Below are 57,671 nucleotides of genomic sequence, written 5' to 3'. Positions count from 1 at the left end.
CGGTGCTTTATACAATATTTAACTTTAACTAAAGGAAACCGAAACTCAAAAGAGCTTATCTTTTGGGTTTTTTTACATATTAAAAAAAGCGTATCAATAAGGATCTATTGATATGCTAAATTGGATTTATTTAAAATCTGAAAAGGTTAAGCATTGCACCAACCTGCCTCATCGTATTTACTCCATTTGTAATAGTTCCAACGTGACCCATCATTGTATTTAAATTATCTGTTAGCCCTCCAAATCGTGAGCCAGGTGCCTGGGAATTAGGATTAAACTGTTGCTGGCCTTGCCTTGGATCAATTGGATACGGAGAGTAAAAGGAATCCCTAGGTCTTGCAAATTCATTTGGTCCAGGGTAACCCATACGTTGTCTACCCATTTGAGGAGGGCCGAATTGTTGGCCAGCTGGTGGTGGATATCCCATTCTAGGGTCCTGTCTAAAAAATACCACATTATTCACCTCCCTACTATTACGAACTCTAATCTAATATATGTTCGTGATTTTTTGTAACTTAGACATTAATACTTTATTTTTTTACAATAACGTATCCCGAGGGGCAATATTATGTAAGTGCTTTTGTTATCCCCTCTTACTTAAAGTGCAGTGCTTCGTCACCATAAACAATTAGGTCGCATATTGATAAAAAAAGATGATGGGAGTAGTGACATGAGTAAATTTGAACCTGAAAGGCTTACTGTTGAATATAGAAATGGTGTAACAGCTCAAGAGCCAATTATTCCAAGGCATCACACATTAACGCACTCCGATTTTACGGGACAATTATTTTTGACCATTGGGACACAGTTTGCCTGGGACAAAGTTAATAAGGAGTTGAGAGATGAAGTATTAGGACAGTGGATAATGAATGGTAATTCCCTAATCTACAATGTATATATTTATATAGATCAAAAAGAGCATGATGTAGAAGCAGCAATACGCCGAAACGGCATTTTCAGGCGGGAATTACCGCTTGCATTGACAGCAATCCGTTATGGGGATCGATTTTTATTCGGCATATACCCAGTGTTGGATTATGCAGTAATAATGGTAAACTTTATATCCTCTTATCCACCACTATATAAACAGGAGTATTGGGGAACTTTTAGTAACTTTTCGAGCTAAATATTTGGTTATACCTTGAAACCAAAACTTCCCCTTTCTCCTAAAATACTTGACGCAATTCAATCTGCCCTTCTCCATGTCCTTGCGGGTCGGGCATCCGCATTGCCCACTCGATCGCTTCTTCCTTCGACTTCACCTCAATCAATATAAACCCAGCAACCAGTTCATTCGTTTCAGTAAAAGGACCTTCCATAACAACCGGCATTTCCCCTGGAACGGGAAATGAAATGCGCAGACCATTTGAACTCGGATGAAGTCCTTTCGCCATTACTCTTACACCCGCTTGCACTAATTCCTCGTTGTACTTGTCCATCGCTTCCATAAGCTCTGAGCTCGGAAGATTCCCTTTTTCCGAATTACTTGAAGCTTTTACAATTAACATAAATAGTATAAAAATCCACCCCTCTCTCTATTATTTGTAAAATTATAACAAAATTAAATCTAATTTTATACTTAAAATAAGTGTAGTTGGTTTAGAATTCTTTACCTGATTGTTTTTTAGTCAATGTCACACTTTTTTAGTATTTGTCTGTTGAATAAAGGAAATAATATTAATATATAATGTCGTCATTTCTTGAGGTGTTTTATCTAAATCATTTTGAACCCATTGTTCGATTAATCCTAAAAAGGCAGATGTGATAAACGATAAAAAATATTCCATTGGGACCTCTAACGTAGCTTTGAAACTTTCGTTTTTCTCTAAATTGAGACGTACCTTTTCTGAAAATGCCGCCCTGAATCGAAGGTGAAAACCCGCTCTACCATGATCACTTAGAAAAATTTTAAGTAAAGGGGATTGTATTTTAATAGCACTGAATAAAGTAGCCGCTAATTGCTCCTGCTCTTTTTCAAACGTATGTGTAGATGAATAGTTCGATTGCAATTCATCAATACGATTACCTAGATCCGCAAATAACTGCTGTTCTATTTGATCCAATAAATCAAATTTATCTATAAAGTGTAAATAAAATGTTCCGCGATTAATTTGTGCTTGTTTTGCAATATCGCCTACGGTAATAGATTCAAAAGTTTTATTCTCTAAAATTTTTATAAATGACGTTTGAATAAGCTCTTTTGTTTTTCGATTTTTTTCTTTATAGATACTCAAAAAAACACCCCTCCATACAAAATTGAACAATCTGTTCATTTTGTTGATTGCTTTGCACTTTTCTCGATTATAAAATAAACAGGTACCACTAAACAACATGTTCAAAATTGAGAAAGGAAGATTTCCATTGAAATTATTTAAAGAAAAATTAGCCTGGGCCGCTCCCATTGCCGTTATATTAATAATTGCTCTATTTTCGGTAAACTTATTCGCACAAGGAGATCCACAAGTAAAAAATCTGCCGGTTGCACTAATTGTAAATGATGAAGGTGAACATGTAGAGTCTGTGAAAGCAGCTGTAGCGCAAATGAGTCAAGGTGTTGATGGCGCAGAACCAATGCTTGCTTTTACAGATGAAAAACTGGAGGATATTGAAGCATTATTTAATGAAAAACAATATTATGCAGCATTAGTTATTCCTGAAGGCTATAACGATGACGTGCAAAATGCACTAGCTAATAACAGTGCAGCGACATTAGAAATTTATCTTAACCAAGGCTTTAACATGACAGGTGCCAACGTCGCTAAAACAGCATTAAACGGTTTAATTGTCCAATTAAGCGGACAATATTCTACAAACTTTATAGCACAAATGGGCGATCAGCAAATTGATGCTGACAAAGCCGCTGTGCTAGTGCATCCTATAGTAGCGAAAGAACAAATATTTAATCCCATTACTGCCGCTACAGCTAATGGCAGTGCACCAACTTTATTGGCAGTACCTGCATGGGTAGGGGCGCTAATTGGTGGTTTCGTATTATTTTTATCCACATCCATCATTTTGAAAAGAGATAATTTAACTCGTAAACAAGTAGTACGATTAATGGGTGAACAAGTATTATTCGGTGTTATTATTGCCCTCTTCTCAGGGTTTACTGTAGCCACATTGGCTTACATCGCTGGTATTAATATGCCTGGCTACTTCCTAGTTGCTTTCTTTGTATCATTTGCAGCATTCTGTTTCTTCTTATTAGTATCTGCAATTACTGCATGGATCGGGAAACCTGCTATTACATTATTCATGGTAGTCATGCTTCTAGGTATGGGTGTACTAATGACACCTCAGGAAATGCTTCCAAGCTTCTTTGTAAACTTCATTCGCCCTTGGGTACCGATTCGCTTTGCTTCTGAAGGATTGCGCGAAATCTTCTACTTCGGCAGCGGCTTTTACACAGGTGCTTCCTTCAATACTATTTTAGGAATTGGGATTACAGGTTTGTTAATTTTCATTCTATCTATTTTCAAACCGGTAAAAGCGCAGAAATAAAAACCAAAACCGCTATTTTGCATTTATTGCAAAATAGCGGTGTTTATCTCTACTTATCATTTATCAATTTAAAGGCATGTTGGCTAAAAATTACTGACATAAGAAAAATTCACTTATTAATGATACGATACTAACCAATAAATAAAAGTGCGGATTTCAATTAACTTAATTCTATCTGTAACACTAATGTGTAAATTATAATCGCCAAATTCCAATATGAATATTACTGTAGAATAATGATGTATAAAATACTAGAGGTAACCTATTTATTTAGAGGATAGTTAGGGGAAATGATATAAATTACTCTTTTAGCTCTCCATTTCGTAATTACACTGAATCCCTTTTTTGTTCAGGTTGTATAAAACGCTGTGTTTTATACCATTTGACTTCTTGTTTTAATAACACCCTCTTTGCTTCGAGGAAAACGGCCTGCACTACTAAAAGGATCCATAATTGCGAATAAGTAAAATACATTAATAACACAATAAGAAAGTTTTTGGTGGTAAGCTGTTTCTTCTCCATACTTAAAGCCAAACAAACTTCCGTCACAAAAAGAAGAAATCCGATAATCAGTAATGCATAGGAAACAATTCCAATTGATAACTTCAAATCATGTACCAAATTAACGACAAATATAATGTGAGAAATCATAGCCCCACCGAAAAACAGAAAATACGTAAATAAGAAATATGCTATATCGATAACTATTTTTTTATTTTTTAATTTATGAATTTGGAATAGATATTTTAAAATAACATATATGTTTCCTCTGGCCCATCTTGTTCTTTGGCGCCACCATACGCGAATATTTTCTGGTTCCTGTTCCCAAGTAACAGCTTCTGGGAAAAAACGGATATAAAAACCCAGATTATAGACCCTGATGCTTAATTCCGTATCTTCCGATAAAGCTTTTTCATCCCACCCTCCAAGCTCCTCCAAAATGGACCTACGGATCGCAAAGTTCGTTCCAGGAATCGTTGTCATTCTGAACCAAAACCAGCGTCCAGCTTGAGCTAGCCATTGAAACGTTAAAGTTTCGATGTTTATTAGTCGTGTTAATAAATTTTTATTTGCATTTACTACACGAAATTTACCTACCATAGCCCCTGCTTCTTTATCTTTCAATAATCCCAACGCCAAATTACGTATAGCCGCTGGTTCAGGAGTATTGTCGGCATCATATACAACGATAATTTCTCCACTAGAATGTTTGAGCCCTTGATTTAATGCGCCTGATTTCCCTTTTCCTGCATGCGGAGGCTTCGTATGGACGGCGTGGATATAAGAATATTCCTTTGCATACCTGTCAATAATGGCACCAGTTTGGTCACTCGAATTATCGTTAATAATAAACACTTCGAGTTTTTCTTTTGGATAATCGAGCCTAATCATTGATTGGATCGTATCTTCAATGACTATCTCTTCATTATGAGCAGGTATAAGAATACTTACCTTTGGATATTCTTCCAGTGGAATGTTAAATCTCCTCTTAAAGTCTTTATATTTTAGTGAGTGGAAATACCCCCCTAACATTAGGAAGGCATGGTAAAACAGCATAGTCCAAATCAAAAAAATAGAAATATAGATGAATAAATTTGCTATTACGGTCACCCTTCTATCTGTTTATTTCTCATTATTAAGCGGAAGGTAAAAACAATAAACATACAAACTGCAGCACCTCCTATAACAACCATTATCCAAGCTGCAAAACGAACAAATTGGCTTAGATAATAAAGGGGTGCTTCCATAGAAGAAGAGACAATTTTTAAACGGTTAAAATCTTTAATGATTTCACCATTCACAGTATGAATAGAAACATTTTTGCCCTTTACCCATACATCCATTTCTTTTAGATCGATCCAGGAAACATTCGGTAATTTATCTAGCTCATCCAGTAATTCCTTAAACCCTTCTGCCCCTAGATAAGGATGATAAAAGGCAGCTAATATCCCGTCTCGAGATAATCTAATTCTTCCTGTATTATCCATCATTTTTTGAACAGCTTGCTCTACACCTGGCTTAATATATCCCATTGTTTCAGGAAGTAGCTTCATTCCATGCAAAAATGTAGGGGAAGTGATATATGGAGAGGTGTCCATTATTTCCCAATCTTTATCACTGAGCTGTACCTGACCTACATAAGTAGAGAAATACTCAGATAATATTTCGTAACCATATTGGGACATAGTATAATGCGGAGCTTCAAAAGCCAATGGATATAAACCATATTTAGCTAACTCATCGATTCCTTGATTTATTTTTGTTTCTATATACTCTCTTTCATATGCTTTTAAATTATTAATGTAATTCAAATAATCTTCTTTTGAAGAAAAATCCTTTTCTTCTTTTAATGTATATTCCTGATTTTCGGGGAAATATATCGGCGAGTTGTTCTCTACATCCCAAAACTCAAATCCCTCGCCTGTCTCAGAAGCTCTAAATTGATGTGTATATCCATGGAGTACAATACTTCCCCCATCCTTCTGTATCTGTTTTAGAACTTTCAGCAATTCCGGCGAATCAGCAAAGGTACTTCTCTTTCCCGTAATCTGGTTTGTGTAAATCGGTATTACAGCAACCATATAGGGTATATCCTTTTCCTTTAACATGCTAGCTATTTCTTGAAGTGGTTTAGGGTTCACTAAGGGGTGGACATCTTCTAATCGGATATAACCAGGGGATATTTCCTCATGTTCAATTTTGAACACATCGTGGAGAGCTTCAGCAAATAGTGTGGCTTGACTCGAATCAACGGTGTCAAATGCATAATAGTAATTTCCATTTCCCTTTACCATTACCGGATAGTGCACATCCCCTTCCTTCATACGTCCATTAATCAGAATCTCAGAGCCTTCGTAAACTTTAATTTCGACAATATACATTTTAGTAATATCCAATAATTTATCTGAACTCTTCATAGAAATTTGATCGATGGTAACCTCATGTTTTGGATCAATAAACGAAAATTGATTTCCTATCTTTTCTGAGTTATAACCAATTGCTACAATCGTACCTTCATATTCATCAAATAATGTATTAAATTTGACTGGTAGCTGCGTTGAGTATTGACCAAAATAAAATAGATGTGTCGCTGAAGATAAATCGCTTTTCTCTACATCGTCACTGCTTATAAATCGAATATTGGATGTGAAGTGACCGATTAATAAATCTAAATAGCGCTGCTCCTCATTCATTTTTCCGTCCATTGTTGTATATATAACTAGTACTTCCGGCTCTTTAGCCTCCTTGGCAGCTTCCACTGAAACATTTGGTAATATAGTACAGAGAGTGATACAAATAATGAAAATCAATATCTTTTGTCGACCCATAGTCCTTACCTGCATTTACATACTCCTTTACACTGTCCCTTTAACAGTCATTTATCAGTAATGAACAAAATCATTTAAAATTTGGCATCTTCCTTTATAAAATATACTCCTTCTCAAAAAATACACCGATGGGTTTATCAACATGATAAAATTACATTATTCTTGCTTCTATAGAACTATACCGAAAAAGTGAAAATAAATTATAAATGTTTTTAAAGAGAAAAAAAAAGGCTGATAACCACATTCAACGTGGTTTCAACCTTTTATCATTAAGTTATTAAGAGTATATAATGACCGAACAGCGACCGGCCCTATGGAACTATAGTGACAGCATATCTATTTTCTTTTATTTATCATTAGTAATTTTGAAGAAAGTGCTTCTTAATCACTTCTTCTGTTGGTAATCCTAAAGGAGAGAAGCTAATTTCATTGGGATCCTGGCCAAGTGTAATAGCCCACCAATAAATCCCTTCCGCTTTCGGCTTCCAAGTATTGTATGTTGCTTCATAATAATTAACTTGTGCCTTAGGGTCAAAAGTACCATCAGGGAAACTCCATGAGTAAGGGGTACGATATGCACCGTCAATAGGGTGGATTCCAACTTCAGTTACGATAATGGATTGTTGCCACAACACTTCTTCCAACTGATTGATTTGGTTCTTCCATTCTTCCTCCAGCATATTTGTCGTAGCTCCATTTGGTAAATCTAACGGGAAATATGCATCAACCCCAACCTGATCAAGTAATTTAACAAACTCAAGAGAAGGAATTTCTGAAACTGTATCATAGTTAAAGGAATACAATAGCTCTCCCTTGTAAACCCCACGTACACTTTCAATAAGTTCTGTCCATCTATCCTGATATTTATTTTGCATTGAGTTCAGTTCCGTCCCAATATTTAATGATTTTGCATTAGTCGTCTCAGCCAAAGTAGCGTATGTGAGTATTAATGCTTGATAGCTGTCAAACCAAGAATCCGGGTCTGTCGGTTTTATCTGCCCTCTCCACATATTTGAGGATAGAAAAACTTGTTCATCCATGATGGGTCTAATCATGACACTGAGCTCAGACGCATGTGCAAATTCTATGATTTTTCGAAGTTCTTGAATCGTCGGTGTATAAGCCTGACTTACAGTTACCTCATTTGCTTGCGAATCTGATTGATAAAAAGGGAAATTTATTGCCACACTGTTAATCCCCAAGTTTCTTAAACGATTAAATAAATTTCTAGTCTCAGCCATATCTGGATGACCATAAATCAGTATATTCATACCAGCCTGAAATTCATCACTACTGTATTTTAATTGCGGTCTCTCTTCATTTCTTTCAGATCCCTTCAACGGTAAATCTTCCATTTCTGAAGTCTCCTTTATAGAAAGTTTTGAATCCTCATCAACTTCTTGCTTCGAAAATCTTTCCTTCCCTAAGAAGATGCCCAATAATAGAAGTAGTGTAACAAATAAAGTCCCGATAATTAGCTTCTTATTTAACATAATTCACACCTCGTAAATACTACGATTAAATCAGATATACAACCTACACTCGACGGAAATAAAAAAACAGAATTCCCCTGTTCTTCATTCTCTTATTATTCCCTACTGTTCTGCAAAAAATACCCTTTCTCAACTGCTAATGTATGCTACAGATAAAAACCCTATTCGTGTGGAAAGCCCCTCCCAAAAAGTGTCTTTCTAATTTTTAATTTCAAATTCTTTAAATAAAAAAAACGCAAGAACATTGTCACTTCCACTGACTTCATGTTCTTGCGTTTAGTTATTTAAAATAATTAGTTAAAAAGATGATTAATCGTCAAATTTCATACCTTTTAATAAATCCGCAAATGCATTATTGATCGGCTCTGCTTCTTTTTCTTGCTCTTTTAAATACTTTTGGACACTGCGTTTGTCCACTTTGCCGCCGCCTTCTTTTTTTCGGCGCGCTTCAAAGGCAGACAATTTTTCACGATATCCGCATTTACATACGAAAATTTGGCCATCGCCTTGTCCATGCAATTCAAGCTTTTTCTTACATTGAGGACAACGGGCATTCGTTACGCGGGAGACATTTTTACGGTGACCGCATTCACGGTCCTGGCATACGAGCATTTTGCCTTTCTTCCCGTTCACTTCTAGCATCGGTTTCCCGCAGTCCGGACAGGATTTTGTTGAAATATTATCGTGCTTGAATTTTTTGTCGCTCTTTTTTATGTCCGAAACGATCGCTTTTGTATGTTGTTTCATTTCATTAATGAATATATCTTTTTTCAACTTACCGTTAGCAATTTGTTCAAGCTTTTGCTCCCACTCAGCTGTCGTTTCAGGAGATTTCAACTCGTTTGGCACTAAGTCCAATAACTGGCGGCCTTTTGACGTAATGTGAATATCTTTCCCACGCTTTTCAATAAGGAAGGAATTAAATAATTTATCAATAATATCAGCACGAGTTGCAACAGTACCTAACCCACCTGTTGATTTTAATGTATCGGCAAGCTTTTTATTTTGTGTATTCATATATTTTGACGGATTTTCCATCGCTGTTAGTATTGTAGCCTCTGTGAAACGGGCTGGTGGTTTCGTTTGCCCGGAAGTTTGAGCTAGTAAATTAACCTGCAGTACTTGTCCTTTTTCGAGACGTGGTAACAATTGCTCCTTCACATCTTCATTTGAATCTTCATCGTCAAATCGATTTGAGTAAACTTCTTTCCATCCAGCAGATAGCACCGTTTTACCGCGCGCAATAAACTTCTCCTTACCGATAAGGGCCTGCACTGTCAATTGCTCATATTCATGTGCCGGGAAAAGAACAGCCAGAAAACGCTTAACGACTAAATCATAAATTTTACGCTCTTTATCCGTAAAATTCGCAAAATTAACGTATTCTTCAGTTGGAATGATGGCGTGATGATCTGAAACTTTGCTGTCATCTACAAAAGATTTATTTGCTTTAATTGGTTTCGTTAATACTTTATTTGCCAATGTACGATATTCACCTACGCTACATGCTTTTAGACGCTCTGATAAAGTACCTACAATATCAGAAGATAGATAGCGAGAATCTGTACGTGGATATGTTAGCACTTTATGTGATTCATACAACTTTTGCATAATATTTAGCGTTTCTTTTGCGGAATAGCCAAATAGTTTATTCGCATCACGCTGTAATTCTGTTAAATCATAAAGCCCGGGAGAAAATGTTTTTTTCGGCTTTCGTTCCACATCGATTACTTTTGCATCCTGCTTGTCCAGTTCATTAACTATCGAATCAATCTTTTCCTTATTAAAGCTGCGTGAATTTCCAGTAGCATCTTGCCACGTTAATTTTAATTCCTTCGTTTGTGCCTCGATACCGTAGTAAGTTTGAGCTTTAAAGTGCTTTATTTCATCCTCACGTGCCGCTACCATTGCGACTACTGGAGTTTGCACGCGCCCAGTGTTTAGCTGTGCATTAAATTTCGTCGATAATGCACGACTCGCATTCAGCCCGATATACCAGTCGGCCTCGCTTCGGGCAACTGCTGCATGATATAGGTTTTCATACGCTTTGCCTGGCTTTAAATTCGCAAAGCCTTCTTTAATCGCTTTATCAGTAACAGAAGAAATCCAAAGACGTTTAATCGGCTTATTCACTTTTGCACGGTCTATAATCCAACGTGCTACAAGCTCTCCTTCACGTCCTGCATCTGTTGCGATAATGATTTCATTGACATCACTACGTGTCAGCTGTGATTTCACTGCATTATATTGCTTGCTCGTCTGTTTAATAGTCGTTAGTTTTAAACGTTCCGGAAGCATCGGTAAATCTTCCAGCTTCCATTGCTTATATTTTTCATCATAGCTTTCGGGATCTGCCAGTGTCACTAAATGGCCTAGAGCCCAAGTTACAATGTATTTATCCCCTTCCAAAAAGCCATTTCCTTTTTTATGACACTTCAGCACATTTGCAATATCTCGTGCTACTGAAGGTTTCTCTGCCAATACTAAACTTTTAGCCATCGTACACAATCCTTTCATACCTCTTTAACCCAACTATACCATACATTAATTAAGCCTTGGCGTAATTGTGTCCAACGTTTGTGGCACTACATGTTTAACAAGTCAAATATTCAAATTTTGGAAAATAAATCAATATGACCCTTCAATTAATTCCCTTTTTATTTAAATTATTGTAAAAATAACCTATTTATTTAATAATTACGCAAAATTTTATTCATTTCATTAAAATTTAAGTGGTAAAATAAGATTATTTCCGATATAATTTAATCGTTCTTTCACTTCATTTGTATGAAAAATCAAAAATTTCATCTCTTTTCGAGAAAAATTAGTAGACAGTTGGATAATCTTGTTATACAATAAGATTAATTAAATTGCTTAAGCTGTTTACGATTAATTCACATATTAAAAAAGTGAACGTGTACGCTCCCTTTTTTAATGTGTGAATTTTTTTATACATTTAGCAATTCAATAATTAATTTTTTTGGAGGTTTTCTCTCATGCAACAAGGTACAGTAAAATGGTTTAACTCAGAAAAAGGTTTCGGTTTCATCGAAGTTGAAGGCGGTAACGATGTATTCGTACACTTCTCAGCTATCCAAGGCGAAGGTTTCAAAACTTTAGACGAAGGTCAAAAAGTTGAATTCGACGTTGAAGAAGGCAACCGTGGCCCACAAGCTACTAACGTAACTAAACTTTAATTTTAACGATTTAAGTATATAGTTAGTTGCAAGAAGCATACTCACATCGAGTATGCTTCTTTTTTTATAGTTTCATAATGAACGAATAAAGAAGTTTGTCCTTTAAACATGCCACTCTCCTTCTGCTTTAATATTTCAACATCAAAAAAAGCTTCCCGAAGTTAATTCAGAAAGCCCCGTATACTATAAGTCTTTTGTGCGTTTATTAAACAGTACTACCGATATTGCGATTGCACCTGCTGTCCATGCAGTGATTATGCTAAATGCACCTATTAATTCAGTGAATGCTGCATTTGCCTGTGACAGCTCTGCCAATCGTATCAATTGTGTACTCGGTAAAACTTCGACAATTTTGTATAATAGATGATCTTCTCCTAAAGCTAGTGCCAATGGACCGAATGTAAAAATAATCATTACTGGTAGAACAGCTAAAGAAGCTTCCATAATGGACTTTGTAAATAAACCGCAAATCGTTCCTAACGCCAAGTAGAAAGCTGTCGAAAGCGCTAAAGCAAGTGCAATTACTATAATCTGCTCCGGTGCAAACCCTACTAAATAGCAAGATACGGCTAAAATGATGGCTGTCATTAAAAATACTAGTAAGCTTTTTCCAAATAATATATCAAATGTTGAAGCCGGCGACATCATTAAACCACGCAGCGTATTCCTTTCTTTCTCTTCAGCAATCAGACATGCCTGAACATACGTAGTTACCATTGAAAGTGTTACATTCAAAGGCAAAAAGTACATATCAATGGAGTTAGAGCCCATTCGTCCATAAAAAAGTGCTAAAACTAACGGCATAAGTACAACGGATGATATTACATAATTACGGGAAAACTCTTTATAGTCCTTCATAAAAATGGCTTGAATACGTTTTACTGAAATGTTCATTATAAATCACTCCCTGTTATTTGTACGAAAATATCGCCTAATGTTGGTTCATTGGAATACATACGTGACACACGCTTTGCCTTCATCCACTCCATTAATTGCACCGCACCCTGTTCGCCATTATAGACAACATGATTTTCTCCATTCTCCAGTTCCACTGTAAATGAGTGGTCGCTATATTTTTTCTTTAGAGCAAGTGGTGTATCAATCTCTCGAATTTCGCCTTTATGTAGGAAGGCAACACGATTACATAGCAACTCTGCTTCTTCCATATTGTGTGTTGTTAAAAAGATCGTTGTGCCTAACTCATTTAATTTACGAAGCCCGTTATAAATATGCTGAGCATTTACTGGATCGAGCGCAGATGTAGGTTCATCCAAAAACAGCAATGGCGGTTTATGCATAATTGTGCGGGCTAGAACAACACGTTGCATCATCCCTTTGGAAAGCTGATTAACTTTCTTTTTACGATCCTTCTGCAAATTCACGAATGCCAATGCTTCTTCTATTGTACTTTTAGGCAAATTGTACAACTGACTGTACAGTAATAAATTTTCTTCAATGGAGAGACGTTGGTATAGCCCACTATTGTCTGACAAAATGCCAAACTTCGATTTATTGTGGCCTTTATTCATTTCACTTGCTGGCTGTCCAAAAACAGATACTTGACCACCTGTATGTGTTAACTGTGCTGTCAATATTTTAATTGTTGTCGTTTTCCCTGAGCCGCTTGGACCAAGAAAGCCGAAAATTTCTCCTTTACGAATGGAAAAGGAAACATTTTTTAATGCCTCTTCTTTTCCGTACTTCATTTGTAGATTTTGCACCTCAATAATTGCTGTCATTTTATTTCCTCCCTTGAAATCGTTGATACCATTAATTTAAAGGAAGTGCGCATTCACTGCATTATAATATCGGTGAATTGTCGCTTTATAGGGTTGTTTGGTGTTATAAATCGATGAGTGGTGCAAACTATTTCCCAGGAAATCTTTTATATTCCGACAATTTCTTTTAGCTCCGAAAGCTTTGTTCTTGAAAGGGGCACCTCTAATTTTCCTGTACCTTGCAGTGATAGACTATAGCTATTGCGTGTCCATGAGATTATTTCCCTTACTTTTTGCAAATTGACGATATATGAGCGGTGACAGCGGAAAAAGCCGAAATGATGCAGTCGTTTTTCCAGCTCACTCAATGTTAATGTACATGGATATGCTTCTCCCGCTACATAAACAAACACTTCCCCTTCGACACTTTCAATATAGTCAATTTCAGGTGGATTAAATAGAATGATCTTTTCATTTTTTTTCGTTGGAATCTTTTCGATTTTCAACTGAATCGTTTCAATCGGGCCTTGTCCTTGTTCCTGTTGCTCTTCTTTAACGTCCATTTTATGTAAGCCTTCTTCATCCAGCCTTAATATTTCGCCTTCCGAATTAATTAAATGCTCTAAATTATTCGATAGTAATACTATTTTTTTGCCTGCAAGTTGAAGTTGTATAATTAAATGCATTAGAACTTTACGTTCAACTTGTTGTAAATTTTGAAAGGGTTCAATTAATACAATTGCTTCCTTCCGCTGTACATAAGCCTTTAAAAAGTTAAGCAATTGGCGTTCACCAGAAGTTAATTCATTTACACGGATTTTTTTTAATTGTTCTAAGCCAAATGCCTTCATAAGGGCCTCAACAGAATCGTTCATATTATGTAATTTTAAATAAAACTGAAATGTTTCCTCTACAGTTAATCGCTCGTAATGCCCTTCTTCATGTGCATGAACGTAAACTTTAGGCATTTTCAATAGTTGCAGCTTTAAAAGATTCATTTTTGTTACGTCTGTATAAATATTGACTAAAGGTTTTTCTGTACATAATTCCACTGCAGGTAAAAGTACTTCCCCAAACTCTTCAATTACTTCAATAGTTAATTTCAATATCGTACACCTCGTTCAAATGGGTATTTTATAAAACATTATACTACTATTTCACAAATTTCCTATAAATGGTTTATATAAAAAAGCTATTGCTTGAATGAATCAACACAATAGCTTCGAAGTATGAATTTATAAAATTTGCCCTAATCGTTTAATGCCTTCTTCAATAATTTCTGGGGTAGCGTTTGTATAGTTAAGGCGCATCGTGTTTACTTCCTTTTTCGATGTGTAAAATGGATTGCCCGGTACAAAGGCCACTTTTTGATCCATTGCTTCATGGAATTTTTCAAGGGCATTTACCCCTTCTGGCAACGTTACCCAAATAAACATGCCGCCTTCAGGTTTTGTATAGGAAACGTATGGCGGGAAATATTTTTCTATTGCGGTCAACATCGCATTTGATTGCTCCTTATAGAGAGCAATTATTTTTTCAACATGCTTCTCATAGGCATTATTCGTTAAATAATGATGCAACGTGTACTGCGCAAAAATATTCGTATGCAAGTCCGATGCTTGCTTTGCCGTTTCAACATGACTTAGAAATTCATGGTTTTTCGTAAGTATATAGCCTAGGCGCATACCTGGTGCAACTGTTTTTGAAAAAGAACCTAATAGGACGCTATTTTCCATCTTACCTGCTGCAATATAGGGTAAATGCTCTCCTGTAAAACGCAGCTCGCCATATGGATCGTCCTCAATGAAAATGATATCTTCATTTTTTACCGCTTCATAAACTTCTTCCCGGCGCTTCTGTGTATAAGTTAAACCGGTTGGATTTTGGAAATTGGGTACTGTATAAACCATTTTGACATTACGTTTTTTCAGTGCTTCTTTCAATTCTGCTATATTTATACCTTCCGTTTCCAAAGTGACACCGTGGAAAGTCGGTTCGCGTAGTGTAAATGCCTGAATTGCCCCTAAGTATCCCGGCTCTTCTATAATAACGCCATCGCCTTTATTTAAAAGTACTTTCGAAATAAGCTCCAGCGCCTGCTGTGATCCAGTTGTGATCAGTACATCATCAGCTGTATAATCCAGACCGGGCTGCTTTTTGTTATGTTTTTCTGCAATATACTGACGTAGTGGTAAATACCCTTGAGTCGTGGAATATTGGAAAACCTTCGCACCACTTTCATCAATCGCATGATTAACAGATTCTTTCAACTGCCCGATTGGAAAGGAAATCGGATTTGGCAATCCCCCGGCAAATGAAATGACATCCGCTGAGTCCGTTACTTTTAAAATATTACGGATAAATGATGATGGTGTGTTTAATATACTATCAGAATACTGCATTGATGTTTCTCTTCTTTCACTTGGAATTTTCAAAATTTTAGCACTTTTCTAATCAATATACAATAGGTAAGTATCAATTAAGAAAATGCCTACCTATTGCTAGTTTATTTATGACATGGATGTGTCAATTACACCGTTTTCGTTTTTCTTCCTACTAAAAAATAATAAAGTGGAATACAGATTAAAATAAGCGGAATCATGGATGCAAATATCACACGGTAAGTTGTATGCGGCTCTACCATCCCTAGAATAAACGGTCCAATACCTAAACCTAAATCATACAAAATAAAGTAAGTCGATGTGGCTAAACCAAAACGATGTGGTTCAGTCACTTTAACAGCAATTGTTTGGGCAATTGAATTAAAGTTCCCGTAACCAAGTCCGATCAAGGCAGCAGCAACAAGTAACATCCAGCTTGCTGAAGCTTGACTAAAGAGCAGCATACCGACTGCAAAAATAACGAGACATGGGTACACAATAATATTTGGTCCACGTAAATCCATTAATTTCCCTGTGTAAGGGCGTGAAAATATAATGATAAAGGCATATGCTAAAAAGAAGTAGCTTGAAGCTTCTACTAAATTGATTTCCCTTGCATAAAACGTTAAAAACGACATAACACCTGAATAGGCAAAACCGATTAGTAACGCAACAAATGAAATCGGCAATGCTTTCGGTTCGATAAATTTTTCAAGTAGTGATAATTTTTTTGATTGATGCTCTGAATTAATATTTTTTTGAGTTATTGATACTTTAACAAATAATGAGGCAATTAATAAAAGTAATGATAATACAGTATTTGTATAGAAAATTACATCAAAGCCATTTTCAAGTCTCATCATAAACATCCCTACAAAGGGCCCTATTGCTGTTGCCAAAACAGCACTTAAGCTAAAGTAGCCGATTCCCTCTCCCTTACGTGCTGCAGGTAAAATCGTGGCAACAATTGTCCCTGTTGCCGTACCAATTGTGCCGACTGCGACCCCTTGTAATAAACGGATTACCAATAAATACGTAACCCCCCACTCAAATAAATAAAGGGTTGTCGTAATAAAAAATACAATTAAACCAGTCAACAGTACTTTTTGCGGACCGCTATTTCCAATCAATCGCCCTGCTCCTAATCGACCCATTAATGTTCCTATAATGAAGATGCTCGATACAAGACCTGCAATACTTGTTGATACATGATATGTTTCTACTGCATAGCTAGAGATCGTTACCATTAAAAGGAAAAATATTAAAATAGACATGAAATTAATGATTGATACAACAATAAAATCCTTTGTCCATATAGGCTCTTTTACTTCATTCATGTTAATCCTTCTTTCAATAATTGTTCCATTTCATTTAAGGCTTGCTGAAATTTTTTTTGTTGTTCTTCTGTTAACGTACTTAATAATCGCTGCTGCAGTAATTTAATTTCCGGAAAAATGATTCCATACAAATCTTCTCCGCTTTCTGTCAAACTCAAATATTTTTCACGCTTGTCTTCCCCGTATTTTATTTGGATTAGTCCACGCTGGGTTAACGTTTTGACATTTGCTGATACAGTTGGTTTTTCCACATCCCAGTATTTTGCTATTTGACTTGTTGTCGTTAAACCATGTTCCATTAAATAATGTAAAAGCGACCAGTTAGCATTCGATAATTCGTGTGGAGCCAATATAGTAGTTAAATGTGTAGTATAACGTTTATGAAAACGATGTATTTGTAAAAAGAATGTCATGTCACTTCTTCACCTCCGAAATTAGTTAGTTAGACTAACTAATTAAATAAAAGTTTGCATACTTTGTCAATATGCAATATATTAAAGCCCCTAAAAAGAAAAGCACGTTCCGAAATGCCCTTTCGAAACGCGCCTCACATAACTAATAGAAAATTAACAATAAAGTACCAACTAAGAAACAGTAATAAGCGAAATAATGTAACTTACCATTTTTCATGATTCCCATAAACCAACGCATAGCAAAGTATGTCATAAATAACGTTGCAAGGAACGTTACTGTGTAGGGAATGGCTAAGTCCATTTTATTTGGCTCATCTAAGAAATCCGAATAGCCTAATACTACTCCACCTAAACTTACCGGAATATACAGCATGAACGAGAATCGTAAAGCTGTCTCTTGGTTCATACCAACTGCAATGGCAGATATAATTGTCGCACCTGATCGGCTAATACCCGGTGTTAATGCAACCGCTTGCCCTAAGCCAACTAAAAACGCATCTTTAGTTGTTAGATCTCCGTCACGTTTTGTACCACGCAAATTACGAATTAGCCATAAGGCAATCCCTGTAACAAATAACATGATGGCAATGATTGTCATGCTTACATTATCTGCAATTACATCACTAAGCAATACACCTAAGACACCGGCTGGAATAGAGCCGATTATAACGTATATCGCAAAGTTAAAGTCTGCACGGTACCTAGCATCACGTGTTTTAATAAACAGTAAAAATCCAGTAAGCAATCGAATAATATCTTCACGAAAAATGAACATAATAGCGATTAATGATGCAGTATTCGTTAAAATGGCGAACATAAAACCTTGCTCACCCATCCCTAAAATTTCACTGGCAATCATTACATGACCACTGGATGAAACTGGAATTGGTTCTGTTAAACCTTGCACCAATCCGATAATAAAGTGCTTTAAAACTAAAATCAAATCAAAGTTTTCCATTTGTATCTCCTAAAAAATGTTGTTATCTTCTGTTAGACGAAAAAGTACGCCTAAATGTTCTCCTCTTTACGATAATACTGTTCGCCAATGTGTGCAAGGGCTTTTGGTAAAGTTCCACCTGTCACAAAAAATAATTGGCGTGTAGCACGCGAAGCCATTGTATAAAGTAAATAAGCATCCATCTTTTCGGTATAGACCCCAGCATTCGCATCCGCTACAACCACTGTCGTAAATTCAAATCCCTTCGCCATATAGCCCGGCATAATTAAAATGCCCTTCATATATACCTTTTGCTCCTCCGTTACGAGCTGCAATTGTGGTACGAGTGGCTTTAATTCATGATATAACTGCTCACAGGCTAACTTATTTTTGCATAATATGACAAAGCTGTCCTGCTCTTTAAATTGTACTTTTACGAGTTGGGCAAGCGTATCAGTTACAGTCACAGTCTCAATAACTTGCGGCTTCTCCCCTGATACACCGAGCGATTGTGTCGTCGTATTGTTCAATATGGCACTCATAAAATCGGTAATCTCATTTGTTGAGCGATAGGATTTATTCAGCTCGACTACTTTGAAATGCTTTGCCAATGGACCAGCCAGTGAATCCTTCATTTGTGGATGCACGAGTTGATTTTTGTCGCCCAGCAATGTGTAATGGGCTTTCGGATGCATCGCTTTAATTGTTAAGAGCTGTAAATAAGAATAATCCTGAATTTCATCAATAACGATATGTTTGATTGTATTATTGGCATACAAGCCTTTGACAATTGCCTGCAAGTACATAATTGGCGCTAAATCTTCATAATACAATATGCGATTTTTTAATGTTTCAGTAGTTGCCTCTTGAATCGCCTGCATAAATAAATCATCTTTTTCGAATCCGAGTGAATTAATATACATTTTATTGATGTTAACGAAACCGAGTTGCTGGATTGTACTTTCTAGCTTTCCATATCTTTTTTGCAGCTTTTCATTTACTTGCTGTTCAATTTCCTTATCCGTTCCGATGTAAGCATTTACAGCCTTTAGTTCTTTCATCAATACTTTACGGTCCTTCGATTTTTGCTGCCCCACTTTTTCCAATAGAACATTACGAATTTTTTTTAGGCGAAAATCGATGTCCAGTGCACCGTATTTCTCATAAAACAATTCGGTTAGCTTTTTTGCTGAAACGAATAATTTCCCTTCTACCTTTAAGTTATAAAATGGCATGCCCGCCTTTTTTATGCTCGCAATATAATTGAGCAGTTGTTTTACATAATTATGGGATCCCTTAAATGCATAATGTTCACGCCCTTCATCGGTCGCAAGTTGAAGCCGCTCAATGTTTTCGTAGCTTGTTTCCGCTTTGTAATGTGTTAATTTTAAATCGCGCAATAAACGATAATATGTTGTATGCTGTACATTTTCTTCACCGAGCTCCGGCAAAACATTTGAAATATAGTCATTAAATAAATCCGATGGTGAAATGAGTAAAATGCTGCGCGCATTCATTGTCTGACGATATTCATAGAGCAAAAAGGCAATTCGCTGCATTGCTACTGACGTTTTCCCACTACCGGGTGGTCCTAGTACAATGAGATTGTCTTTATTTGAAGAACGAATGACGATATTTTGGTCACTTTGTATGGTAGCAACGATCGACTTCATCTTTTCCTTTGCAGTATCGGATAAAAGGCTTTGCAGTACTTCATCTCCTACATAAATATCCGCATCCAATACCTGCAGCAACTCATCATATTTCACTTTGTATTGGCGGCGTCCTTGAATCGTTACAGAAATATATTCACCGTCCGGAATTTGATAGCGTGCCTGTCCAACTTTGTTTTCATAAAAAAGACTCGAAATCGGTGCACGCCAATCATAAATTAGAACATCATCCGTTACTGGCTCCCTAAAAGTCGATAGTCCAATATATAAATGCTCGCGGTCACCTTGTTCATTTTCGAGTGATATGCGTCCGAAATAAGGACTTTTATATAAAATTTGCATCTTGGCAAGTTGTTCACTTTGCTGTACATATTCTCGTTCACGTAATTGCATCGTCTGTAGCATTTGTGAAAACTGGATGGCACTTTCCCCTGAAATGTCATTAAATTCTGAAGAGGCTTGTGTACGTTCCTCGACAATGTCGCCTTTTTGCTTTTTTAAATGGTTTGTTTGCACTTCGATTTGTTGTTTTAACAGCGCACTAATTTGCTTTAAATGCGCCTCTTCCTTTTGCCAAATCGTTTGTTCCATCTTCTGTTCGCCTCCAAATGCTCCAAAAGTAAAAATTTTACTTACTTATTTTCAGATGAATATTCATGCTACAACAAAATCACATGAGATTCAATCTGAAGGATGTATTATTTTCCATTATTTAGAATACAACTAAAGATGATATACCCAATACGGCAGATGACAAGCTAAACAAAAAAAGTGAAGCATCCATTTGCGGGACGCTTCACTTTTTTTACTGAATATCTACTGGCTGTTTTGACAATGTTTTCGTCATTTCACAATATTGAACGAAGACACGTGCTAATTCACGAAGACGGTTGTGCACATCTTCATCGATAATTTTATTGTCCTTATCAAAGTGATCAGCATGAGTATATACATAGTTTGGTGTAACTAGGCATCTGAAATAGTCCAAAATCGGACGTAATTGGTTTTCTAATACTAAATGGTGCTGATACGTACCGCCATTGCCGATAATCGCTGCTGGCTTGTAGCGCATTGCTTTGGGTGGAATCATATCAAACGCATTTTTCAATACACCAGGAATAGATGCCTGAAAAATCGGTGAAGCAAATATATAAGCATCAGCTTCTTCAAATTTTTGAATCATCATTTTCATATCGTCGTTAAGCGGACTGCCATCTAAAATTTGATGCTTTAATTTTGAGAAATATAATATCTCCAGCTCCAGTGAAGGGTTAAACGCTTCGATATATTGTTGAACTTGCTCCAAAAGAACGCCGGTTTTACGGCCAAATATGGTGCCGTCGACAAGTAATATTTTCATAATTGTTCCTCCATGTAACTCGTTGTACTCATATTGTATCAGAATAACTTATATTGATAATAGGTAGTTGCTTATGAAAGATCAATTTCAGTCTTTTGTCTGACATTGTTATGTCGGAATAGAAATGCTATTTTTCTTTGTCCGCTACCTTTAATTTACTGCGATCCATTTCAGTATCTTTATCTGCAGGTGGTAACTCTTCTTCGTTGAATTTCTTCCAATTGAAGGTTACTTCCTCGTCTACAAACGAGGCTTTTTCTACATTCATCGGCATTTCCAATTCCAACAGCTCATCTGATAAATAAATAGCTACTTTTTCCTTTTTACCATGCAGCGCGATGACTTTCATAGCTTTAGCAATTTGCTTTGCAGGGATTGAACGCACCTTTTTCATCGGACCCACCAGTAAAGGATTGAGCACTTTTAATAGCTTTTCCCCCACCGTTTCTCCTAACCGAAACTCCGGACGGTTCCCTGTTATTAATGAGGGGCGCACAATGGATAGTTTCGGGAAGTCCATATTAATCAATTCCCTCTCTAAATTCCCTTTTACTCGACTATAATATGCGAACGCTTTTTCGTTTGCACCCATTGCCGAAATAACGATAAAATGACCGACTCCCTTATTTTTAGCAAGTGCGGCAACTGTCAATGGATATTCAAAATCAACCTTTTCAAACTGCTCTTTTGACCCTGCCTTTTTCATCGTTGTTCCTAAGCAGCAAAACACTTCATGCGCAAACTCAAAATCACACTCATCAATTTGATCAAATTCACAAATTTTTACATCTAATTTTGGATGGGAAAAATCAAGCGGTCTTCTCGAAAGGACATTTACTGCCGCGTATTCATCACTTTCACACAGTAGCTTAACGAGTGCAGACCCAACTAATCCTGTTGCACCTACAACTAAAGCTGAACGCATTACTTTCATATCTTTCCTCTTTTCTACGATTTAATGTATGTACTCTCTCATTCATAATTTCGGTTATTCCACCATATTTTATAGAGATAGTGGAAAGGATGGGATATACGTGCAAAAAAGAAAAATTATCTGGATTATCGAGCATTGCGATATTAAAGGGACGTATCCTTTTGAACGTGCGGTAACATTAGCAAATTTATTGCAGGATGAGAGTGTCATTCTATTCGTTAAAACTACTAACCAGCAGCTCATTGATAAATTGGCCCAAACAGGCTTAAATATTATTCTTTTCGAACGTTTTACTGAGCTTAAAAAGAAAATTCGTGAAATTGAACCGCATTTAATTATTCATGACGGAAAAGATACTCTAGTAGAACAAGTTGAAATGATTAGACCATTTTGCTCTACTATTGTTCACTTTGATGATTTTGGAGTTGGCGCACAGCTGATAGACTGCCACCTTGTTGCTCTGTTTGGCGAATCTCATGAAGATTCACATGTACACGAGCTTGCAGGCAGTTATGCATTTGCCGTCCCACCGAACTTGGAGAAAGTTGCATATGAAGTTCTCGAAACACCTGACAGTACTATAAAAGGCGAACTCCCGCACATTGTTGTCGCCTTTGAAGATGGAGATAACAATAATTTAACATACCGTACATTGCGTCACCTAACACAGTTGCACATCCCGCTGAAAATTTCCGTTGCCATTGATGATGATTATAAGCATGACTTGGATAGCTTAAAATTAATGGCTTTAAGCCGAAAAAATACAGTCATTGTCCAAAATTCCGACGCACTTCTTCAACTAATGCCACAAGCGGACTTAATTATTTGCAATGCCAACTATACACCATATAAAGTTGCAGCAGCCGGTATTCCTTGCATTACAACCGCTCAACATGATAATGAACTAAACTATGCTTTCACTCGTGAAATGAATGGCTTTATCCATATTGGCTTAGGTCGGAAAATGAAACAATCAATTATTCAAAATGCGGTAATGGAGCTTTTACTTCATGAACAACGTCGCGAACGAGCTGTCCGTAAACAACGTAACCTTGAAATTTTGACAAACAATGAGATATTAAAAAATCTATTGTTGGATTTAGCCTATGCTCGCCACAATATGGCACACATTTAAGTATTGGTAATTGTAGTCTGCGCCTTTCGGGTATATATTAATGTATTTCTTATATAGATTCCGCAAAAAATTAAGGTTTCTTATCCTCCATATTAGAATGCATTATGTTACAATATGAAAAGATAAATTTTCGTTCGTAAAGGAGCAATTATCGATGTTAACAAAAGACCAGCTGCAGCAGCAAATCGCCGAATTAAAGATGGATTACATCAATCTTCAGGGTGATATGGAAAAGCTTGAATCAGTAGGCCATCCAGACTCAGTCAATCAAGCGCTCGTACGTCTTGAAAATATGGAAGCACGGCTAGCAGAACTAAACAAACAGCTCGCAGCACTTTAATGTTGCGGGTTTTTTAATTGATAAATTTTTTTATAAAGAAGAATATAGTTGATTGGAGTGTAGGCGGCGACTCCTGGGGGAATAGCGAAATTTATTTTGCGACGAAAGCGAAGCGGCAGGAGCACTGATACCTGAGACTACAGGCTCAGGTCACGCCCCCGGAAAGCGTCCGCCGAAACGGAAATCAACGTTATTAGTAGGAAACACTAAAACACTCGGAGGATTATATATGGCAATTTTAACTGTTGAAAAGTTAGGTCATTCATTTGGTGACCGTACATTATTTAAAGATGTATCGTTCCGTCTTGTAGAAGGCGATCATATTGGTTTAGTAGGTGCAAATGGTGTCGGGAAATCGACATTAATGAGCATTATTACAGGTCAGGCAATTCACGATGAAGGAAAAGTAGAATGGCTACCTGGCACACACTACGGTTATTTAGATCAGCATACGGTTTTAACGGCTGGTCGTTCGATGCGCGATGCATTGCGTGATGCGTTTTTACCGCTGTACAAAAAAGAAGCTCGCTTAAATGAGATTTCAGCTGAGCTTGCAGAACCAGATGCAGATTATGACAAACTTTTAGAAGAAATGTCTGAAATACAAGATGCACTTGATGCCGGTGATTTCTATACATTAGATATGAAAATTGATGATATTGCACGTGGTTTAGGATTAGATGCAATTGGTCTTGACCGCGATGTTGCGGCATTATCAGGTGGTCAACGTACAAAAGTATTGCTTGCCAAGCTTTTACTGGAAAAGCCAAAAGTACTTTTACTGGATGAGCCGACGAACTATCTGGATGAAGAACATGTAACTTGGTTAAAAAATTACTTAAAAAATTATCCGTATGCTTTCCTTTTAATTTCACATGATACGGAATTCATGAATGATGTAGTCGATGTCATTTTACATTTGGAATTTGCAAAAATGACGCGTTATACGGCAACATATGAAAAATTTATTGAGCTTGCAGAAATTAATAAACGCCAGCATATTGATGCATATGAAAAACAGCAGGAATTTATTAAGCAACAGGAAGATTTCATTGCCCGTAATAAGGCACGTTATTCAACAAGTGGCCGTGCGAAATCACGTGCGAAACAATTGGATCGTATGGAGCGTATTGATCGTCCAGAAACTGCTGTTAAACCTGAATTCAGCTTTAAAGAAGCACGTACACCTGGCCGTTACGTAGTTGAAGCGGAAAACTTAGTTATTGGCTATGATAAAGAAAAGCCGTTACTGCCACCTCTTACATTCCAAATTGAGCGCGGCGAAAAGATTGCACTAGTCGGCATGAACGGTGTCGGGAAATCGACTCTATTAAAAACAATGCTAGGAAAAGTCCAACCGTTGGACGGGAAAGTCATTTTAGGCGATTATTTAGAGCCATCTTACTTTGAACAGGAAGTAAAGGCTGATAAAATTACACCGATTGATGATGTATGGAATGCCTTCCCTTCTATGGAACAGGCACAAGTCCGTGCAGCATTGGCACGCGCTGGTCTAAAAACTGATCATATTACTCGCCCACTGAATTCACTTTCTGGTGGTGAGCAGGCAAAAGTACGTCTTTGCAAGCTGATGATGGACCAAACAAACTGGTTAATCTTTGACGAACCGACAAACCACTTAGATGTTGATGCAAAAGAAGAACTAAAACGTGCGATGAAAGAATTTAAAGGCACAATCGTTCTTGTATCGCATGAGCCTGAGTTTTATGAAGGCTTAGCAACAAAGGTATGGAATGTACAAGACTGGTTCACTACGCGTGAAACGAAGGAATTAAACGAATTTAAATAAATTGGTGGAGCAGTATACTCTCTTTATGGAGTGTACTGCTTTTTGTTTTTTATTTTAATTTGAATATTTTAAGTTCTTTTTAGAAAAAGTGGGGAATATATTAGAAATTCGAGGATTTATTTCTTCTATATTATTAATCTCCTTCTCTCTTAGTTTCTTTACAAAACTGTAATATAAAAGTTGAAACTTTTTTTTACACGAATACGTATATTTTATTAGAAGAATGGGTATACAGATAAAGGTAAACATATAAAAAAACCAGTTGCATTATAAGTAGCTTACTGGTAAGATATTATTATAAATAAATGTCTTACAACTAAGCTATCACCAAATTATTGATTATGGGAAAGCGAGGAAAATTATTATGACAGTAACAATCTATACACAATCAAGCTGTTCCTCATCACGAAAAGCATTAAAATGGTTAAATGAAAATAACATTGCTTATACGGAAAAGAGAACAACTTCTCAACCTTTAACATTAGCAGAATTTAAACATATTTTAAGTATGACAGAAGACGGTACAGATGAAATTATTGCAACAAACTCGAATGATTTCAAAAACCTTGATATTGATATTGATCAGTTATCCATTCAGGAACTGTACAATTTGATTCAACATCATCCACGCATGCTGCGTAGCCCTATTTTACTTGATGAAAAACGCATTCAAATCGGCTATAACGAAATGGACATTCGTCGTTTCATTCCACGAAAAGTGCGAGCATTTGAATTAAATGCCCTTCAAAAATTAGCCGTAGAATAGCGATAACATTTGGAGTTGACACTTAAATGAATGAGCATAAACGCGAGCAATTATCCGACCTTTTTGAAAAGATGACATCGTTAGAACGCAAAATTGCCAATCAATGGAATAGTCAAAATCAGCTAGGCTTTTCAAAATCACATATTTTAATACTAGCTTACTTACATACAGACGGACCAAAGCGTCCTTCTGCCATTGCCGAGAAGCTAAAAGTGACTACAGGCGGTGTAACGGTTTTGACGACGAAGCTTATTAAAGCTGGACTAATTGAAAAAACTCAAAATGAAGCGGATCGCCGCGCTTCGCAAATTCATATTACAGAAGCAGGAATCGAAATACTCGAACGCTCTCGCCAGCAAGTAGATAATCTTTTTGAAAATCTGTTTGGTATGTTAACAGAAGATGAAATTAAAACTTTAACAGCTATCTTTGAAAAATGTGCGAAATTTTAAACCACGGGAGCTTTCACTGCTCCCGTGGTTTTTTAGTTTAGATCGGGAATCAGGTGAACGTGCTTTAATTTTATCCGTCATTTTTTGTGAGTTATTCGCCATACTTGCTTCTATATTCGCCAACTGAGCTATCATAATCGTCTATACCAATGTCATAATATCCACTTTTAGAATTTTATTAGCTACTTCCACATATATTCGCCACTTAATTTTTTAATCGCCCTTTTACACAACTTATTCGCCATTATAAAGGGCAATTTAACATAAAAAAGCTACAGCAACTTTTTGCCATAGCTTTCGTCCTAAAAATTATTAAGCTAATACTGCTTCTGCGACACCATTGTCGGATAGTAATATTTCTTTTAAGCGTGCTTTTGCGCGGAATAAACGTGATTTCACAGTACCAATTGAAACTTTCATCAGATCAGAAATTTCAGCTAATGAAAATTGGTCCACATAGAAATACCATAATGTTTTTTGATAAATATTATCAAGCTGGCTCATTTTTTCCTGTACAATTTTCGTGATTTCTGTTTTTTCTACAATTTCTTCTGTCGTAAAATCATTGTTGGGAACCAAATCTAAAATTGGTACGTCTAATTGTTCAGGTTGATTCATCATGTATTTACTGCGACGAACATTTTTACGATAGCGGTCGCGGAATGTATTCATCGTAATCGTTGTCAGCCAAGCTTTCACATGGTCTACTTTTGCTACTGATTCTTCATAGCGAACAACTTTTACCCACACTTCCTGCATCAAATCTTCTGCTTCATTTTGATTGCGAGTTAGTTTTAAACAAAGGTGATAGATGTAACGGTTATACTCATCATAGATATTTGTTAGTAATTCATTCATTTTTTTATCCTCCGATAGAATGTATTTTATATAAGGTCAATTTATGTGCAATTTTATAAATATCCATTATGCATCGGCATAATTTGGTATGACCTTATTGTGCCAAATAAAATACTTACGCTCTATCGGATTGGCTTTCAATTACCTTACAATGCTGTAAGAATCGAAGAAATCATTTGAACTGTATAATCTTCTATGTAACTCCCTCACTACATCGCTTTCACTATCCCCCTTTTCTTACAAAGTCTCCATCATATACGAAATAAGCTCCATTATTTTTTTATAATCCTTTTCAAAGTTCGGCTGTATCGTACTAATTTGTGCAAGATTGCGTTCCTTTAAGTAGGCACTGTCACCATGGAGCAAAAAGCCATTTAGTTCACATGTTTGCATAATGTGAGGCATTTTTTCATGTTGCCACGATGCAATCATCGGATACATCGCCTTTACAGGTAACCCTGAGCTTTTTATTAGATCCATCCGTTTGTTCAATACAGTATAGCGTTCTGGGTAAGCTTTCAACGCATCGCTTACTGCCTTAATATAAAAATGCGGTAACGTAAACGGAATTTGTCTTTCAATATAATAAGGTAAATTTAAATAAAGAGGCGCATCACTCGCACAAGGCAATTCTCTACAAAAGACGAAAGCGAGCCCCGCTATCGTTCCGAGTGCCTTGCCACTGACCGCTGTCGCATAATGCAGGCCTTCCATCGAAAAAGGCAGCGCAGCAAACGAGCTAATACAATCTGCACAAAGCTTTACCTTATATTTTATTGCCAGCTCCAAAAGAGGCTCAAGTGGATTCAATAGACTATTGGATGTCTCGCCATGGACGAAAACAATATAGTGGTAGTTCCCCCGCTGTAAAGCCGACTCAATTTGCGACATATCAAATTCATTGCCCCATCCAAAGTCCAGGCACTCGACATGTAACCCCCACTGCTTTGCCTGATTTTTTAGGCGATCGCCGAATTCTCCGTTCACTAAAATAAGCCCCTGCTCATGAGAAAATTCACTTTTCAACTGACCGAGCATTGCATCGTTGGCTAGTGTCCCTGTACCGACTATCGGAATGACGTAATTGGCATGCGCCAGCTCGCATAGCTGCTGCTTCATATCCTGCAGTTCCTGATTAAATTTATTGGAACGATGTGAAATGGTTGCTGGTGCAATCGAATGTTCAAGAGCAACCGGACCTGGATAAAAGACACTATTTTGCTCACGCAGCCGTTCACGAAATACTTCACTATCTTTTCGGGTTAACACCATGGGCAAATAGCTTGCCTCTTGTGTACCTACTGCTGGTGCAAACTGTTTAAACCCCATTTGTGTATATAGCTTTTCTTCTCTTACTGTCCCTGAAATGACACAGGCAGTATAGCCCACATCATAATAATAACGATAAATGGCAGTGGCAAGCTTTGTAAACACACGCCCATTACGATGTGCCTTTTTCACGGCAAGCAACCGGATTTCACATAAATATTCACAAACTTCAGGGTCTAGGTAATTTTCTACATTTCCGATTTTCTGATCAATCGAAAATGGTCTTTTGTCTCGAAATGCAGCCATTCCAACTATTTCGGTGTTCTTATAAACAATGAGGTAAACATTTTCATGATGAAATTTATCAATAAGACGCTTGGAAGGATTGGGCTGATGCTGTGGTATTTCTTCTACAAACGTTTCATAATTTAATGCAGCAATCGCATCGAATTCTTTTTCCGTTGCAGCAATTTTACTCCAATACATTCGGCTTCACTCTTTCTATAATGCTATGTCTTTGCTTCCAAATAACAAGTAGAAGTGCAATGGATACAATAAATCCTACTTCTATATAAATGCCTGTAACAATTCCATATACGATAAAGCCACCACCCATACTAAGCGTTGCACTTTTCGTAATGCCTAGACATATTAAAAATCCAGCTAAAAACGATAAAAATATTAAAGGAGAAAAAGCGAGCATTGCACCGATAACAGTTGCGACACCTTTTCCACCTTTCCCGCTATTCCAAAATGGATACAAGTGACCAAGCACGACGGCTATAATTGCCACTGCAATTGTCAGCTCAGGTAACTCAAGCACACGCCCTGCAACTACAATGGCCACACCCTTTAGCCCATCACCAATTGCAACAATGACAAAAGCTGATTTGCCAAGTGTTCTTCCCGCATTCCGCGCCCCTAAATTCCCGCTGTTTTGCTCGTGTAATTTGACTCCCTTTATCTTTGCGACAACTGCCGCTATTAAAATTGTCCCAAGTAAATAACTCGCTATGATAAAGAGCATTATAGTATCCCCTCTTTTGCCTGGCTAACATGCCATGCTTTATTCACAAGTTAACAAGCCATCCTCTTTATACTCAAAGGTTACTGTTTTTTGCTGTTGTTCAAAATCTTCAAAACATATATCAATTGTTTCCATGTTTTTATTGTGTGTTTGGGTAATACTTATAAAGGCTATGCCCGTACCGACAATAATTGCACCGATTGAACCTGCTAGAATTTTTTGCTTCCATTTACTCATCTATTTTCACTCCTAAATAATACATTTGTTCAGGCATCTTATTCCCTTTTATTAAAAAAAACTATTATACTACTAATATCAATTGCCATTTAAAAGGAGTAATGTATGAAAAAAATTGGAATTCCCTTAGGCATTGTTTTTATCATTTTACTATTCATTGGGATTATTTGTATAGCAATTGCCGCAGAGGTTGGAGTTTTATTGCTCGTCGGCATTGAATTTGAGCACTGGAAATACCTAGTTGGATTCATCATTATATACGGTATCATTGAGTTTGCGCTTGTGATGCTGTCCGATGTCCTCATTGAATTAAAGTCAGAGCAGCTTCATCGTTTCCATCAATATTTTGCACATTTGCTTATATCCTTTACGCTTTTAATGACGATTTCAATATTAATGGAATCTATTTATCTTCCTATGTACGGTGGCATAATCTTTGCAATTACAACCGCTACCCTCTATTTACTGTTTGATTCAGGCTCAAAAAAAGAGCGGCTACAAAGCTGAATTTTATAGGTTGTATGCTATACTTATTTCTATAATCGAAATATAAGGGGGCACTCTTTAATGAGTCACTTACAAACTTTAGATGCTTATTTCACAGAGCATCGCGAACGTCATTTAGCAGAGTTAAACGAATTTTTACGCATTCCAAGTATTTCTGCTTTATCTGAACATAAAGACGATATGACAAATGCAGCAAACTGGCTGGCAGACCACTTAAAATCATTAAACATCGAAAATGTATCTGTTGATGAAACAGCCGGTCACCCTGTTGTATATGGGGAGTGGTTGCATGCAGAAGGCAAACCAACTATTCTGTTTTACGGTCACTACGATGTACAACCAGTAGATCCGCTTCACTTATGGGAGACACCTCCTTTCGAGCCGGCAATCCGTGATAATAAGCTTTTTGCACGTGGTTCTTCAGATGATAAAGGACAGGTGTTTATGCACTTAAAAATGATTGAAGCGTTATTTGCAACAGAAGGCACATTGCCAGTCAATGTAAAATTCATCTATGAAGGTGAAGAAGAAATCGGTAGTCCGTCCCTTCCGCAATATACGGAAGACAACAAGGCAAAATTAGCAGCAGATTTAATCGTCATTTCCGATACGGGTCTTTATGCTAAAGGGAAACCGGCAGTATGCTATGGCTTACGTGGGTTAACGGGGGTTCAAATAGATGTGCGCGGAGCAAAAGGCGACTTGCATTCAGGTCTATATGGTGGCGGCGTTCAAAACGCAATTCACGCATTGACTGAAATTCTGGCGTCATTCCGTGATGAGCATGGAACAATTCAAGTAGATGGTTTCTATGATAAAGTGTTGCCATTAACTGATGAAGAGCGTCAGGCGTATCGTGACCTGAACTTTGACGAAACTGCTTTAAAAGAAGAAGTAGGTGTGCAGGAGCTATTCGGTGAAGCGGGCTATACTTATTTAGAACAAACTTGGGCACGTCCTACATTGGAAATCAACGGCGTGTTCGGTGGTTTCTCCGGTGAAGGGATTAAAACAGTTTTGCCTGCTGAGGCTGGCGCAAAAATTACTTGCCGCTTAGTACCAGATCAGGACCCTGAAGAAATTGTAGCATTATTAAAAGCACATATCGAAAAGCATAAGCCTGTTGGTGTAGAAGTAACGATTTCTGAATTCGATAAAGGAAAGCCTTACATTACACCATTTGATCACCCAGTGATCCAAGCAGCTGGCCGTTCTTATGAAAAAGTATACAACGTACCGACAGCTTATACACGTGGTGGTGGCTCGATTCCAATCGTTGCAGCATTCGATGAAATTTTGGAATTGCCGGTTGTGTTAATGGGCTTCGGTCTTTCAAGTGAAAATTTCCATGCACCGAATGAGCACTTCCATTTGGAAAACTTCGACCAAGGTTTACGCGTACTTGGTGATTACATGTTTGAAGTTGCTAACATTAAACTATAATAACAATCTCACTAAAAATAAAAAAACTCCGATGCACACTACTGCACCGGAGTTTTTTGTTTCCGTACGAGACCATATAAAAATAGGGGGTTTTATATGTTGTCGAAGTCGTATACGAAAAAATTTGAGTAAAATAGCATATTAGATTAGAGTGCAAATTAACTTCCAAGCAATTCGCCTCGCTTGTTGATTCCATCATAACATTTCCATTTTCCGAAAAAAATATGACCAATGCGTTTGACATATAATCATCACAACTTCTGTTCACAATTTCTTAACAAGCGATAATCCTTAACAAAAAAAGCGCACCAAAAGTCGAAACTTCCGGTACGCTTTTCTATTTAAAGTCCATTTAAAATCATGCCGACCGATGCATAAATGAAAACTGTTCCAAAAACAGCCATCATATGGAATAGCGAGTAGCCGAACATAATATTAGCCCACTTTTTCTCTTCTTGTTTCTTTGATGCCGTAATACTCATACATAGCCAAATGACACTTAGAACAAGCGAAACAATTGTTAACCCTAAGCTAAGCGGGTAAAACAGAAAGCTTGATAAACATAACAACACTAAATAAATATTTGACTGAATATAAGTGCGTTTCTCTCCCTTTGCTACAGGGAGCATCGGGATATTTGCTGCGGCATAATCTTCTTTTTTACGAATGGCAATAGCATAAAAATGTGGCATTTGCCAAATCACCATAATTAAGAAAAGAGCCCATGCTGCTGGGTGCCAAATATCCGGAGCTACAGCTGCCCACCCGATTAACGGTGGCATGGCGCCTGAAATACTACCTACTTCTGTATTCCAAATGGTACGGCGTTTCGTCCACATTGTATATGGCACAACATAGAAAAATACACCTAAAAATCCTAATAAAGCCGCTAATGGTGAAGCTAAATATAGCGCCACACACCCTAGTATTAATAAAATCGTCGCAACAATCAGTACTACCTTTGCTGATAGCTCTCCAGTAACTGTTGGACGTGTTTTTGTTCGGGGCATAATTTGATCAATGTCTCGGTCATATACGTTATTATACGCACCTGCTGCAGCAATGACTGCTGCAGAACCAAGAATTGCAAAAATAATAGCTGGAATATGTTCAATAAAATTTAATTCATATGTGTATAGGGCAAGCATTAATGCCGCGATCATCGGAATTAAGTTTGATTTAATAATGCCAGTCTTCACAGCTTGCGCCCACAATTGTCGATTCGATTGCGTTTGCATATTTCCTAATCCTACTTCCTAATTAATCACTTTCTCTAGTATAACCCAAATGGGTCATAAAGGGTTAATATCCAGGCTTTTTTTCTCATTTCTTCATAGAATATTCTGAGATAATGTAGACACAATTACATTGCTAATTAACTCAATTCCTTTTCTCTCTCGCGATAAATCCATTTAATCAGCGGCAATATACAGAGGAAAATAAAGAGCAAACGAAAGAGTTGGAATACTGTTACGACTGAAATATCCGCTTTTACAGCTGCAGCAAGCAAGCCCATTTGGTCAAGTCCTCCAGGTGCTGTACTTAAAAAACTCGTTGCAAAGCTTAAGTTTAAAAATTCAGCGATCAGCAGGCTAGTGCCATAGGTAAGTACAATCATCGCAATAGTACTCAATACTCCCCCGGCCAGAACTTTTGCAGGTAAACGCAAAGTTGATGGTTTTAACAATAAGCCGATATATGCACCAATCAATAGCTGTGCTATATGAAGAACATCACTCGGCATTGTCGGTGTATCAATACTAAATAACTTCAAAGCAATCACAACGATAATTGGAGTCAAAAAATGTGCAACAGGCAGCTTTAACCTTTTACCGATTGGCACAAGTGCAGCGGACAAAATAATGAGCAGAACTACTTGCCAAACATCCAAAGTAAGCGGAATTGAAGCCCCTCCTACGACATTGCCGGATACTAAAAATGGGATAAGCAGCACAACGCCCAATACACGCACTATATGAAAATAAGTGACCGCTGTTAAATTAACATCCCCTTCTTCTTCCGCAAACAATACGAGTTGCGACAATCCTCCAGGTACATTTGCAGCAACTGCTGTCTTAAAAGTAAGTCCTGTCGTACGAGAAATACCCCATGCAATTCCTAAACAAAATAAAAACAGCAAAACGTTCACAATAACCATGAATAACATTAACGACTGAAAATCGGAAAACAAAGCAAAATCAAACTGCTGGCCAATTGCGACTCCAACGATAATGAGCCCCGTATTTCGTAAAGTGGCCGGCCACCGGAGACGGTCTTTTATAAAAAACTGTGCAATCAGTACAGAAAAAATAGGACCGATCAGCCATGGAATCGGTAAAGAGAGGGCTGAAAATAAAAGTGCACCGATTAGTGCAATGATAAATGCAAGAAACATAACGCCCCTCCTCTTTCATTAGTAGTTTGTCTTATTTTAGCTGAAACTATTTCGTAAAGCGAACAAGTAGGGTGTATTAACAGAAAATGTCAAACTTTATTTTTACAATAATTAGGTGTTCCACCCACCTTTTATGCTACAAAAAACAAAAAATAGGTATTTTAATAGTATTATTGATAAATTTTTTAAAAAGAATTTTTATCATTATAAATTTATATTTATACATTAATTTTCATTGTTAAATCTTGTTATATAATAAACATAAATTATAATACTATAGAGTTAAACCAACAATCCATTCAATTAATAGACGCTATAATCCCTTCTGTATCAGTACATAACAATACTCCCCTAAATTAAAGAAATATACATTTTCACTTTATAAATATAGTTATGAAGTTATTTCTGTAAGCCTTTTCATTTGTAACTTCTCTTTTGCAGATGCATAATCAAATTATAAAGTTAATAAACTTTAAATCGAGTGATAGAGGTGTAGTTAAATGATCTATGCAAATCCTAATACTGCTGGTGCAGTAGTTAACTTTAAAGAAAAATACGAGAACTTTATCGGTGGCGAATGGGTAGCGCCTGTAAAAGGACAATACCTAGATGTAAAATCTCCTGTAACTGGTAAAGTATTTACATCAGTTGCTCGTTCAACTGAAGAAGATATTGAATTAGCATTAGACGCAGCACATGCAGCTAAAGGTGCCTGGGCACAAACTTCTGTTGCATACCGCGCGAATATTTTAAATAAAATTGCAGACCGCATTGAAGAAAACTTAGAAAAAATTGCTGTTGCTGAAACTTGGGACAACGGTAAAGCAGTACGCGAAACATTAAACGCTGATATTCCTTTAGTAGTGGATCACTTCCGTTATTTTGCTGGTGCAATTCGTGCACAACAAGGCGGAATTTCTGAAATCGATAACGATACAGTAGCATACCACTTCCACGAGCCAATCGGTGTTGTAGGTCAAATTATTCCTTGGAACTTCCCATTATTAATGGCTTCTTGGAAAATCGCTCCTGCATTAGCGGCTGGTAACGTAATCGTAATGAAGCCTGCTGAGCAAACACCTGCTTCAATCATGGTATTAATCGAATTAATCCAAGATTTATTACCAAAAGGTGTATTCAACGTTGTAAATGGTTTAGGTATTGAAGTTGGTAAACCACTTGCTACGAACCCACGCATCAACAAAGTGGCGTTCACTGGTTCTACTGGTGTTGGTCGCTTAATTATGCAATACGCTACAGAGAATATTATCCCTGTAACATTAGAGCTTGGCGGTAAATCACCAAACGTCTTCTTCCCAGACGTAATGGATCATGACGATGAGTATTTGGATAAAGCTATCGAAGGTTTAGTAATGTTCGCATTAAACTCAGGCGAAATTTGTACTTGTCCTTCACGTGCATTAGTTCACGAATCTATCTATGACAAATTCATGGAACGTGTACTAGAACGCGTTAAAGCAATCAAAATCGGTAACCCGTTAGATACAGAAGTAATGATGGGTGCTCAAGCTTCAAATGAACAATTACAAAAAATCTTATCTTACATCGAAATCGGTAAAGAAGAAGGCGCAGAGCTACTTATCGGCGGCTACCAAAACCAATTAGATGCTGACCAAGAAGGCGGCTATTATGTGGCACCAACAGTATTCAAAGGTCACAACAAAATGCGTATCTTCCAAGAAGAAATCTTTGGTCCAGTTCTTTCTGTAACAACTTTCTCTACTTTCGAAGAAGCTATGGAAATCGCTAACGACACGGAATTCGGTCTAGGTGCTGGTGTATGGTCACGTAACATGGATACAGCTTACCGCGCTGTTCGTGGTATCCAAGCAGGTCGTGTTTGGACAAACACTTACCACCAATACCCTGCACACGCTGCATTCGGCGGATATAAAAAATCAGGTATCGGTCGCGAAAACCACTTAATGATGTTAGACCACTACCAACAAACAAAATGTATGTTAGTAAGCTACAACAAAAACGCTCAAGGTTTCTTCTAAGCCGAAGCGGACTATTAGAGGATGCGCTTTTATAGTGCATCCTCTTTTTTATAGGAGGGTGCTTTATGGAAAAGTTAGTCGCGACTGAAAAAGCGGTTGAGGTTATTGAGCTGTTGAAGACAAAGCATGGGAAGTTAGTCTTTGAACAGTCTTCCGGGTGCTGTGATGGCACGGTGCCGATATGTTTCCAATCGGACGGTCATTATATTAGCAGTCAGCTTGTACTCATCGGGGAAATTGCAGGTGTTCCCTATTACATCGATAAGCAGCAGGCGGAGTATTTAAAGCATATGCAAATTGTTGTTGATGTAATGGAAGGACGCGGTGCTTCGTTTTCATTGGAAAGCGCGGAAGGCTTTGCTTTTTTAATGAAGTCAAAGGTAATGAAATAATTGTAAAACGCCACCCAGTAGCTTATATTAAGCTTCTGAATGGCGTTTTTTATTAGGATAAAACTGGGGGATAAATTGGGATAGACAATGTCACCAATGCCACACTTAATAATAATAGCGATAATTTAACGTTTTTCTTCATATTCCTCGTCTCCTTTATAATTAAATGAATTGGATTGCTTTTTCAAACTTCTTTTCCTGTCGGTAGTACTCACCCAATAAATAAGAAAATTGCTGATGGATTACTTTAAATTCTTCATTATTTGCTGTAAACGGAATTAACCTCCCTTCTAAAAAACCCATTGCTTTCTTTTCTTCTCCTTTGAGCAAATATAAATAAAAAGAAGCAAATAAATTAAAACTTAGTTTTTTCATCTTTTTTGCTTCGTCCTTTAAAATAGTAAAGGTTTTCAGGCTCTCTTCCCCTTGGTTAAGGCGATATTGTGTAAAGCCTAAATTGTATAAACAAAATAAATAGTTATCGCTGTTCTTTTCCATTAAAGAAGCACTTTTTTCAAAGTAAACTAATGCACTTTCATATTCTCCTCTAATTTGATACAAATCCCCTAAGTTATGATAGATAGCAGGCAGTAGCTGCTGTTGCTGCAAAAGTTCTACATTCCTCAAGAGATGTTCATAGATTTCGATTGCTTCATGAAATACTTTTCCTTGAGAATAATAAAGCGCCAACGACATGGATGTATAAATAATTCTTTTAAAATTAAACTGGTCCTTATAAAACTGAAGGGCTTTTCTCCCGTAAATAATTGCCTGGCTTGTCTCTTCCAGCCGCCCCTTTATTAAGGAGAAATGATAATAAAACTCCCCTTCCAGCGACCCTAGTTCCGGATGTATGTAGAGAATTTGAGTAAGTTCTACAGCTGCTTCAGCATACTTCCCTCTTGTTATTAAAACTAATGCATAATAGTATGAATGTAAATATTTCTCATGTTGGGAAAAATTCTGGCGGTGGGCATTTAGCCACTTTAACTGGTCTTCTGCCAATTTATATTCATTTACAAACACATAATAACGCAATTTATAAAGCTCATATAAATAAATACATTCCGTAAAACCGATAATTTCTTCGTATTTTTTTAATTCCCTAACTATTTCTATCGCTTTTTCATTCTCTAAGTAGTTTATATGTTTTTGTAAATCATTCAGTAATTTAATAATATTCTGCTCGCTGATTTCTACATCATGTATATTAATATTCAACCGTTCCAGCAACAGACGAATTGTCTCACTGTTTGCTTCCTTATTATTGTTCTCGATTTTGCTTAAATGGGGAATTGAGCAAATCCCCGCTGCCACCTCATTTTGTGTCATTCCCAGCTTTGTACGATAGTACTTAATTAATGATCCAACTTTCATACAAATAAACGCTCCTTTCAAATAGCTAGGTATTTTATCCAGTATACTTAAATTTTTCCCAATAATCAAAAAAATGAAAATATGATAGATTCAAATAGTAATCTTATCACTCATATGGAAAAGGGGTCAGGACAAAATGAAAAAAGTTAAAAGTACATTATTAGGTCTTTTGATGGCAGGAGCATTAGTAAATCCCGTGCAGGCCACAACACTGAATACCGAAGATAGCTCGGCAAACAACGTCGGTCAGGAAAAATTCCGCGTATACGTTGAAGCAAATAGCCAATCGGCAAAAGCCTCAGCAAAAGCACAGTATTCTGCTCGCTGGGAGTTAACAGACAACGGCTTTTCTACTGAAATGAATGAAAAACAGTTCCATGCGTTACAGAAAAATAAAAATATCACAGTTACAAAAGTTCCTGTCGTTAAATTAGATACAATTAACCTGGAAGAGGATTATACATTAGAAAATAAAGAACCGGATGCGTCGATTTATGCTAGAGCTTCCCAGCAAGTACCGTGGGGCATTAAAGCAATTTACAACAACAACTCGTTAACATCAACGTCTGGCGGTAGCGGCATTAATATCGCCGTACTGGATACGGGTGTCAATACTTCTCACCGCGACCTTGCTAATAATGTGGAACAGTGTAAAGACTTTACGACTGCAACACCACTTGTAAACAATAGCTGTACTGACAGAAACGGGCATGGCACACACGTTGCCGGTTCAGCATTAGCTAATGGAGGAAGCGATAGAGGCGGTGTTTACGGTGTTGCACCAGATGCCGATCTTTGGGCTTACAAAGTATTAACAGACAGCGGTTCTGGATACTCGGATGATATTGCTGCAGCAATCCGACACGCAGCAGATCAAGCAACTTCTACTCGTACTAAAACAATCATTAATATGTCACTAGGTTCTTCAGCCAATAACAGCCTTATCTCAAGTGCTGTCAACTATGCATACAGTAAAGGTGTTCTAGTTATTGCTGCAGCCGGTAATTCAGGCTATTCGCAAGGGTCAATTGGTTATCCAGGAGCATTACCGAATGCAGTTGCAGTTGCTGCTCTGGAAAATGTACAACAAAACGGGACGTACCGTGTAGCTGACTACTCATCTCGTGGATATGCCTCAACAGCAGGTGATTATGTAATCCAGCAAGGAGATATTGAAATTTCAGCTCCAGGTTCGGCAATATATTCTACATGGCATAATGGCGGTTATAACACAATTAGCGGCACATCAATGGCTTCTCCTCATGTTTCAGGTTTAGCAGCAAAAATTTGGGCTCAAAATCCATCATGGTCTCACACGCAACTGCGCTCTAACTTACAAACAAGAGCAAAGGCTGTAGACATTAAAGGTGGTCACGGTGCCTCTACTGGTGATGACTATGCTTCAGGATTCGGTTTCGCCCGCGTTCAGTAATTAATAGAAATATAAATTAAGTTTATTAACAATAGTAGCCAAACCGAGACCATAGTTTTGGTTGGGCTGCTATTTTTTATCGTTTTAAATGAAACTATTTGATATAACATAGAGGATGTACATACTTGATTATTTTACATAAAAAAACACCAACTCCACATCTAGGAAGATGTAAAATTAGTGTTTCAAAAATTAATAACTCTAAGTAATATACTTTACTTTTTCTAAGTATTAAGTGAATCTTTGGCAAGTCGATATTTACTGTAGAAACCTTAGAATACATCGATACCTATTAACCATACATCTAATGCTGTAACTAATGACATTAAAATTTCCATCTCAATCCCCCCTTTCACTTAAAAATATTACTATATTTTGAAAAAAAGTAGTAATATTATTCGTATACGAATAGGAGGTAGTTTATGTTTTTATCAAATGCAGTCCGTGATGTACGTTTATTAAAAGGAATGACTCAACGGGACGTTAGCGAGGGAATTATTTCTCAAGGTACATATTCAAAGTTTGAAAAAGGAACTGCAGATATCCCTACCCAAGCGCTAATCGGTATCTTGAATAATCTTAATATCGATTTGGAGGAAGTACTCTTTATCGCAAACGGCTATAGCTATACAGAAGAAGAAAAACTGTACCGCGAGTTTTTTAGATTTTCTGTTACAAATACTAAATCATTGGAAGAGTTCATTGATAAGTGTGAAAAATATTTGGAAGTAAGGAACGAATCAACAATTGCTTTCCTTCATCAAATTTCAAAGTTTTTATTAGAAGCTTTTCGAAATGAGGATATATATTTCAACAAATCTCAGGCGCTTCACTTTTTAGATTTCTTTTCGAACAAAGAACAACTATTTATAAAAGACTTATATATAATAAACGCTATTTTCTTCCTTTTCCCGGTAGAAGTCGCCCATTTAACGATTGAATATGTAGAGAAATCCCTTAAAAAATATAAGGACTTCCAATCAATTAACCGGATAGAAGTTAATTTCAGACTGAATTATAGCTTAATGTTAATAAAGGATAAATTAGAAGATAAAGCTTTGCAGCAACTTGATCTGCTTATACCTAAAGTAAAAAGTTTTAAAATGCATTATCAAATGGCTATCGTCTATATACGCAAAGGAATTTGCCTACATAATTTAAATCAAAAAGAAGAAGGTGCCGACTATATCCAGCGGGGGTTATTAATTTTGGAAACTATCGAAGAACATGAATTATATAGTCACATGCAAAAGGAAATTAGTAAGTATCAATCAAGTAACAAATGAATAAACAATAATGAGACTACACCCGGAAAGTGTTAAAAGCCGATTCACACTATTTTTTTAGTATAAATCGGCTTTTGTAATGGAAAAATCAATACATTCCCACAAAATTATTAATTTTCAAAAGCAACTTTGATATAAATCCAATCCTATGTGCCACTAATTTAAAACCCTCCGCTTCTTTTCTTTAAAAAGCATTACGATAATAATTAATACACAAAAACTGCTTACACAAGCTAAAAAAGCCCCTGCATGTAAATAACTCGTTTGATCTAAAATATATCCAAATAGTGGCGGGATAATAAAAACACCTACAGAAGCAAACGTCACGCTATATCCACTCGCTGAGCCACTTAACATTTTCGGAACACTTTCAACAGCTAAGTTCATCCAAATACCATTAAATCCGGATAGCGAAAAGCCGATTGTTGCAATGATTATTACTAACAGCAGACGATCTTGCACTATATGTAAACCATATAAACCGGATGGTATCCAAACTGCGATTATTAATAGTACCACCCAGCGGTTGCTGCGTAAAAGCTTGTCACTAATTATTCCCCATAAAACGCGACCAAGTGCGCCGAAAATTTCAGAGCAAGCAAGCGCTAAACCAGCTAAATAAACGGCCCATACCTTTACCTCTATCAAATATAATAGAAGATACGTATTAAACGTAACTTGTATACCCATTAAAATGAGCGCAACTAAAGTTGAAAAAAATAGCGGCGTTGAACTCATTAATTTTTTCATCTGGGAAATTAATGACACTTCTGTAGCACTATGTGAACGGAAGGTTTCCTCGTACGGTTTTAGTAACATATATACGGATATGCCAATTAACAATAATAAAATGGATGCCATCGCAACTGTTTGCTGCCAGCCGATATATTCTGCAATGGCGATTAATACAATACTTGATAAAGCAGAGCCTAGCGTAATGGACATTTGTTTTACGCCCATCGGCAATGCTATTTTTTGCATAGGATATAGCTGGACAAGCATTTTATTCGTTACAGGATGCATTCCCCCATAACCAAGCCCTGCCATCATAATGAAAAGCAACGCTATATAGTAATTACCATCAATTGTTGCGAGTAACAGAAAACCACTACCGACAATGGACATCAATAACAGCATCAGACGATTGGTTGCCACTTTATCAGCGATAAACCCCATTGGCAATGTCGCTAAAAACTGTCCAACGAATAACGCGGTTGGAAGAAAGCCAATTTGAAGGTTGGTCAGCATAAAACTTTCTCCAATATAAGCGGCAAATGGATTTAGGCTTCGTCCCACAAACGCAGTAAATAGCTGAGAAACAATAATAAGCCAAACGAGCCACCTTACTTGTTTCATATTAGAACCCTAGGAATCTAGGAATAACTAAAACTAAATCCGGAATATACGTAATAATGAATAATACGATAACCGATACTATAATGAATGGGAAAACAGCCTTTACTAGTCGTTCAAACTTAATATCTGCCATCGATGATACGATGAATAATCCTGTACCTACCGGCGGTGTTAACAAACCTAGCGTCAAGTTAATACAAATAATAACTCCGAAGTGTACCGGATCAATTTGAAGCGCGTGTACAAGCGGCATCAATACAGGTACTAAAATAACAAGTGCTGCAATACCATCAATTAACATACCGACAACTATTAAAAGAACGTTAACTAATAGTAAAAATACCCACGGACTTTCTGTGAAGCTTAAAATTAAGTCGGCCATTAGCTGTGGAATTTGCTCAAACGCTATCATCCAACCAAAAATGTTGGCCATTATAATTAAAAATGTCACTGTCGCGGTATTTGTTACTGTATTTACTAGCATTTTCGGAAACTTTTTAATATCTAGCTCTCGGTAAACAAATAATCCAATGATAATGGCTAAAAAACAGGCAACAGCTGCTGATTCTGTCGCTGTAAAAATACCGCGTAATATCCCTACCACTACAATTAAGGGAATCAGTAATGCCGGTAACGTCTTAAGTATCCCCTGAAAAATCTCTTTGAAAGAACTGCGTTTACTTTTTGGGAAGTTATGTTTGTATCCCATATATGCAATCATTCCCATGAATGCACCCCCATACAAAATCCCCGGTAAAATCCCTGCCATGAACATTGCACCAATCGATGTGCTCGACAATGTTCCATAAATAATGAAAATCATACTCGGCGGAATAATCGGTGCGATAATGGATGAAGCTAGCGTAATTGCTCCTGCAAACTCACGCTTATAGCCCTCTTTTTCCATTTGAGGCACCATAACTTTACTCATCATTGCAGCTTGGGCATTGGCAGAGCCCAAAATAGACGCTAGGAACATATTTGCTACGACCGTTACATACGCTAATCCCCCGCGAAAATGCCCTAAAATTAACTTTGCAAAGTTAACTAGCCTTGTCGTAATACCGCCCTCATTCATAATTTCACCCATTAACATGAACAATGGAATTGCTAATAAACCAAAATTTTCGAGCCCCGAAAACATGCGGAGCGGTGTCGATTCCAAGAGTAAAGCCTGCCCGTTGATTAAAAAGTAAATAACTGTCGTAATCCCCAAAACTAAAGAAATTGGAATACCTAAAATTAATAAAATGACAAATACAGCAATCGTTATAAATGTCATACTAACTCATCTCCAATCTCTTCTTGTTGGGATTTTTCTTCATTTTTAAATAAACGAATTAGACGTGCAACAATGTGAATCGTGGCAAATAAAATGCCTATCGGTACCGCACTGTATGGAAGCCACATTGGCATACCAAGGGACGTAGACTTTTGAAGCATCGTTGAAGGTAACATAAGCCATTTGACGGAATATACAAAAATAATGATTAAAAAAGCTAACATAATCACATCTTGGACAATTTTTAAAATCCTTTGCTTATTCTCTGATAACGCATCGAGTAAAAAAGTAACTGCGGCTTGTGTACCGTACTTCAAGCCCCAGCTACCTCCTATGAATGAAAACCAAATGAATAAGTAAATCGAAACTTCTGTTGCCCAAGGGAGTGGATCAGATAATACGTAGCGGAAAAATACAGCTGTTACCATGATAACCGTTAAAATTGCCATTAAAACGCCCATGATAACTTCCTCTACTTTTGTAACAATATTACTGAGCTTCGTCATCCTGCACCCTCCTAATCGCTGTTCGAATACTATATTTGATTAACGGTTTGCTTCAATGAATTGCTTAATTAAGTCTGACTGACCTCCGTACTCACTATCGAATGCTTCAATTTGTTGCTTAAATACAGTTGGATCTAAGTCATATACTTCCATACCTTGACCTTCAAGCTCTTTGCGGAAATCCTCTTCCTGACCAGAACGCGTTGTTACTGCGTAATCACTGGCTACCTTCCAAGCTTGTGTCACAGCATCTTGTGCATCTTTTGAAAGAGCATTGAATTTTTTGTCATTTGTTAAAATTGTTGAAGGCCACACCATGTGATTCGTTACTGCTACATATTTTGCTATTTCAGCATACTTATTTGTAATAGTTGCGTCTAAGTCCATGTCCATCCCATCAATTACGCCTGTTTGTAACGCTGAATAAACTTCCGTTAATGATAATGATTCTGGCGCTGCACCTGCATTACGGTAGAATGACTGTAACGCTGGACTTGGTGTTACACGTAATTTTAAGCCGTTTAGATCATCTGTAGAGTTGATTTTTACGTCCTTTGTTACAATCGTACGTTGACCTGCAAATAAGTACGTTAAACCTTTAAGACCCGTACCCTCTACTTTTTTCAACACTTGCTGTCCTAAGTCTGATTGCGCTGCCGTATTCGCTTCTTCTAATGTATCGAATAAATATGGTGCAAACCATGCCGCCATTTCTGGTGTACGAGATGTTAAATAGGCTGCTGTAATCATCGCCATATCAACTGACCCTGCTTCTACTTGCTGAACCATGTCTGCCTCAGAACCTAATTGACTCGCTGGGTAAATTTCAACTGACATTTTGCCGCCTGTAATCGTCTCCAACTCTTCTTTGAATTTCTCAGAAGCCTGATGCCACATATGATCCGTTGGTGTAATATGTGCTAATTTAAATGTTACTTCTGGATACTCGCCTGTCCCTGCTGAAGCGCTATCCTCCGCCGTTTCTTTATCATTATTACACGCCGCCAAAACTAGAAGTAACATAAGCATTACTGCAAAACTTATAAGCTTTTTCATGAAATTGCCTCCCCTTTTATCCTTTTTTATGATACTAGATCTTCTTCTCACTCTGATTTCTTTATCGGATCGGTAACTGCTAGACAATCGTTATTCATTAATAATGGCTCGTTCCTTTTTTGCATTGCAATAAAATCCCTGTTATTGGCACGCATTGATACCTAGCATTCCATGTTACTTCACATTAATTGTTAAGCTGCCCAGTACACCATAATCGGCTGTTACTGTATCACCAGATTTCACAGCCACCGCATCAGTCATCGCACCAGCCAACACAAGTTCACCCGGCTGAATACCACGCCCTTCTTTGCTCAACAGATTCAGTAACTCAATCACCGAATTAATCGGATGCTCTAAAATGGCTGCACCAGTTCCTTCATATTTCAGCTCGTTATTGTAATACACATCCACTTTTATTTGTGCCCAATCAGTTGTGGTTGGTGCATATGGCTGACTACCCAACAAAAACTTTGTGGATGAGGCATTATCTGCAATTACATCCATTAAAGAAAAGGAAAAGTTTTCGTAGCGACTATCAATAACTTCCAGCGCTAAATACACATATTCCACTGCCGACCATACTTCGTAAGGCATCAAGTTTTCTCCCGCAATCGGTTTTTTAAATGTAAACGCGACTTCCGGTTCGATGCGTGGATGAATGTGATCTGCTGCTGTAATTTCATTGTGGTTCATCAGCATATTATTCGTTAAACGCCCGTAAATCGTTGAATCCACACCAACTTGAAGTTGCTTCGCTTTACTCGTTAACCCCATCTTCCAGCCAATAAATGAATTACTTGCTGAAATTGATTTTTCGATACTAAGGCGTTGAATTTCATACGCTTCGTCGAATGTTAATGCCGGGTTACTAATCGTAATTTTTTCGATTGCTTTTTTTTCTGATTGTGCAGTAGCAATACGCTCTACATATTCATAAATTGTACTCACGATATACTCACCCTTTTTTCCGCCATTTGTTGCGCTACTTCAATAATCATATCTTCCTGTCCACCTACTACTTTACGCTTCCCAAGCTCTACTAAAATATCACGGGCATCCACCCCGAATTTCTCTGCGGCAACGACAGCATGACGTAAAAAGCTTGAATAGACGCCGGCATAGCCCATAATAAAGCTGCCACTCGTAATATCCTGGGGGGCTGGCAAAATATTAGTGCGCACATCATCTGCCAAGTCGAGCATTTTGTAAAGATCAATGCCTGTTTCATAACCTAAGCGGTCTAATACACCAACTAAGACTTCTGTTTGCGTATTTCCTGCCCCTGCACCTAGACAGCAAACACTACCATCAATACGAGTTGCACCAGCCTCAACAGCTGCTAAAGTGTTCGCAACGGCTAATGATAAGTTATTGTGTGCATGAAAGCCGATGTCTACTGACAAATAAGCCTTTAACAAACTAATACGTGCCGTCACATCACTTGGCAGCATTGCACCTGCAGAGTCAGTTACATAAACAGCACCTGCCCCATATGCTTCCATTAGCTTTGCCTGTTCCAAAACAACTTCCGGCGGAGCACTATGGGCCATCATTAAAAATCCAACTACCTCCATGCCCATCGCTTTAGCTGTTTCAATATGCTGCTTTGATACATCCGCCTCTGTGACATGTGTTGCTACACGTACCATACGGGCACCTGCATCATATGCCTTTTTTAAGTCTTCAATCGTACCAATTCCCGGTAAAAGTAAAACAGCAATTGTTGAATTACCGGCCTCTTCTACCGCGACTTTGACCAGTTCTATGTCATATACCTTTGAAAAGCCATACTGTAAAGAGGAGCCCCCTAAGCCATCGCCGTGAGTCACTTCAATATAAGGAACCCCGGCTGCGCTTAGTTGTCTTGTTACACTGCGCACCTGTTCTTTTGTAAATTGGTGTCCTACAACATGGCTGCCGTCACGTAACGCTACTTCTGTTATCCATAACTTTTTCATGATATATGCACCCCTTCTTGCTGGAGCTGTTGCGCAATCATTTCAGCGACTTTCAAACCTGCAGCTGTCATAATATCCAGGTTACCGGCGTACACCGGCAGATAATCTCCTAGCCCTTCCACTTCTAAAAACACCTTTACTTCGCGTCCATCCACCAAAGGCTCCATCTTCAAACGGTAGCCTGGTACATATTCGTTGACTGCCTGCACTATTTCTTCAATCGATTGCTTAATTTGCAATGGATGGATTGCCTCTTCCTCTAATAAACAAGAAACGGTATCACGCATAAGCATTGGTGGCTCTGCGGGATTTAAAATAATGATTGCTTTTCCTTGTTTTGCACCGCCAACTTGCTCAATGGCACGCGCTGTTGTTTCTGTAAATTCATCAATGTTAGCTCGAGTTCCTGGACCAGCGCTTTTTGAGGCTATTGTGGCAACGATTTCTGCATAGGCAACATTTTGTATACGTTGAATTGCATATACAATCGGTATAGTCGCCTGTCCACCGCACGTAATCATATTTACAACTGGCTGATTGATATGCTTGTGTAAATTAACAGCCGGTACAACAAATGGCCCGATTGCTGCCGGTGTTAGGTCAATAATACGTTTTCCTAGCGGCACCAATGCATCAACATGCGTTTGATGTACTTTTGCTGAAGTAGCATCAAATAAAATATCCGCTAGCTCAGGTTGCTGCAAAAATCCTTCAATACCGTCTGAAATCGTGTGTATCCCAACGTCTTGCGCACGCTTTAATCCATCAGATGTTGGGTCAATACCAATTAACACCGACATTTCCAAAGAATCCGAGCGCATAACCTTTTTCATAAGATCCGTACCAATGTTGCCGGAACCGATAATTCCTACCTTCACCTTTTTCATAGAACCTCCTATTAAACACAGCTTAATTGAATTTTCCCGAGCGTTTCACCAAAGTCCGCTGTAAATTCGTCCCCTGGGCTTGCATCAAGTGCAGCGGATAGAGCACCCGATAAAATTACTTCGCCTTTTTTCACTCCAATATTAAAATCAGCTAAACGATTTACGAGCCATACAACACATGCGGCAGGATTGCCTAAAACATCTGTCCCTTTTCCGCTATTGACCAATACACCATTTTTATAAAAATTCATTTCTACAGCAGGTAGGTCAATTTCCTCAATCGGCTTCTTTATATCCCCTAACACATATTTCGCTGAAGACGCGTTATCCGCTATCGTATCTAGCAACTTAATTTTCCAGTCTTTAATGCGACTATCAACGATTTCAAGACTCGCAACGATATAATCGGTTGCTGCAAGTACTTGTTCCAACGTAACATTCGGACCAATTAAGTCCTCCTTCATGACAAACGCAATTTCAGCTTCTACTCGTGGTTTAATACACTCACTGCAATCAAGGACATTATTTGTTATAGCCATCGACGCCAGTAAATGACCATAATCTGGTTCATCTACATTTAGCAGTTGCTGCATCGCGCGTGAGGTTAAGCCAATTTTCTTGCCTGTAATATTGTCGCCGGCATTTACTTTACGATGTATTTGCTCAAGCTGTATTGAATAGGCATCCTTCAAACTTAAACTGTCGATTTGTTCCGTCAAGGGTGCAATACCTTGACGCATTTTTTCTGCCTGCGAAATTCTACTTGACCATTCAATTAAATTTACACTCACCATGGGTCACCTGCTTTTATAATTTGATTGTTACGTTCGATTGCTCACAGTAAAACTCGAAGCTATGTGCGCCGCCTTCACGCCCAATTCCACTTTGCTTCATACCGCCAAACGGTGTACGTAAATCCCGTAAATACCATGTATTCACCCATACAATTCCCGATTCGATTTGCCCAGCAACACGGTGTGCACGCCGTAAATCATTCGTCCAAATTGTCGCCCCTAAGCCGTACGTTGTATCATTCGCATAACCAATTACTTCTTCTTCTGAATCAAATGGCAATACCGTAACGACTGGACCAAAAATTTCTTCTTTGACACACCGTGAATGTTCATCCAATCCAACAATAATTGTCGGTTCGATAAAGTAGCCCTTTTCCATATGGGCCGGTCGCTTTCCGCCTGTTAAAATTGTGCCGCCTTCTTCTTTCGCAATATCAATATAGTGCATGACTTTTTCGTAATGTTCCTTCCCTACTAATGAACCGATATTCGTCTTAGCGTCAAATGGATCTCCGACAACCAGCTCTTTCGTACGGGCTACAAATTTCCGCAAAAATTCATCCATGATGGAACGTTCTACGTATATGCGTGATGCACATAAGCATACTTGCCCTTGATTACGGAAGCTTGAATGCAGTGTCGTTTCCACTACTTCTTCAATATCTGAATCTGCAAAAATGATGGCAGGGTTTTTGCCGCCAAGCTCAAATGAAACTTTCTTTAACGTTGGAGCAGCTGCCTTCATAATTGTTGTTCCTGTACGCGTTTCCCCGGTAAAGGTTATCGCATCCACTAATGGGTGCTCTGATAAAAACGCCCCGGCAGAATCTTTTCCGAAACCATGTACAACATTGACAACGCCATCCGGCACGCCAGCTTCCTTACAAATTTCCGCTAGCCTCGTTGCAGTCATCGGTGTTAGCTCCGCAGGTTTCATAACGGCTGTACTCCCTGCAGCTAAACATGGGGCAAGCTTCCACGTTAATAATAAGAGCGGCAAGTTCCAAGGGTTAATCATTGCCACTACTCCTACCGGTCGCGTTACTGTATAATGCAGTGCAATATTGTCCTGGTTATACGCTTCGTTTCCTAACGAAGTCATATAATCTGCGAAAAAGTGGAAGTTATGTGCCGCGCGTTTAATATCCATTTCCATCGCTAATTCATAAGGCTTTCCTGTATCAAGCGCTTCAAGCATTGCAAACTCTTCTACATTTTCTAAAATAAGATCGCCAATCTTGCGAATAATTTGTGAGCGTTGTTTTACTGTATAGGTAGACCATTCGCCTTTTACGGCTGCCTTTGCTGCTTTCACCGCAAAATCAACTTCATCTTGCGTTGCCTCTGCTACCCAGCCGATTATTTCCTCTGTTGCTGGATTAATGTTTAAAAATTTTCGATCTTCAGTTGCTTCCACATAATGACCGTTAATAAAATTACGGCAATCGATGCCTTTTATCTTTACTTGTTGCATATTTTCCTACACCTCTGTGCAGGATTCACCTCGCTTTACGTCGATGTATAAAATAAGGCAACCTTAAAGAAGATAAAGCTATTACTTCCTTAAAGCTGCCGCACGTGCTGTTATTCTTCTACTTCAACAATCATCTCGATTTCGATCGCTGTATTATTCGGCAACTGTGCCATTCCCACCGCTGAACGCGCATGTTTTCCCTTTTCACCAAATACTTCAACAAGTAAATCCGATGCCCCATTCATAACTTTTGGCTGCTGTGTAAAATCAGGAGCAGAATTAACCATCCCCAAAATTTTTACAATGCGTTTCACCTTCGACAATTCTCCTAATTCATGCTTCAGCACTGTAATTAAGTTAATCATCGATTGGCGTGACGCTGCATAGCCCTCTTCAACTGTTAAATCCTCACCAAGCTTACCGTGATATTGATCAACACCTTGACCTGATGTGAAAAGTAAATTTCCCGTACGCACACAGCCTACATAATTCCCAACTGCCGAACGTGGTTTACCTAGCTCAATGCCGAGCTTCTCCAATTGTGATTCTGGCGTTTGTGTATCATTCATTATTTACTCACACCAATCTTTGCTAAATTTAAAAACTGACGGGCATTTTCGCCAAGGACAGCATTCTTCACTTCGTCTGAAAGCTGCAGCGATTCATCGATGACTTTACCTGGATTGATCTCACGTAGTAGGAATGGATAATCAGAGCCCATAATAATTTTGTCAGGACCAAAGCGCTCTAACAAAAAGGCAAAATTGTCTTTGTCATATACGAGCGAATCAAAGTAAAACTTTTTGGCATAATAGCTTGGTGGGTACTCTGTTAGACGCAAATGCGGCCAGACATCCCAACCTTGATCTAAGCGGGGTAAAATATATGCAAATGACCCACCTCCATGCGCAAAGCACACTTTGAGGTTCGGATATTTTTCCATCACACCACTCCAAATTAAACTTGCAGCGGCAAGTGCCGTCTCACTTGGCATGCCTACTGTGTACATAAAGTTATGGCGTGGTGTACGATCTTTTGCCATCGTTTCCCAAGGATGAATAAAAAGTGGCATTTCCAACTCTTCAGCCGCTTGGAAGAATGGCAGCAAATAGTCTGCATCTAAGTTTTCTCCATTGACGTTTGTTCCAATTTCAATACCGGCTAACCCAAGCTCCTTACAGCGGTGCATTTCTGCAATCGCTGCCTCCGCATCCTGCATTGGTACAGTACCTAACCCAGCAAAATGCGCTGGATATTCCTTAACTATGTTAGCGATAAAATCATTTTGAAATTGTGCCATTTCCAATGCCTGCTCAACCGGTGCCCAGTACGAAAAAGTAACAGGTACAGGTGATATTACTTGCATATCGACGCCTTCTTTTTCCATATCCTCTATTCGCTTTTTCGGATCCCACACTTGGTCTGTTACTTCCCGAAACAGATTACCGCTTACCATTATGTCCGCTCCACAAGAGCATTTTTGTTCCATTATTGGCCATCTATCGTTATCGTATTTCTCCGCAAAATTAGGTAAATTTAATGGATAAATGTGCGTGTGGAAGTCGATTCTCATACTTGCCATTTCTCAACTTTTTCTGACATCACGTGACCGCATTTATCGCACGTACGTAATTCTTCCGAGCCATTGAACTTCGCAATTCCTTCTGCAATCTGTGGTCCGATATTTGTTACTTGCAGCGTTACGCGGTGTACTTCGTGATCGCATTTTTCACATAGCCATACTAAGTCCTCTAGTTCGCCTTCTTGACGTTTATATTCAATTACGATGCCGTATGTGTCAGCTACGCGGTGTGGAGAGTGTGGTACGCTTCCTGGTAAAACAAACATTTCACCCTCTTTTACTTCGATTACTTCACGTTTGTTTTCATCGTTAATAATTTCAACATAGCAAGAGCCTTTTACTTGGTAGAAAATTTCGTCTGAAGGGCTTACGTGGAATTCACGACGTGCGTTTGGACCGCCAACTAACATAACCAAAAACTGGGAATCATTCCAAAGTGCTGTATTATTTACTGGTGGCTTTAGTAAATCTTTGTTTTCCTCTATGATTTTCCAAATGTTTTGAGACCGTGCTTGCATTTTGCTTACTTCAGTAAAATTATTCATTGTAAAACCTCCTATTTTTTTGTGCTATGCGCGTTTACAGTTTTCTATTAAATAGAAATTAAGCTATCACGCTAGCATTTAAATTGTTATATAGCCAATCTCCCGCGAAATGGCCTGCGCAGAGCGGATAACCTCATTTAAAATAAGCTGATAATTATGTTCCTGAACGTAATTGATATCGCATACGAAGTTTAGTGCAGCAATAACTTGCCCACTATAGCTTTTAATTGGGGCGGCAATTCCAAATGTCCCTGTTTCATTTTCACCCTTGCTAACAGCAAAGCCCTGTTTATAAATCTCTTTTAGCTCAACCTTCAAATCAGAAATATCAGTTATCGTATTTTCCGTAAACTTTTCCATACCATGATGCTCAACCGCCTTCACAAAAGATGGGTTATAGGCAAGCAGCACCTTACCGATACTTGTGGCATGAGCAGGGAATCTTGTTACACCGATATATGTCGGCAATACATCTGAATGGGGTGAAACACTTTTAAATATGAATCGAACTTGGCCGTTATCGAACATCCCAACATGAACACTGCCTTTATAGCGATTTACAAGACTTGCCGCAATTGGTGCAACCTTTTCATTCATCTCCTGCTGATACATGACTTTATTACTCCACTCTAAAATACGCCAGCCGAGTCGATATTTACGGTCTTTATCTTGCATTAGTATATTTTCCTTGCACATCGTCTTTAAAAAATGATGTGCAGAGCTAACAGGAAGACCTAACATTTCTGCAATTTGTTTGTTTGACAAAGCTGACTCACTTTCAAAAAATAAATCAATAATTTGTGCCATTTTACTTACAGAAGCGATCATTCCTATTACCTCCTGATTAGTTTGTTTGTGGCTCTTTTATTGTGTCTTCCTTCGCTAAAATTGCTTCAGCTAGATCAAGTGCATTTTCCTTTTTGTACTTATTGTAGAAAATTGCACGCTTACGAATTGGATCTCCAGTGTAATAACGCTCATATTGTAGTGCGCGCATCCCAAACGCCTCTCCACATAAATCCCAGGCTAGCTTGAAAATTTTCATACGTGCCTCTGCGTCGATACCTGCACGACCACCATAATGGCGATCAATCGTTGGACGGAGCTCATCACTTAAGAAGTCTGCCTCTGTTGGCATCATAAGTAATCCCCCTGCTCCAATCGTCTGCATTACTTCGATTGTGCGTGGGTACATGTCTGGCATCATACCGCGAATTGTTTCCAGTACGACTGGGTTTAATCGTGCCTCTCCGTATTCGGTAATTGTATATTCATGCTCTGCTGTACGCAGTAGTGAACGAATAACCTCTGTATTTTGAATTAACTCCCCTAAATCCCGTTGCACATGTAAATATTGGTCTGCTCCGATTGAATCTGCCACTTTACATGCAACTTCCACCGCAAATTTCAGCTTAATATAGCCACGTACACCCGATTGATGTGCTGGTTGTTCAGCGATACCTGTCATAGGATACAGCAAGTTTGCTGCCTCAACATTGTTGTAAAGGAATACTTTATCCCAAGGTACAAGTACATCTTCGAATACCAGTAATGCATCCATTTCTTCATATCTGGATGCAAGTGGATGATCGAATGTCGAACGTGTCCCATCTTGCACTGGCTCTCGGCAAATAATTTTCAGCCCTTTTACATCAACCGGTACAGCAAACGCCAGCGCATAACGCTCATCGCCAGGCGCAAAACCCGGGAAGGAATAAACAATCACTTCATCTGTCAACGCCGCTAATGTCGCCAGCATTTTTGCCCCGCGTACAATAATTCCTTCAGGTCGTTCCTCTACAACACCAAGATGCGTATATTTATCAGCCTGTTCATGCGAATTTTTACTTCGGTCATTTTGAGGATTCACAATCGCATGTGTTAAGAAAATATCGTTATCTCGTAAATGCTTATAGTAGTTTTCGATATTCGTTGCCCAGTCCTCATTATATTTGCGTAAAAACCAAGAGTTTTGAGCCAATGATGTTACAACTGTATTTAAAAAATCCGGTGTACGACCCATTAATCCAAAAGTTTGACGTGCCACCACCTCAAACGCCTTACTACGCTTCATAATATCCTCATAATTATGTGGCATTAAAAAGGATGTCGCCATACGCTCTCCCGTTTCCTCGCACACTACGGTTAAATCATCCTGATATACGGGATCATGCTGCATATCATACAACTTTGCAATTTCCTGTGCAGGTTGTTTAAAGTATGGTTCATCCAAAATATTTTCTACGATCTTCCCGTTTAACCAAACTTCTGGCTTGCGTGACTTTAATGCTTCAATATATTGTGCTCCAGTACGAATCCCCACCATATACACTCCCTTTATATTTATTGCACTTCCTGGCTTTTATACATTGCTGTCGTTCCCATCCTGCCTTCAAAGAATGTTAATGAATCACCGTCTTGACGTTCAAATTTTGTAACCTCTCCAATAAAAAGCACATGATCGCCAGCATCGTATTGTTGCCATTGTTTGCATTTAAAGTAGCTCGAAACACCGATAATGCTTGGCGAATCCCCTTCCTTATTCCAAGGAATATCCAGTCCCTCCTGAGGACGCCCCGCAAACTGCCATGCAATCGCCTCTTGATCATCCGCCAACACATTGATCGTGAAAGGTTTATTTTGTAACTGTTTATATGAATTTGCTTTTTTATCAATCGATACAAGTGCAAGTGGTGGCTCTAAAGACACCGATGTAAATGAATTCACCGTAATTCCATTAATCCCATCTTCATCAAACCAAGTCACAACTGTTACACCTGTCGGAAATTTTCCAAAAGCCTGTCTTAATAATTTTCCGTCCATAATAAAAACCCCCTCTCAAATTATTAATCTCATATTAACAAGATGAATATAGTGGTTATACCGAGAAATTTCACAATATGAAATTATCTTAATTTTTTTAATATTCTTTATACTTATAATTCTTCTTTCGTTAATTACAGTTCATAATCCTCCATTTCCATTTACTCAATTGAGGAATAAATTTTTCTGTATTAACTTTGTAATTCATCACAAAAAGCACCAATGCCTTTCTCATTAGGCATTTGGTGCTTTAAAATTGATCAACTCAAAAAAGGGATATCCTAATTCCGGATATCCCTTTCATAATAATTATTATAACTCACAAGCCCAACCATCTTTATCCCCGTCTCTTGCTGCTGCATAAGCAGGATGAGATGAGCTGACACCAGAAGGGTAATATTTACGCATTTCTGTACAGTTTTTAAATGAAGTTGGTGCTCCCGGAATAACGTAAGTACCTGAGCTTACATCACCTGTGGGTTTCGTAGGCGTTGTTGGTGTTATTATCGGTACAATGAATTCTTTTGCATTAATCGAATACGTTTGACCATTTGTTGTAGCAACAATTGTACCTGCCTCAGCTGTTGCATAAGCTTTTGTACCGATTGTTTTAATATTTGCCATCACTTCTTTATGTGGATGTCCATAGCTGTTGTCTTTTGCGTAGCTTAAAACAATCGCTTCAGGCTTAACCTTTTGTAAAAATGACAGTGAGCTACTTGTACTAGATCCATGATGACCCGCTTTTAATACCGTTGCCGACACATTATATGCCTTTGAGATTTGTGCCTCTACTTCAGTGTCAGCATCACCCATTAATAAAAATGATACATTTTTATACGTAAGCTTCAATACAATGGATGCATCGTTTGTGCTACTTGTCTTTGCATCGACTGCTAATACTTGTGTTTTAACTTCACTATCTAAATTAATGGTTTCCCCTACAGTTGGTTCCTTATAGCGGATATTTTTGCTTAAAACGGTTTCCAGTAATTTCTCATACGTTACTGTTGTATGGGATTTACCACTGTTGATAAACTCCCCTACCTGAAACGCTTGAATGACTGCATTTAACCCGCCGATATGATCTGCATCAGGATGGGTTGCGACAATGTAATCGAGCTTCTTCACATTTTGTGCTTTTAAGTACGAAACAACTGTATTGCCATAATCCTTTGTCCCGGCATCTATAAGCATTGTTTTACCATTTGGCGCCTGAATGAATATCGAATCCCCTTGTCCTACATCTAAAAAGTGGACTTTCATTTTTTTTGATGAATTTAGGTTTTCCTGATACTTCACTGCTCGTGCTAAAAAGGCAGAAATATGCGCACGCGTTAAGTTATTGGCCGGCTTAAACGTACCATCTTCATAACCGGTTGTAATTTTTGCTGCTGCTAATTGGCTCACGGCTTCATATGCAGTATGACCTTTTTTTACGTCTTTGAAAGTTTTCGTACCGTTTGGCAGATCGAATGCACGTGCAATAAACGCCGCCATATGTCCACGCGTTACTTTTGTTGTCGGCTTAAACGTACCATCTGTATAACCGTTGATGATCCCTGCTTCCACAGCAGATTGTATATAGCCACTATTGGCATGTGATTTTGGAATATCTTTAAATTTCGTGGCACGTTTTGTACCATCCAGTCCGACAGCTTTTGCTACCATGACTGCTACTTCCTCACGCGTCACAATATCCTTCACACCATACGCTTTTTTGTCGGCAGAAATAATACCTTTATTTAATAAATAAGCTATATCATTATAGTTACTATGCTTTGGAGGTACATCTGTAAAGACCTGCTCTGCCTGTGCAGTAGTTGCTGGGAAAGACATTGATATTATAAGAATCAATGTTAGTAATGCACTAAATATTTTATTCATTTTTTAACCTCCTGCTATTTATTATAAATTTTTTAGAATAGAAAGGAAGTTATTTTCAAATAATATATAAGGTTATTTAATACCATTCGCGGATATTTAACCCTTACTTTATAGAAGGCTTCCAATATTGGAGGAGAAACTTTAATGAGTCGAATCTTAAGATGTTAAAATGAATTTATTTTCCGATTATTGTTTATAGTATGGATTGGCAACATATATGTTATGTTTCAATAAAATTTTATTTTTTCATTTTTTGTCTTTTGTTTTGTACCCAAAAAATTAGTAGCAATTGCATCGTATTCCTGATAAAAATAAAAAAGCATGCAGCCTATGCTACATGCTTTAAAATGACCCGTACGGGATTCGAACCCGTGTTACCGCCGTGAAAGGGCGGTGTCTTAACCACTTGACCAACGGGCCTATTTGGCTCCGAAGGCAGGACTCGAACCTGCGACCTGCCGGTTAACAGCCGGATGCTCTACCAACTGAGCTACTTCGGAA

Annotated in this window: 55 protein-coding genes and 2 tRNA genes (1 of these 57 running past the window's edge); 15 read left to right on the top strand and 42 right to left on the bottom strand. The window is 37.9% G+C overall.

Annotated features, from left to right (window positions below):
• On the top strand, nt 1-22 hold the 3' end of the coding sequence (locus H9635_RS12935; protein WP_191700722.1) for an SDR family NAD(P)-dependent oxidoreductase. 749 nt of this gene lie to the left of the window's left edge; 22 of the gene's 771 nt are visible here — the last part of the coding sequence; the start codon falls outside the window, past its left edge; it ends in the stop codon at nt 20-22.
• A 108-nt stretch (nt 23-130) separates the two neighbouring features.
• On the opposite strand, the gene H9635_RS12930 is transcribed toward H9635_RS12935, so the two are convergent.
• Nucleotides 131-454, bottom strand: a complete 324-nt coding sequence (locus H9635_RS12930) for a hypothetical protein (protein ID WP_191700721.1) — start codon at nt 452-454, stop codon at nt 131-133.
• 216 nt (nt 455-670) lie between these two features.
• Between H9635_RS12930 and H9635_RS12925 the strand changes: the two genes are divergently transcribed.
• Nucleotides 671-1,126 (top strand): staygreen family protein, encoded by a 456-nt coding sequence (locus H9635_RS12925; protein WP_191700720.1) that lies wholly within the window; start codon nt 671-673, stop codon nt 1,124-1,126.
• A gap of 40 nt (nt 1,127-1,166) precedes the next feature.
• Here the strand turns inward: H9635_RS12925 and H9635_RS12920 are convergent, their stop codons facing one another.
• Nucleotides 1,167-1,517, bottom strand: a complete 351-nt coding sequence (locus tag H9635_RS12920; RefSeq protein WP_191700861.1) for a YciI family protein — start codon at nt 1,515-1,517, stop codon at nt 1,167-1,169.
• 117 nt (nt 1,518-1,634) lie between these two features.
• Entirely contained in the window at nt 1,635-2,234 is a 600-nt protein-coding gene (locus tag H9635_RS12915; RefSeq protein WP_191700719.1) for a TetR/AcrR family transcriptional regulator, read from the bottom strand.
• Between the two features lie 127 nt (nt 2,235-2,361).
• Between H9635_RS12915 and H9635_RS12910 the strand changes: the two genes are divergently transcribed.
• Nucleotides 2,362-3,501, top strand: a complete 1,140-nt coding sequence (locus tag H9635_RS12910) for a YhgE/Pip domain-containing protein (RefSeq protein ID WP_191700718.1) — start codon at nt 2,362-2,364, stop codon at nt 3,499-3,501.
• Between the two features lie 327 nt (nt 3,502-3,828).
• On the opposite strand, the gene H9635_RS12905 is transcribed toward H9635_RS12910, so the two are convergent.
• The 4 genes from H9635_RS12905 to H9635_RS12890 all read right to left on the bottom strand — a co-directional run bounded on the left by H9635_RS12905 (nt 3,829) and on the right by H9635_RS12890 (nt 10,822).
• Nucleotides 3,829-5,103 (bottom strand): glycosyltransferase family 2 protein, encoded by a 1,275-nt coding sequence (locus H9635_RS12905; RefSeq protein ID WP_191700860.1) that lies wholly within the window; start codon nt 5,101-5,103, stop codon nt 3,829-3,831.
• A 5-nt stretch (nt 5,104-5,108) separates the two neighbouring features.
• Nucleotides 5,109-6,830, bottom strand: coding sequence for a DUF2334 domain-containing protein (locus tag H9635_RS12900; protein WP_191700717.1), 1,722 nt, complete (start codon nt 6,828-6,830; stop codon nt 5,109-5,111).
• Nucleotides 6,831-7,186: 356 nt separating this feature from the next.
• Nucleotides 7,187-8,323 carry a glycoside hydrolase family 113 gene (locus H9635_RS12895; protein ID WP_191700716.1) on the bottom strand — a complete coding sequence of 379 codons (1,137 nt, stop codon included), beginning with the start codon at nt 8,321-8,323 and terminating at the stop codon, nt 7,187-7,189.
• A gap of 309 nt (nt 8,324-8,632) precedes the next feature.
• Complete coding sequence (locus H9635_RS12890) at nt 8,633-10,822, bottom strand: DNA topoisomerase III (protein WP_191700715.1); 2,190 nt, start codon at nt 10,820-10,822, stop codon at nt 8,633-8,635.
• A 497-nt stretch (nt 10,823-11,319) separates the two neighbouring features.
• On the opposite strand from H9635_RS12890, the gene H9635_RS12885 reads away from it, so the two are divergent.
• Nucleotides 11,320-11,520: a cold-shock protein gene (locus H9635_RS12885; protein WP_008404655.1), complete on the top strand. Its 201-nt coding sequence runs from the start codon at nt 11,320-11,322 to the stop codon at nt 11,518-11,520.
• A gap of 183 nt (nt 11,521-11,703) precedes the next feature.
• Here H9635_RS12885 and H9635_RS12880 read toward each other — a convergent pair whose 3' ends face one another.
• The 10 genes from H9635_RS12880 to H9635_RS12835 all read right to left on the bottom strand — a co-directional run bounded on the left by H9635_RS12880 (nt 11,704) and on the right by H9635_RS12835 (nt 22,273).
• Nucleotides 11,704-12,414 (bottom strand): ABC transporter permease, encoded by a 711-nt coding sequence (locus H9635_RS12880; protein WP_191700714.1) that lies wholly within the window; start codon nt 12,412-12,414, stop codon nt 11,704-11,706.
• Nucleotides 12,414-13,259: an ABC transporter ATP-binding protein gene (locus tag H9635_RS12875; RefSeq protein WP_191700713.1), complete on the bottom strand. Its 846-nt coding sequence runs from the start codon at nt 13,257-13,259 to the stop codon at nt 12,414-12,416. The genes H9635_RS12880 and H9635_RS12875 overlap by 1 nt, the downstream gene beginning before the upstream one ends.
• A 146-nt stretch (nt 13,260-13,405) precedes the next feature.
• Entirely contained in the window at nt 13,406-14,344 is a 939-nt protein-coding gene (locus H9635_RS12870) for a LytTR family transcriptional regulator DNA-binding domain-containing protein (RefSeq protein WP_191700712.1), read from the bottom strand.
• A 129-nt stretch (nt 14,345-14,473) separates the two neighbouring features.
• Nucleotides 14,474-15,640, bottom strand: a complete 1,167-nt coding sequence (locus H9635_RS12865; RefSeq protein ID WP_191700711.1) for an aminotransferase-like domain-containing protein — start codon at nt 15,638-15,640, stop codon at nt 14,474-14,476.
• Nucleotides 15,641-15,768: 128 nt separating this feature from the next.
• Nucleotides 15,769-16,956 (bottom strand): MFS transporter, encoded by a 1,188-nt coding sequence (locus H9635_RS12860; protein WP_191700710.1) that lies wholly within the window; start codon nt 16,954-16,956, stop codon nt 15,769-15,771.
• Complete coding sequence (locus H9635_RS12855) at nt 16,953-17,369, bottom strand: MarR family winged helix-turn-helix transcriptional regulator (protein WP_191700709.1); 417 nt, start codon at nt 17,367-17,369, stop codon at nt 16,953-16,955. The genes H9635_RS12860 and H9635_RS12855 overlap by 4 nt, the downstream gene beginning before the upstream one ends.
• 142 nt (nt 17,370-17,511) lie before the next feature.
• On the bottom strand, nt 17,512-18,327 hold the full coding sequence (locus H9635_RS12850; protein ID WP_191700708.1) for an undecaprenyl-diphosphate phosphatase: 816 nt from the start codon (nt 18,325-18,327) through the stop codon (nt 17,512-17,514).
• Between the two features lie 50 nt (nt 18,328-18,377).
• Nucleotides 18,378-20,570: a HelD family protein gene (locus H9635_RS12845; protein ID WP_191700707.1), complete on the bottom strand. Its 2,193-nt coding sequence runs from the start codon at nt 20,568-20,570 to the stop codon at nt 18,378-18,380.
• A gap of 214 nt (nt 20,571-20,784) precedes the next feature.
• Nucleotides 20,785-21,339, bottom strand: coding sequence for an NADPH-dependent FMN reductase (locus tag H9635_RS12840; RefSeq protein ID WP_191700706.1), 555 nt, complete (start codon nt 21,337-21,339; stop codon nt 20,785-20,787).
• A 127-nt stretch (nt 21,340-21,466) separates the two neighbouring features.
• Nucleotides 21,467-22,273, bottom strand: coding sequence for an NAD(P)H-binding protein (locus H9635_RS12835; RefSeq protein WP_191700705.1), 807 nt, complete (start codon nt 22,271-22,273; stop codon nt 21,467-21,469).
• 100 nt (nt 22,274-22,373) lie between these two features.
• Here H9635_RS12835 and H9635_RS12830 point away from each other — a divergent pair, with 100 nt between their 5' ends.
• From H9635_RS12830 to H9635_RS12810, 5 genes are all read left to right on the top strand, one after another.
• The gene (locus tag H9635_RS12830) at nt 22,374-23,408 is read left to right on the top strand and encodes a PseG/SpsG family protein (protein WP_191700704.1); all 1,035 of its coding nucleotides are present in this window, start codon (nt 22,374-22,376) and stop codon (nt 23,406-23,408) included.
• Nucleotides 23,409-23,562: 154 nt separating this feature from the next.
• Nucleotides 23,563-23,748: an SE1832 family protein gene (locus H9635_RS12825; RefSeq protein WP_191700703.1), complete on the top strand. Its 186-nt coding sequence runs from the start codon at nt 23,563-23,565 to the stop codon at nt 23,746-23,748.
• 229 nt (nt 23,749-23,977) lie between these two features.
• On the top strand, nt 23,978-25,558 hold the full coding sequence (locus tag H9635_RS12820; protein WP_191700702.1) for an ABC-F family ATP-binding cassette domain-containing protein: 1,581 nt from the start codon (nt 23,978-23,980) through the stop codon (nt 25,556-25,558).
• Between the two features lie 364 nt (nt 25,559-25,922).
• A complete protein-coding gene (gene spx, locus H9635_RS12815) occupies nt 25,923-26,324 on the top strand; it encodes a transcriptional regulator Spx (RefSeq protein WP_191700701.1) in 402 nt (133 codons plus the stop codon).
• 26 nt (nt 26,325-26,350) lie between these two features.
• Complete coding sequence (locus tag H9635_RS12810) at nt 26,351-26,776, top strand: MarR family winged helix-turn-helix transcriptional regulator (protein WP_191700700.1); 426 nt, start codon at nt 26,351-26,353, stop codon at nt 26,774-26,776.
• A 312-nt stretch (nt 26,777-27,088) separates the two neighbouring features.
• On the opposite strand, the gene H9635_RS12805 is transcribed toward H9635_RS12810, so the two are convergent.
• From H9635_RS12805 to H9635_RS12790, 4 genes are all read right to left on the bottom strand, one after another.
• Complete coding sequence (locus H9635_RS12805; RefSeq protein ID WP_191700699.1) at nt 27,089-27,634, bottom strand: RNA polymerase sigma factor; 546 nt, start codon at nt 27,632-27,634, stop codon at nt 27,089-27,091.
• Nucleotides 27,635-27,871: 237 nt separating this feature from the next.
• On the bottom strand, nt 27,872-29,389 hold the full coding sequence (locus tag H9635_RS12800) for an aminotransferase class V-fold PLP-dependent enzyme (RefSeq protein WP_191700698.1): 1,518 nt from the start codon (nt 29,387-29,389) through the stop codon (nt 27,872-27,874).
• Nucleotides 29,376-29,930 carry a glycerol-3-phosphate acyltransferase gene (locus H9635_RS12795; RefSeq protein WP_191700697.1) on the bottom strand — a complete coding sequence of 185 codons (555 nt, stop codon included), beginning with the start codon at nt 29,928-29,930 and terminating at the stop codon, nt 29,376-29,378. Before H9635_RS12795 ends, H9635_RS12800 begins: the two co-directional genes overlap by 14 nt.
• 39 nt (nt 29,931-29,969) lie before the next feature.
• Complete coding sequence (locus H9635_RS12790) at nt 29,970-30,167, bottom strand: hypothetical protein (RefSeq protein ID WP_191700696.1); 198 nt, start codon at nt 30,165-30,167, stop codon at nt 29,970-29,972.
• A 105-nt stretch (nt 30,168-30,272) separates the two neighbouring features.
• Here H9635_RS12790 and H9635_RS12785 point away from each other — a divergent pair, with 105 nt between their 5' ends.
• The gene (locus tag H9635_RS12785; protein WP_191700695.1) at nt 30,273-30,674 is read left to right on the top strand and encodes a histidine kinase; all 402 of its coding nucleotides are present in this window, start codon (nt 30,273-30,275) and stop codon (nt 30,672-30,674) included.
• A gap of 60 nt (nt 30,675-30,734) precedes the next feature.
• A complete protein-coding gene (locus tag H9635_RS12780; RefSeq protein WP_191700694.1) occupies nt 30,735-32,117 on the top strand; it encodes a dipeptidase in 1,383 nt (460 codons plus the stop codon).
• Between the two features lie 341 nt (nt 32,118-32,458).
• Here the strand turns inward: H9635_RS12780 and cyoE are convergent, their stop codons facing one another.
• Together cyoE and H9635_RS12770 are read right to left on the bottom strand one after the other, a co-directional pair.
• Complete coding sequence (gene cyoE / locus H9635_RS12775) at nt 32,459-33,355, bottom strand: heme o synthase (protein WP_191700693.1); 897 nt, start codon at nt 33,353-33,355, stop codon at nt 32,459-32,461.
• Between the two features lie 137 nt (nt 33,356-33,492).
• A complete protein-coding gene (locus H9635_RS12770; protein WP_191700692.1) occupies nt 33,493-34,512 on the bottom strand; it encodes an AbrB family transcriptional regulator in 1,020 nt (339 codons plus the stop codon).
• A 500-nt stretch (nt 34,513-35,012) separates the two neighbouring features.
• On the opposite strand from H9635_RS12770, the gene exaC reads away from it, so the two are divergent.
• Together exaC and H9635_RS12760 are read left to right on the top strand one after the other, a co-directional pair.
• Complete coding sequence (exaC, locus tag H9635_RS12765; RefSeq protein WP_191700691.1) at nt 35,013-36,533, top strand: acetaldehyde dehydrogenase ExaC; 1,521 nt, start codon at nt 35,013-35,015, stop codon at nt 36,531-36,533.
• 65 nt (nt 36,534-36,598) lie between these two features.
• The gene (locus H9635_RS12760; protein ID WP_191700690.1) at nt 36,599-36,925 is read left to right on the top strand and encodes a DUF779 domain-containing protein; all 327 of its coding nucleotides are present in this window, start codon (nt 36,599-36,601) and stop codon (nt 36,923-36,925) included.
• Nucleotides 36,926-37,087: 162 nt separating this feature from the next.
• Here the strand turns inward: H9635_RS12760 and H9635_RS12755 are convergent, their stop codons facing one another.
• Entirely contained in the window at nt 37,088-38,302 is a 1,215-nt protein-coding gene (locus tag H9635_RS12755; RefSeq protein ID WP_191700689.1) for a helix-turn-helix domain-containing protein, read from the bottom strand.
• 136 nt (nt 38,303-38,438) lie between these two features.
• Between H9635_RS12755 and H9635_RS12750 the strand changes: the two genes are divergently transcribed.
• Both H9635_RS12750 and H9635_RS12745 read left to right on the top strand, forming a co-directional pair.
• Entirely contained in the window at nt 38,439-39,734 is a 1,296-nt protein-coding gene (locus H9635_RS12750) for a S8 family peptidase (RefSeq protein WP_191700688.1), read from the top strand.
• A 422-nt stretch (nt 39,735-40,156) separates the two neighbouring features.
• The gene (locus tag H9635_RS12745; protein WP_191700687.1) at nt 40,157-41,020 is read left to right on the top strand and encodes a helix-turn-helix domain-containing protein; all 864 of its coding nucleotides are present in this window, start codon (nt 40,157-40,159) and stop codon (nt 41,018-41,020) included.
• Between the two features lie 156 nt (nt 41,021-41,176).
• Here the strand turns inward: H9635_RS12745 and H9635_RS12740 are convergent, their stop codons facing one another.
• From H9635_RS12740 to H9635_RS12655, 18 genes are all read right to left on the bottom strand, one after another.
• Nucleotides 41,177-42,376, bottom strand: coding sequence for an MFS transporter (locus H9635_RS12740; RefSeq protein WP_191700686.1), 1,200 nt, complete (start codon nt 42,374-42,376; stop codon nt 41,177-41,179).
• 1 nt (nt 42,377) lies between these two features.
• Nucleotides 42,378-43,658 (bottom strand): TRAP transporter large permease, encoded by a 1,281-nt coding sequence (locus H9635_RS12735; RefSeq protein ID WP_191700685.1) that lies wholly within the window; start codon nt 43,656-43,658, stop codon nt 42,378-42,380.
• A complete protein-coding gene (locus H9635_RS12730; protein WP_191700684.1) occupies nt 43,655-44,164 on the bottom strand; it encodes a TRAP transporter small permease in 510 nt (169 codons plus the stop codon). The genes H9635_RS12735 and H9635_RS12730 overlap by 4 nt, the downstream gene beginning before the upstream one ends.
• Before the next feature lie 39 nt (nt 44,165-44,203).
• Nucleotides 44,204-45,220: a TRAP transporter substrate-binding protein gene (locus tag H9635_RS12725; RefSeq protein WP_191700683.1), complete on the bottom strand. Its 1,017-nt coding sequence runs from the start codon at nt 45,218-45,220 to the stop codon at nt 44,204-44,206.
• Between the two features lie 174 nt (nt 45,221-45,394).
• Nucleotides 45,395-46,168, bottom strand: a complete 774-nt coding sequence (locus H9635_RS12720; RefSeq protein ID WP_191700682.1) for a 2-keto-4-pentenoate hydratase — start codon at nt 46,166-46,168, stop codon at nt 45,395-45,397.
• Complete coding sequence (dmpG, locus tag H9635_RS12715; RefSeq protein WP_191700681.1) at nt 46,165-47,178, bottom strand: 4-hydroxy-2-oxovalerate aldolase; 1,014 nt, start codon at nt 47,176-47,178, stop codon at nt 46,165-46,167. The genes H9635_RS12720 and dmpG overlap by 4 nt, the downstream gene beginning before the upstream one ends.
• Complete coding sequence (locus H9635_RS12710) at nt 47,175-48,065, bottom strand: acetaldehyde dehydrogenase (acetylating) (protein WP_191700680.1); 891 nt, start codon at nt 48,063-48,065, stop codon at nt 47,175-47,177. Before H9635_RS12710 ends, dmpG begins: the two co-directional genes overlap by 4 nt.
• Nucleotides 48,066-48,076: 11 nt before the next feature.
• Nucleotides 48,077-48,859 (bottom strand): 2-keto-4-pentenoate hydratase, encoded by a 783-nt coding sequence (locus tag H9635_RS12705; RefSeq protein WP_191700679.1) that lies wholly within the window; start codon nt 48,857-48,859, stop codon nt 48,077-48,079.
• A 13-nt stretch (nt 48,860-48,872) separates the two neighbouring features.
• Entirely contained in the window at nt 48,873-50,333 is a 1,461-nt protein-coding gene (locus H9635_RS12700; protein WP_191700678.1) for an aldehyde dehydrogenase, read from the bottom strand.
• A 110-nt stretch (nt 50,334-50,443) separates the two neighbouring features.
• Complete coding sequence (locus H9635_RS12695) at nt 50,444-50,902, bottom strand: RidA family protein (RefSeq protein WP_191700677.1); 459 nt, start codon at nt 50,900-50,902, stop codon at nt 50,444-50,446.
• Nucleotides 50,902-51,906 (bottom strand): amidohydrolase family protein, encoded by a 1,005-nt coding sequence (locus tag H9635_RS12690; protein WP_191700859.1) that lies wholly within the window; start codon nt 51,904-51,906, stop codon nt 50,902-50,904. Before H9635_RS12690 ends, H9635_RS12695 begins: the two co-directional genes overlap by 1 nt.
• On the bottom strand, nt 51,903-52,460 hold the full coding sequence (locus H9635_RS12685; RefSeq protein ID WP_225231299.1) for a 3-hydroxyanthranilate 3,4-dioxygenase: 558 nt from the start codon (nt 52,458-52,460) through the stop codon (nt 51,903-51,905). The genes H9635_RS12690 and H9635_RS12685 overlap by 4 nt, the downstream gene beginning before the upstream one ends.
• A 78-nt stretch (nt 52,461-52,538) precedes the next feature.
• Nucleotides 52,539-53,288 (bottom strand): IclR family transcriptional regulator, encoded by a 750-nt coding sequence (locus H9635_RS12680; RefSeq protein WP_191700676.1) that lies wholly within the window; start codon nt 53,286-53,288, stop codon nt 52,539-52,541.
• A 16-nt stretch (nt 53,289-53,304) separates the two neighbouring features.
• Nucleotides 53,305-54,783: a 4-hydroxyphenylacetate 3-hydroxylase family protein gene (locus H9635_RS12675; RefSeq protein ID WP_191700857.1), complete on the bottom strand. Its 1,479-nt coding sequence runs from the start codon at nt 54,781-54,783 to the stop codon at nt 53,305-53,307.
• A 20-nt stretch (nt 54,784-54,803) separates the two neighbouring features.
• Nucleotides 54,804-55,283, bottom strand: coding sequence for a flavin reductase family protein (locus H9635_RS12670; protein ID WP_191700675.1), 480 nt, complete (start codon nt 55,281-55,283; stop codon nt 54,804-54,806).
• Between the two features lie 312 nt (nt 55,284-55,595).
• A complete protein-coding gene (locus H9635_RS12665) occupies nt 55,596-57,170 on the bottom strand; it encodes an S-layer homology domain-containing protein (RefSeq protein ID WP_191700674.1) in 1,575 nt (524 codons plus the stop codon).
• Between the two features lie 348 nt (nt 57,171-57,518).
• Nucleotides 57,519-57,590, bottom strand: a tRNA-Glu gene (locus H9635_RS12660).
• 4 nt (nt 57,591-57,594) lie between these two features.
• Nucleotides 57,595-57,670: transfer RNA gene (locus H9635_RS12655), tRNA-Asn, on the bottom strand.
• Nucleotide 57,671 lies beyond the last annotated feature (1 nt).

The sequence above is a fragment of the Solibacillus faecavium genome (genome assembly GCF_014836905.1).
Lineage (GTDB): Bacteria > Bacillota > Bacilli > Bacillales_A > Planococcaceae > Solibacillus > Solibacillus faecavium.
Note: the sequence above shows the minus strand (reverse complement) of the source record. Positions and strands in the feature narration are given on the sequence as shown.

Excerpts from the sequence above, each read along its gene's own strand:
- H9635_RS12925 (WP_191700720.1), top strand. The coding sequence starts at position 671 with ATGAGTAAATTTGAACCTGAAAGGCTTACTGTTGAATATAGAAATGGT.
- H9635_RS12900 (WP_191700717.1), bottom strand. The coding sequence starts at position 6,830 with ATGGGTCGACAAAAGATATTGATTTTCATTATTTGTATCACTCTCTGT.
- H9635_RS12895 (WP_191700716.1), bottom strand. The coding sequence starts at position 8,323 with ATGTTAAATAAGAAGCTAATTATCGGGACTTTATTTGTTACACTACTT.
- H9635_RS12890 (WP_191700715.1), bottom strand. The coding sequence starts at position 10,822 with ATGGCTAAAAGTTTAGTATTGGCAGAGAAACCTTCAGTAGCACGAGAT.
- H9635_RS12885 (WP_008404655.1), top strand. The coding sequence starts at position 11,320 with ATGCAACAAGGTACAGTAAAATGGTTTAACTCAGAAAAAGGTTTCGGT.
- H9635_RS12880 (WP_191700714.1), bottom strand. The coding sequence starts at position 12,414 with ATGAACATTTCAGTAAAACGTATTCAAGCCATTTTTATGAAGGACTAT.
- H9635_RS12875 (WP_191700713.1), bottom strand. The coding sequence starts at position 13,259 with ATGACAGCAATTATTGAGGTGCAAAATCTACAAATGAAGTACGGAAAA.
- H9635_RS12865 (WP_191700711.1), bottom strand. The coding sequence starts at position 15,640 with ATGCAGTATTCTGATAGTATATTAAACACACCATCATCATTTATCCGT.
- H9635_RS12860 (WP_191700710.1), bottom strand. The coding sequence starts at position 16,956 with ATGAATGAAGTAAAAGAGCCTATATGGACAAAGGATTTTATTGTTGTA.
- H9635_RS12855 (WP_191700709.1), bottom strand. The coding sequence starts at position 17,369 with ATGACATTCTTTTTACAAATACATCGTTTTCATAAACGTTATACTACA.
- H9635_RS12850 (WP_191700708.1), bottom strand. The coding sequence starts at position 18,327 with ATGGAAAACTTTGATTTGATTTTAGTTTTAAAGCACTTTATTATCGGA.
- H9635_RS12845 (WP_191700707.1), bottom strand. The coding sequence starts at position 20,570 with ATGGAACAAACGATTTGGCAAAAGGAAGAGGCGCATTTAAAGCAAATT.
- H9635_RS12840 (WP_191700706.1), bottom strand. The coding sequence starts at position 21,339 with ATGAAAATATTACTTGTCGACGGCACCATATTTGGCCGTAAAACCGGC.
- H9635_RS12835 (WP_191700705.1), bottom strand. The coding sequence starts at position 22,273 with ATGAAAGTAATGCGTTCAGCTTTAGTTGTAGGTGCAACAGGATTAGTT.
- H9635_RS12825 (WP_191700703.1), top strand. The coding sequence starts at position 23,563 with ATGTTAACAAAAGACCAGCTGCAGCAGCAAATCGCCGAATTAAAGATG.
- H9635_RS12820 (WP_191700702.1), top strand. The coding sequence starts at position 23,978 with ATGGCAATTTTAACTGTTGAAAAGTTAGGTCATTCATTTGGTGACCGT.
- spx (WP_191700701.1), top strand. The coding sequence starts at position 25,923 with ATGACAGTAACAATCTATACACAATCAAGCTGTTCCTCATCACGAAAA.
- H9635_RS12810 (WP_191700700.1), top strand. The coding sequence starts at position 26,351 with ATGAATGAGCATAAACGCGAGCAATTATCCGACCTTTTTGAAAAGATG.
- H9635_RS12805 (WP_191700699.1), bottom strand. The coding sequence starts at position 27,634 with ATGAATGAATTACTAACAAATATCTATGATGAGTATAACCGTTACATC.
- H9635_RS12800 (WP_191700698.1), bottom strand. The coding sequence starts at position 29,389 with ATGTATTGGAGTAAAATTGCTGCAACGGAAAAAGAATTCGATGCGATT.
- H9635_RS12795 (WP_191700697.1), bottom strand. The coding sequence starts at position 29,930 with ATGCTCTTTATCATAGCGAGTTATTTACTTGGGACAATTTTAATAGCG.
- H9635_RS12790 (WP_191700696.1), bottom strand. The coding sequence starts at position 30,167 with ATGAGTAAATGGAAGCAAAAAATTCTAGCAGGTTCAATCGGTGCAATT.
- H9635_RS12785 (WP_191700695.1), top strand. The coding sequence starts at position 30,273 with ATGAAAAAAATTGGAATTCCCTTAGGCATTGTTTTTATCATTTTACTA.
- H9635_RS12780 (WP_191700694.1), top strand. The coding sequence starts at position 30,735 with ATGAGTCACTTACAAACTTTAGATGCTTATTTCACAGAGCATCGCGAA.
- cyoE (WP_191700693.1), bottom strand. The coding sequence starts at position 33,355 with ATGCAAACGCAATCGAATCGACAATTGTGGGCGCAAGCTGTGAAGACT.
- H9635_RS12770 (WP_191700692.1), bottom strand. The coding sequence starts at position 34,512 with ATGTTTCTTGCATTTATCATTGCACTAATCGGTGCACTTTTATTTTCA.
- exaC (WP_191700691.1), top strand. The coding sequence starts at position 35,013 with ATGATCTATGCAAATCCTAATACTGCTGGTGCAGTAGTTAACTTTAAA.
- H9635_RS12760 (WP_191700690.1), top strand. The coding sequence starts at position 36,599 with ATGGAAAAGTTAGTCGCGACTGAAAAAGCGGTTGAGGTTATTGAGCTG.
- H9635_RS12755 (WP_191700689.1), bottom strand. The coding sequence starts at position 38,302 with ATGAAAGTTGGATCATTAATTAAGTACTATCGTACAAAGCTGGGAATG.
- H9635_RS12750 (WP_191700688.1), top strand. The coding sequence starts at position 38,439 with ATGAAAAAAGTTAAAAGTACATTATTAGGTCTTTTGATGGCAGGAGCA.
- H9635_RS12745 (WP_191700687.1), top strand. The coding sequence starts at position 40,157 with ATGTTTTTATCAAATGCAGTCCGTGATGTACGTTTATTAAAAGGAATG.
- H9635_RS12740 (WP_191700686.1), bottom strand. The coding sequence starts at position 42,376 with ATGAAACAAGTAAGGTGGCTCGTTTGGCTTATTATTGTTTCTCAGCTA.
- H9635_RS12735 (WP_191700685.1), bottom strand. The coding sequence starts at position 43,658 with ATGACATTTATAACGATTGCTGTATTTGTCATTTTATTAATTTTAGGT.
- H9635_RS12730 (WP_191700684.1), bottom strand. The coding sequence starts at position 44,164 with ATGACGAAGCTCAGTAATATTGTTACAAAAGTAGAGGAAGTTATCATG.
- H9635_RS12725 (WP_191700683.1), bottom strand. The coding sequence starts at position 45,220 with ATGAAAAAGCTTATAAGTTTTGCAGTAATGCTTATGTTACTTCTAGTT.
- dmpG (WP_191700681.1), bottom strand. The coding sequence starts at position 47,178 with ATGAAAAAGTTATGGATAACAGAAGTAGCGTTACGTGACGGCAGCCAT.
- H9635_RS12710 (WP_191700680.1), bottom strand. The coding sequence starts at position 48,065 with ATGAAAAAGGTGAAGGTAGGAATTATCGGTTCCGGCAACATTGGTACG.
- H9635_RS12705 (WP_191700679.1), bottom strand. The coding sequence starts at position 48,859 with ATGGTGAGTGTAAATTTAATTGAATGGTCAAGTAGAATTTCGCAGGCA.
- H9635_RS12700 (WP_191700678.1), bottom strand. The coding sequence starts at position 50,333 with ATGCAACAAGTAAAGATAAAAGGCATCGATTGCCGTAATTTTATTAAC.
- H9635_RS12695 (WP_191700677.1), bottom strand. The coding sequence starts at position 50,902 with ATGAATGATACACAAACGCCAGAATCACAATTGGAGAAGCTCGGCATT.
- H9635_RS12690 (WP_191700859.1), bottom strand. The coding sequence starts at position 51,906 with ATGAGAATCGACTTCCACACGCACATTTATCCATTAAATTTACCTAAT.
- H9635_RS12685 (WP_225231299.1), bottom strand. The coding sequence starts at position 52,460 with ATGAATAATTTTACTGAAGTAAGCAAAATGCAAGCACGGTCTCAAAAC.
- H9635_RS12680 (WP_191700676.1), bottom strand. The coding sequence starts at position 53,288 with ATGATCGCTTCTGTAAGTAAAATGGCACAAATTATTGATTTATTTTTT.
- H9635_RS12670 (WP_191700675.1), bottom strand. The coding sequence starts at position 55,283 with ATGGACGGAAAATTATTAAGACAGGCTTTTGGAAAATTTCCGACAGGT.
- H9635_RS12665 (WP_191700674.1), bottom strand. The coding sequence starts at position 57,170 with ATGAATAAAATATTTAGTGCATTACTAACATTGATTCTTATAATATCA.